This is a genomic window from Pseudomonas sp. NPDC087615 (assembly GCF_044743445.1).
In the GTDB taxonomy this organism is placed as follows: domain Bacteria; phylum Pseudomonadota; class Gammaproteobacteria; order Pseudomonadales; family Pseudomonadaceae; genus Aquipseudomonas; species Aquipseudomonas baetica_A.
Genome location: NZ_JBIUWM010000025.1, coordinates 1 through 56,608, shown reverse-complemented (window position 1 = coordinate 56,608; position 56,608 = coordinate 1). Strand labels below are relative to the sequence as shown.

The window sequence follows — 56,608 nt, the reverse complement described above, 5'->3', positions numbered from 1 at the left end:
GGGAGTCATTTATTTGTGCTCAATGAAATTCAGTCAGGTCGCAAAATCTGTGGGGGGCTAGCCTGCTAGCGATAGCGCTGTAGCAGCCGACCAAAATGCCAACTGATGTGCCCTCATCGCGAGCAGGCTCGCTCCCGCAACAGGTTTTGGGCTCACCGCAAAAGGGCCGGGGTTTTCGGGGCTTGGGTTTGTTCGGCAGTGGGCACGTCATTGCCGGCGCCCAATCCGCCACCGAGCGCTGTGACCAACTCCGCATGCGCACTCAGCCGCGCCGCCTGCACCTGCTGTTGCACCTGCTGCTGTTTGAACAGCAACGTCTGCGCGTTCAGCACGTTGAGGTAATCGGTGAGGCCCCGTTGATACGCGATCATCGCGATGTCGTACGTTTTCTGCGCAGCGGCCACCGACTCGGCGGCGAACCCTTGCTGCTTGTCCATCGACTCGCGGCGGATCAACTGATCGGAGATGTTCTTCAGCGCATTGATCAGGGTCTGGTTGTAGTGCGCCACGGCGATGTCGTAACCGGCCGACGCTTCTCCCAATTCGGCACGCAGTCGTCCTGCGTCGAAGATCGGTAAAGAGATCGCCGGGCCGACGTTGTAGTTGAGCTTCTTGCCGGTCAAGAACCCCAGCGCACTGCCGCCAGTGGCCATGTAACCGAGGCTGCCGACCAGGTCGACGTTGGGATAAAACCCGGCATGCGCCACATCGATCCCCCGCGCCTGCGCCGCCACTTGCCAGCGACTGGCAACCACGTCCGGACGCTGACCCAGCAATTGGGCGGGCAGCGCGCTGGGCAATTTCAGTGCAGCGCCGAGGGACAAGGTCGGACGCTGCAACTGCGCGCCCTCGCCCGGCCCCTTGCCCGCCAATGCGGCCAGTTGATTGCGGCTCAGGGCAATCTCCTCGTCCAGTGCATCGAGTTGTCGATGGGTTTCCGGCAACGGCGTTTGGGCCTGACTGACTTCGAAGTGCGTGCCGATCCCACCGTCCAAACGCTTGTGCGCCAGATCGAGAATCTGCTGTTGCTGCTTGAGCGTGGCGACGACGATGTCGCGCTGGGCGTAATGCAGCGACATTTGGATGTAGGCGCGCACGATGTTGTTCTGCAACGCCAACTGCGCCAATCGCGCCTCGGCGGCGCTCATGTGCGCCAGATCCACAGCACGCTCGCTGGCGTTGCTCTCGCGGCCCCAGAGGTCGAGCGCGTAGCTGAAACCCAGCGCGGCGCTGTTGTCCCAAGTGGTCGAGTTGGCCAGATCACCGGGGCCGTAGAACTGATCGGTTGGCCAGTTGTGACGCTTGAGGGTCGACTCGCCATTGATCTGCAACGACTCGGCCGCTTGCGCGACACCGGCCAGGGCTTTGGCCTGACGCACCCGCGCAGCGGCCATGGCCATGCTCGGGCTACCCTGCACGGCGAGGTCGATCCAGCGATTGAGTTGCGGGTCGCCGTAGGCTTGCCACCATTGCGCGGTGGGCCAGTTGGCGTCACGGGCGGCGTGGGCGATGGCCTCGTCGGTGGCCAGCGTATTGGCCTCCAACGCTTCGCCCTGAGGGGCAATTCCTTCGGTACCGATGCAGCCGCCGAGAGTCAGGGAAAAAACCAGAACACTGAGCGGCAAAAGCGCTCTGTTGATGCGACGCGGCACAGCTGCGAATTCCTGAGAAAGGGATATGGCGGGGACGTGTGTAGGGAACGGCGCAATTCTAGGGGGGCGTCTTGACGGCGATAAGCTGGGATTCCTGTGAATCTTTGTTACCGTTAACGAGATAATCCGTTGGTCGGGGGTCTCAGCCCCCGAAACTTCGTGTCACAATTTGCCATCTCCCTTGAGAGCACCCCATGGACACTTTGCAAAACATGCGCGCCTTCAGTTGTGTGGCCGAAGCAGGCAGCTTCACCGCCGCCGCCGTGCAACTCGACACCACCACGGCCAACGTCTCGCGCGCGGTCTCCAACCTGGAAGCCCACCTGCAAACCCGCCTGCTCAACCGCACGACACGGCGCATCGCCCTGACCGAAGCTGGCAAGCGTTACTTGCTGCGCTGCGAGCAGATACTGGCCTACGTCGAAGAGGCAGAGGCCGAAGCCAGCGAAGCCCACGCGCGCCCTGCCGGGCAGTTGAAAGTGCACACCATGACCGGCATCGGCCAGCACTTCGTCATCGACGCCATCGCCCGCTATCGCAAGACCCACCCAGACGTCACCTTCGACCTGACCATGGCCAACCGCGTGCCGGACCTGCTCGATGAAGGCTACGACGTCTCCATCGTGCTGGCCCGCGAGTTGCCGGACTCCGGCTTCGTCTCGCAACGCCTGGGCATCACCTACAGCATCGTCTGCGCCTCACCGGCCTATGTGAAAGCCAACGGCTGCGCACAAAAGCCCAACGACCTGCTCAACCACGCCTGTCTGCGCCTGGTCAGCCCGGTAATCCCTCTGGAAAAATGGGCCTTCGACGGCCCCGAAGGCCAGGAAATGGTCACCATCAACAGCTCCCCGTTCCTGGTGAACTCCGCCGACGCCATGAAAACCGCGATCATCAGCGGCATGGGCCTGGGTGTTTTGCCGGTGTACGCCGCCATCGAAGGCTTGCGCAACGGCACACTGGTGCGGGTCATGCCGAACTACCGCTCGCAGGAACTGAACCTGTACGCGATCTACCCGTCGCGGCAATACCTGGATGCGAAGATCAAGACGTGGGTCGAATACCTGCGCGGCTCGTTGCCGGAAATCCTCGCTGCACACCAGGCAGAACTGGCCGCCTACGAACTCAGCGGCAGCCTCGCCGGCGCCCGCGTCGCCAACTGATCCTTTAACAAACCGCGCCCCACGTAGAGCTGCCGCAGGCTGCGATCTTTTGATGTTGATGTTTAAAAATCAAAAGATCGCAGCCTACGGCAGCGCCTACATTTCGGGCTTTTCGCGGAAGTTTCCGACGTGTTTTGCAGGTTGCTCGTCGCAAGTGCGGTGGATAGGCTTTGGGTGTCGCTGACGAATCAGCGACCGGGTCTGGAAAACCCGCAGGATCACAGCACATGACATAATGCCGCGCTTTTTCAGCGCCGGTTTTTGAGTTATGGCGGCTGTACGTGGGAGACCTTCGGGTCTGCCGGGTTTGATCCTTTGCCGGTTTTTCCAGTCCGCGTACAGCTGCCACCCTTTCGCCTGGAAAACGAAACATGGCAGCTCCATTTCCATCTAAAGGATCTTTGTCATGAAAAAGCACAGCCCGAATCCGCCCGGAGCGGATAACACCTCTCCCTACGAATCGCCTGATTCGAAGAAATTCCACGAAGCCGCCGAGCGAGCGCTCGACCACTACCTCAAACCCAACGCCCTGACCCTGCGCTTCCACAAACCCAGCACCATGTTTCAGGTCGCGCCGGGCCAAGACAACGAAAGCCTCCTCGTCCACGCCTGCGAATCACTGGCGCAAGCCAGCCTCATGTCCAGCGACATCGCCGCCTACATCGACCTGCCGCAGCGGCGCACGATTCTCGCGATTCAGCAAATCATCATGCTCGCGGAACTGGCAGTGAATCGAGTGCTGGACAACGTCGAACAACCTGCCGCCAACACCTAAGCCCGCTCCCACAGTTTGAACCGAGTACACCCACCACATCGCCACCCAACCAGCCCCCAGAAAAAAGGCAACCCCCACCACCACTCAACAGGATGAGCGCAAGCTCGGCTGCAGCTCTTGATCTTGATCTCAAGGCCCATCGGCAGGCTTCGTTCCGGGGTTCATCCGGGGGGAAACATCGAGAGGAGGTGCAGCGAAGCAAACCGAAGGCGATGCCCCGGATGAACCCCGGAACGAAGGAACCCCGAGCCCCAGCGAGCGGGCCGAACGTCAGGGCACAGACCTTTGCTTCCTTTGGGGCGTTTGCCAAAGGGAGTCGCCGTCAGGGCGAAACCGCCAGCCGCAACACCCCAAAAAACGGATATACACCCCAAACCCCAAGAGCATGGTCGGCCCAGAGGCTGCCAAGACAACCCAAAACAGAAATGTTAGCGTGCTTGGCAATAAAGCCCGACGACGAGCCCCAAGCATGAAAAAAACAGTCCTGGCCTTCAGCCGCATCACACCGCCCATGATCGAACGCCTGCAACAAGACTTCGACGTCATCGTCCCCAACCCGAAAAACGGCGACATCAACACCCAATTCAACGAAGCCCTGCCACACGCCCACGGCCTCATCGGCGTCGGCCGCAAACTCGGCCGCGCCCAACTTGAAACCGCCGCCAAACTCGAAGTGGTCTCCAGCGTCTCCGTCGGCTACGACAACTACGACCTCGACTACTTCAACGAACGCGGGATCATGCTCACCAACACCCCCGACGTGCTCACTGAAAGCACCGCCGACCTCGCCTTCGCGTTGATCATGAGCAGCGCCCGCCGCGTCGCCGAACTCGACGCCTGGACCAAGGCCGGGCAATGGCAAGCCAGCGTCGGCGCCCCGCTGTTTGGCTGCGACGTGCATGGCAAAACCCTTGGCATCGTCGGCATGGGCAACATCGGCGCCGCTATCGCCCGCCGTGGCCGCTTCGGTTTCAACATGCCGATCCTCTACAGCGGCAACAGCCGCAAGAGCGAACTTGAACAAGCACTCGGCGCACAATTTCGCAGCCTCGATCAACTGCTGGCCGAAGCCGATTTCGTCTGCCTGGTCGTTCCGCTCAGTGACAAGACCCGCCACCTGATCAGCCATCGCGAACTGGGCCTGATGAAGCCAAGCGCGATTCTGGTCAACATCTCCCGTGGCCCGGTAGTCGACGAACCGGCACTGATCGAAGCCCTGCAAAACAACCGCATCCGGGGTGCCGGTCTGGACGTCTACGAGAAAGAACCGCTGGCCGAGTCGCCCCTGTTCCAATTGAAAAATGCCGTGACCCTGCCGCACATCGGCTCGGCAACGAATGAAACCCGCGAAGCCATGGCCAATCGCGCCTTGGCCAACTTGCGCAGCGCGTTGCTCGGCGAACGCCCTCAAGACCTGGTAAACCCGCAAGTTTGGTGCGGCTGAAAAAACGGGCAAGTGCGCCATGGCACTTGCCCGTTAGTTGGTTTAATACACAACTTGAAATTGAACAACAAACCTAATTAAACAACAAAATTATAAGCTCTCCGAATTGTCGAATAATCGACAATGCAATGGAGAGCTAAAACCTTGAACGCCCTGACCACCGACAGACTTATCCGTTACAGCAAAGTTATATTGATGGCTTACATCAGTTTCTTTGGCCTACTGGTGATGATTCACAACTTCACCGACTATGATTCAAACTACACTTACGTGGCGCACATCCTGAGCATGGACACCACCACTGCCAGTGAAACCATCAAGTATCGAGCCATCGAGTCGCCGATGATTCATCACCGGATCTACTGGTTCATTATCACCCTGGAAGTCACGTATACGGTGTTGTGCCTGATAGGTACCTATCAGCTCTATCGCAACATCAACGCCTCCGCCGAAATATTCCACGAGGCAAAAAAGTTCTCGATCATGGGCATCCTCGCGGCAATATTCATTTATTACGTGTGCCTGCAAACCGTGGGGGTGGAATGGTTTGACATGGACACTTCGCAATCATGGAATGCCAAGGACTGGGCACGGCATATCGTTGACTTCATCTTCCCTGTCATGATTTACATCACCTTGAAAGTCGAGCGCTGAAGTTCAGCGCTCGTTTTATTTCAAGCCAACTTCCCCGACATCGGCGGCGCCACCGCTTTCGGTTTGCGAAACACCAACACGTTGCCCAGCATCACTAACACCAGCCCGAACAGCGCCGGCGCCGTCCACTGATACCCTTCGGCAAATGCTGAGACATTCAGCGCCACCACCGGGAACAGCACCGTACAGTACGCGGCGCGCTCCGGCCCCATGCGCCCGACCAGCGTCAGATACGCGGTGAAACCGATGACCGAACCCGGTATCACCAGATACAGCAGCGCCCCCACATAACGCGGCGACCCGTCCATGTTGAATGGAATGCCTTTGACCAGGCACCACACCGACAACATCGCCGCGCCATACGCCATGCCCCAGGCGTTGGTGGTCAGCGGTTTGAGACCGGCCTTCTGTTGCAGGCTCGACAGCATGTTACCCGCCGAAAAGCATAAGGTCCCACACAGCGCCAACCCCAGACCCAGCAAGGTTTGCGGGCTGGCGTGATGACCGGCCAACTCCGGCCAGAACAACATGCCCAACCCGAATAGGCCCAACGCACCGCCCATCAGTACGTTTCGGGCAATACGCTGACCGAAAAACACCCTTGCATTGAGCGCGTTCCATAGCGTGGCGGTAGAAAACACCACCGCCACCAAGCCGCTGGGAATCCACTGACTGGCGGTGAGAAAGCACATGAAATTGATGCAGAACAGACACAAGCCCTGGGCCACGCAGATCAGGTGGCCGCGCCGGTTCATGGGTTGCAGTCGACGACTCAACAGCAACAGCACGAACAACACCAGCGCGGCAAGTCCAAAACGGTAGACGATCGACACCGGGATAGCCACCACACCCAATTGCCATTTCAAGGCAATCCAGGTAGTGCCCCAGATCAGCACGGTCAGCAGATACAACGACAGGTTCATGGCAAACACTCCTAGACAGGCCTTGAGTGTCAGTTGCGGCAGGTGACCAGCGCTTGCATAAACTTGCGCTTTTGTCGGGCGGCCGGCTGGCAGCGAGACGGCTACGGAGTACGATGCAAGGCGTTGAAGAGAACCGATCATGTCCGCCATCGATACCCTGCAAGTCTTCCAGGCGCTTAAGCGCTCGCCGAACTCTCGCCTGGTGCACAGCGCCGAGCTCGGTGACGGCTTGTCTGCGGCCCTGTGGACCAATCACCACGACGCCCAGGAATACGAAGCACCGAGCCATCACACCCTGTCGTGCTACATCGCCGGCGGTACGGGCACGTTTCGACGCGGTCAGCCGGGGCATAAGGGTGGGCCGGACAAGTTGTGCATCCTGCCGGCCGATCACGAATCGGGCTGGGTCATCAACGGCGATATTCGCTTGGCACACTTGTATTTCAGCGCCGAACAATTTGCCCTTGGTTGCGTCACCTTGCTTGATCGCGAACCGCGACAGATGCAGTTGTGCGAGCAGACCTTTCTTGAAGACCCACAGCAGGCGCAACGTTTCCGACAGTTACTGACGCTGAACTGGGACGAACCCGCCGAACGTTTGCTGACCAGCAGCCTTGCCCATGAATTGATCAGCCACACCTTGCTCAGTCAGGTCGGTGTTCGTCAGGGCTTGCGCCTCAAGGGCGGGCTGGCGCCGCACCAGCGCCGACAATTGGTGGAGTTCATTGATGCGCAGTTGGCCGAGCCCATCAGCCTTGGGCAATTGGCCGGGTTGTGTGCCCTGTCGGAGTACCACTTTGCACGGATGTTTCGCGTGAGTTTCGGACTGCCGCCGCATCAGTACGTGTTGGCGCGACGTCTGAGCCGGGCGCGGGAATGGCTGCGCAGTACGACGTTGCCGTTGGGTGAGATTGCGCTGGCATGCGGGTTTGCCAGCGCCAGTCACTTCGCCAATCGGTTCAAGCAGGTTTTGGGCGGGACGCCCGGGGAGTATCGGCAGGCGTTTTTGCGTTAGTGCCGAGTTCTTTATCGCCTGTCATGGCCCCTTCGCGAGCAAGCCCGCTCCCACAGTTAGAAGGCATTCCCCTGTGAAATCTGCCTTGCCCTCACATTTGGAAGGCATTCCCTCCTGTGGGAGCGGGCTTGCTCGCGAAGAACGATGACGCGGTTTCAGGTCAGAACTGCAGGGTGCTCGACAACGATACCTGCCGCGAATCCCCCATCGACACAAAGAACCGGCTCGCCGCCGACGTGTAATACGTGCGATCAAACAGGTTCTTCACATTGAGCTGGAACTTGACCTTCTGCCCTTCCACTTTGGTGTCGTAAGTCGCGAAAGCATCGGCCACGGTGTAACTCGGCAGGTCGAAATCATTCACCGCGTTACCCGCTCGCTCGCCGACATAACGAGCCCCCGCCCCCACGCGCAATTGATCACCACCGATCACACTGCCGAAGTCATACACCACCGACAATGAGCCGCTGTTTTTCGCCACGTTCTGCAGGCGTTTGCCCTTGTAGGTCGGGTCCTCGGTCACTTCGGCATCGGTGTAGGCATAGCTGCCGATCAAGCTCCAGCGGTCGCTGAGTTGGCCGGTCAAATCCATTTCAAGACCCCGCGAACGTACTTCACCGGCAGCGCTGTAAATCGTCGTCGGGCCTTCAGAGTTGGCGACCAGCACGTTGCGTTTTTTGATATCGAACAGCGCGATGTTGCCGGTGACGCGCCCCGGCATATCCAGCCGTGCGCCCAGCTCCCACGACTTGGCCTCTTCCGGCGCAATGCTGCCGTCGAGCACGGTGCTGCTGCCGCTCAGCGGGGCGATGGTCGAGTTGGGTTTGAACGATTCGGTGTAGCTGCCGTAGAACGACAGCTCATCGGTGTAGCGATACACCAGACCCGCACGCGGCACCCATTTCTGGCCATTGCTGTCGGTGTTGGCCTTGAACGGCACGCCTTTGCCGGCGTACTGGTCGTACGCCTGAAAACGTGCGCCGGCGACCAGAATCCACTGGTCATCAAGGTGGATAGAGTCCTGCAAAAACACCGAGTCGCTGCGCAGCAGATCGGTCTGCGCGCTGTCCGCCGCGCTGACCGTGGTGCCTTCGACTTCACGGCCATACACCGGGTTGACGTAGCTGAAGGTGCTCAGGCTTTTCTGGCGGATCAGGTCGGCGCGGTAGATCTTGCGGTACTCGTCGTCGACGCCGAACACCAGGTCATGCTGCATGCCCAGCACGTTGACCTTGCCTTCAAGGCTGGCCGTGGTGAAACAGTCGGTGGTGATCGCGTTGCGCGTGCCATCCATGTTGCGGGTCAGCGTGCCTTTGTTGGTGTCGATCGCTGTGACGCGGACTTGGCTGGCGTCGTAGGTTTCGCGGTTCCAGCTGTAGCCAAACAGGGCTTTCCAGTCGTCGTTGAGTTCGTGATCGGCTTCGAAGTGATACAAGTCCGAACGCCCTTCCATATCGTTGAACGGCTCGTCGAGACGCTCCTTGCGCGAGATGTTCAGCGGGTGGTTGGTGCGTGGATCGATGACCGTGCCACGATCGAACGGCGTGAGAAATTCACGATGCTCGTAGCCGAAGGACAGCTTGGTCCGTTCGCCGAACCAGGCGAGCGACGGGGCGATCAGGGTTTCGCGGTGGGTGCCGAAGTTGCGCCAATAATCCTCGTCTTCGTGATCGATCACCAGACGATACGCCAGGCCGGACTCGCCCAGCGCACCCGTGCTGTCGAAGGTGCCACCGCTGCCATTCTTGCCTTCGCCGTAGGTCGAGCCGCGCAGGGTCAGGGCGTTGTACTGAGTCAGCTCAGGCTTCTTGCTGACCATGTTGACCACACCGCCCGGGTCCTGAATCCCGTAGAGCAATGACGCCGGCCCCTTGAGCACTTCAACCCGGTCCACGGTGGCGTTCATGCCTCGGCCCTGCACCAACGGCATGCCGTCGCGCATGATCGAGCCGTTGCGGTTGTCACCGAAACCGCGGGTCATCACTGAGTCCTGAGTGCTGCCCAAGGTGTTGCCCTGGGTGATGCCACTGACGTTGGCCAGCGCATCGTCGAGATTGCGCGGCGCCTGATCGCGAATGACCTGGGCCGGGATGACGTTGACGGTCTGAGGGATTTCCTGAAGCGACGCCGAAGAACGCATCACCGAACTGGTTTGCGGCGGCTGGTAGCTCATCGACTCGTCGCGCACCGACGTGATCGTGGTGGCGCCGAGGTTCAACGCACCGGCAGTGGGTTGCGGTTCAAGCACCAGGGTGTGGCTGTCGGTGCGGCGCCAGTTCAAGCCGGAACCGGTGAGCATTTGCTGCAAGGCTTGCTCGGCACTCATCTGGCCGTTGACCGCCGGAGCGTTCAGGCCGTAGGGCGCTTCATCGGTGTAAACCACACTCTGCCCGGTGACACGGCTGAAATCGCTCAGGGCTTGCGGCAGCGGTTGGGCGGCCAGGGAGAAACTGAACTGCTTTTGCGCCTGACTGCTGGCGGTTTCAGCGGCGAGCGCCACGCTCATCGGCAACAACGCCAATGCCGAAAAACTCAACGCCGACGCACCGAACCACTGTTTGACCGAACCCGACTTTGCCCTGGACTTCATTGCTCAATGACCTGTGTAGAACCGCAACGGATGCGAATGACTCGCAGTTTCAGTCACTACACGAATGGGGCTCGGGTTTACCTCACCACAATTTTGAAAATATTTTTGGACGATGTGTTGTATGTGCCGACGCCCTCGGGAGCAAGCCCCTCCCACAAGGGCACCACATTTCAAATTGTGGGAAGGGGGCTTGCTCCCGAAGAGGCCAGTGACCTCAACGCAGAATGATCAGCTGCCCGAGCACCTGATGCTGCTCAAACCCCAACACCCCTTGCAGCGAACTCAGCACAGCCTGCGGATCCCGGCTCGGAAAACTGCCACTGACCTTGCGCGCCGCCAGCTCATCGTTGAGCAACACAATTCGTCCGGGGTAATAGCGACGCAGATCCGCGACCACATCGCCCAGCGTCGACTTGTAATAAGTCAGCCAGCCCTGACGCCAGGCAAGCTGCGCCTCGCTATCCACGGCGTGGCGTTTTTGCGCAGCACCTTCACCGTAAGCCACTTGCTGGCCGGCCGTAAGAATCTGCTGCTCGCCATCGCGATCTGCCGTCACCCCGACCCGCCCGGACAACACCGTGACCTGCGCGCCATGGGGTTGCAGACGCACTTCAAATTGCGTGCCGAGCACCCGCGCCTCGCCCTTCTGGGCCTCGACCACGAACGGCTCGCCAGTGTGCATGACGCTGAAAAAACCGGCGCCGCGACGCAATTGCACATGACGCTCGCCATGGCTGAAGTCCACCGCGATGGCGCTGTCGGCATCAAGGGTCACTTGCGATTGATCGGCCAGGGTCACGGTGCGAATCTCACCGGGCGCCGAAACATAGTCAGCGCCCAGATCATCGATCCAGCGCTGCGGCTGCCACCCCGTACCGAGGCTCACCATCAACAGCAGGCACGCGGCCATCGCCAAAGCCCCGCCCCCACGCAAAAGCAGCGAACGGCGCGGGCGATCCATCGCATTGAGGTAGCCCTGTAGCGCCAACGCCTGCTCATCGGCCAATGTTCGCGCGGGCCCTTCGCTCAATTCCCAGACAATCTGTGCCTGCGCATAGGCCTCGGCGTGGGCGGGATCAGCGCGCAGCCATTGGCTGAAAGTGAGTTGATCGCCAGCGCTAGGCCGATCATGCAACAGGCTCAGCCAGGCAAACGCGGCCTGTTCCTGCGCAAGGGTCGGGATGACGGGGTCTGAAGGGTTCACGGTGCTTTCCCTGGCAGGCGTGGCGCGGGTTCGCGCAGGCTGGCCTTGCAGGCCTCGAGGGCGCGCATCATATGTTTTTCTACGGCACTTTGGGACAGGCCCATGGCCTTGGCGATTTGCGCGTACTTGCGCCCGTGAATGCGATTGAGCAAAAAGATTTGCCGGGTGCGCTCGGGCAAAGCGCGCAACGCCGCTTCGACATGACGCAGATCATTGCCCGCTTCTAGCGCGGCTTGCGGTTCGCTGCCCCGGCTGTCCGGCTCTTCAGGTTGCCAGCCCTCGTTGACGCGCACCCGCGTGCCTTCACTGCGCAGATGGTCAATGGCAATGTTGCCGGCGCAGCGCAACAGGTAGGTGCTGAGTTCTTCCACCTGCACCAGCGGACGCCGCCAGAAACGCAGAAACAGATCCTGAACCAGGTCGGCCGCCGTCGCCCGGCAACCGACACGGCGAGTGACCAGCGCTTCCATTTGCGAGCGCTGGGACAGAAACACCTGAAGAAAATGTGCACGCGCCCCACGCGGCTCGTCGTCGCGAGATTCCGGGGGCAGACCGATCAACACGTCAGCCCTGCGCCCATGCGGCAACCGGACTGGCCAACAGGCTCATCCCGGCCAGCGCCATTGCCAGTCGCGGTCGATACGGCAGCAACAGCACCAGCGTCAACGCACTGATCATCAAGACCGCGACCCAGTCGACCAGACCGAAACTCCAGCCGTTGGCCGTCACCGCCGCCCAAAGCGATACACACAACAGCAACCCTCCCGCCAGCATCAGGCCACGACGGCGTCGGGCAGAGGGTTTGTGGCCGAGCAGTTCATCGTGATGTCGAGGCATCGACAGGCAAAGCGCCGTGAACCCGGCGTAACAAAGCAACAGCGCCAGCAGCATCAGTTCGCCCCTTGTTCAAGCGTGATCGGTCGAGACGTTTCGCGGCGCGTTTTTTTAACGCTGGCGGTGTTGCCGGCGCGCTGCATTTTCCATGCGGCCCAAGCCAGGAAGAAACCGGCGGCGAGACACGTCAGATCAAACCCGGCCATTGCCCAATCGCCCTGCCTCAGCGTTACGCCGAGATTCCACGGCGTGGTCAGCGCATTGATCAGCGGCACCGCCATAAACAGTGCAGCACCCAGCACGAGCTGATCGATCCATGCCTTGCGCCCGACACGCAATAGCGCATGCGCCAGGCTCAATCCCCAAGCGATGAAAAACGCATTCACTTCCCAATCTGCCCGCCCGGTCAAAGCCACTGGCAACAGCCGATTGGCCAAAAAGTACACCGCAACCGCCGTCAGCAACCCTGCCATGCTGGCAACGTTCAGCACTTCAACCAGCCGCAACTCGAACGGCATAACACCGCTTTTGGCGTGTTTGAGCTGGCGCTTGCCGAGCCAGATCACCAGCCCAGTGCCGATCATCGCCGTGCCGGCCAAACCACAAATGAAATACAGCCAGCGCAGCACCGGCCCGGCAAAGTGGCCCATGTGCAATCCATAGAAAGTGCCGCTCACCGCCATCGCCACGGGTTGAGCCGGTGTGCGGCCGAGCATTTTTCCGGTAACACCATTGAAGGTCACTGCGCTGCCGAAATCGTGCACCACACGGTCACCAGCACGCGAGAGCACCACAGAGGCATTCTCATCCCCTGGGTTATTCACCGTTAGCCGCGTGGTGCGGCCACCGGACCATTGCGCACTGGCCTTGGCCAACAAGGGTGCCATCGGTGCCAGTGCAGCAGGGATATTGGCCCGTTCCGGCGCCTTCGAGGCTGGAAACACCTCATCGTAAAACGACCGCACGTCGCCGCCGTAAGACGCCTTAATGCTCGCGGGCATGACCATCGACATGAAAATCACCAGACTGCTGTAGGTGATCATCAAGTGAAACGGCAACACCAGCACGCCCACGGCGTTATGTCCGTCGAGCCAGGAACGCTGGCCCTTGCGCGGGCGAAACGTGAAGAAGTCCTTGAAGATTTTCTTGTGGGTGATGATCCCGGTGATCAACGCGACGAACATCACCATCGCGGCGATCGTCGCCAGCCAGCGGCCCCACGGGTATGGCATTTGTAGCTGGAAGTGGAAACGGTAGAAGAACTCGCCGCCCATGCTTTGGCGGCCCAGCACTTCGGTGCCGGTTTGCGCGTCGAGGGTTTTGGATTCGAAGCGGCCGCGCTCGCCAGGCTTCGCAGGTGCCTGCTGCCAGCGCACGGTCAGGCCGGGATCGCGAGCATCGGGCAAGTCGATCAGCCAACGTGAGGCACCCGCAGCGTGTTGTTGCAGATAATCCTGGGCCAGGCTCAGGCTTGCCTCGGCATTGATTGGCCGCGCGGGGATTTCCGGCTGCATCCAGTGACTGATTTCATCCTTGAAATAAGCCAGGGTTCCCGTCAGAAAAATCGCGAACAACAGCCAGCCGAACAGCAGTCCGGCCCACGTGTGCAGCCAGGCCATGGCCTGACGAAAACCCTCTTTCATGCAAAACCCAACCCGCGTGCCGCGCCGGAAATGGTCGCCAGAATCACGCTCGGCACCAGCAAGCCAACCCATGCCGACCACGCCGTGCGACAGGCAAAGCACCAGAGCACAGCGACCAGATAGACCAGAAACGAGAGGGTCATGCCGGTGACCACGGCTTCAGCACGGCTCAGTGGCAGCCACATCGTCAAGGTCACGCTGGCCAGCGCCGCAACCAGATAGCCACCGAACACCGCGGCCAACACCCGTGAGGTAACGGCCAGACGATAGGACATGGGGAGAGTGGCAAGTTTGCCTTTCATGTTTCGACCCTGAAACGGAAAACGCTCGGCCGACAAGCCGAACCAACAAGCGAGCAATACTAATGATAAATATTCTCATACGCAAAAGCATCTGATTGCCGGCGCAGGGTTTTACCCGTTCAATTGGCAAGCCGGGCCGTGGCTTGCCTTGGCAAAATGCGCTGAAAACAAAACGGGCCTGCTTTCGCAGGCCCGTTTTCTGGGGATGGCTTAAAAAATCAGCGTATCAACTGTTGATCGCTGCCTGTTCATTCTCAAGAAATTCTTCCTCCAGCAGTGCGTCATTCGCCTTGCTAAATGGCACCACAGCAGCGCGTGGTTTGCCCCGCAGTTTGCCGAAAAGGTGATCCAGCGCATGCTCCAGTTTTTCGGCTGCACCATCGATCGCTTGTTCCAGCGTATCGGCTTTATGGGTGACGGAAATCGGTTGATGGCCTTTTGGCCGCGCCTCCAGTTGGCAGCGCATGTCATGGGGACCAGGTTTGTCACCGTTCTCGTCGCTCAGATGGACTTCGACACGGGTCAGGTCTTCTTCATAACGGTCGAGCGTGCTCTCAATGGTTGTACGTACCCACTCCTCCAGTCGTTTACTGCTTTGAATATGGTTATCGCTGTTGACTTGGATTTGCATAGTTCATCCCTTATTTCAGCTAGCTCGCAAGAGGCCTTGATCAGGATTTCGTGACCCCTTGATTACAACAATCGGCCCGACTGACGAACATTTCAACCCCTGAAAAAAGAAAAATATTCATTCGCAAAAAAAGCCGGACAACCGAGTAAGTCACTGGTAATGTCGGGAGTCGGGTCGACTTGTCATCCTGCAAGATTTACTCACAATTGCCCGTCGTTCAACGGGTGCAAACTGCGAAAAATCCCCGCCTCCTCCACCAGCCAATCATGCACTGCACGCACGCCCGGATGGCTCAACGCCCCCGGCGCATACAGCAACATGTAACGTTTGTGATTGGGCACCGACAGCCCGAACGGCACCATCAACGTGCCCCGCTCCAGCTCATCGTTGAGCAGCGTGCGCCGGGCAATTGCCACCCCCATACCGGCGATGGCCGCTTCGATGGTCAGGTGGTTGCGATTGAAGGTATGCCCTCGTCGCACGTCCGCACCCTCGAAGCCGATCGCGTTCAAATAAAACTCCCATTCCGCATATTCATAACTGCCGCGCCAGGCGGTGATGTCGTGCAGCAATGGAAAATGCACCAGATCCGCCGGCCCATGCAGCGGCGGACGCCCGCGCAGCAGGCTCGGCGCGCACACCGGGAAAATCTGCTCATCGAGCAAGGCTGTGGATAACAATCCCGGGTAACTGCCGTCGTTCAGATCGATCGCCAGATCGAAATCGCCCTCGTGCAGCGGCACACTGCTGTCCTCAGCCACCAGACGCAACTGGATGTCCGGGTATCGTTGCTGCAAGCGTGGCAGTCGCGGCGTCAGCCATTTGCTGAGGAACGACGGAATCGAACGCAGCCGCAAAACCCCACTGATCATCCCCGCATCCAGGCGCCGCAATTCGGCATCGATGCTGCCGTAGGCCTCGTTGACCGTCATCGCCAACCGCTGCCCTTCCGCGCTCAGTTCCACCCCTCGCGCACGACGATGAAACAGGCGAAAACCAAGACGCTCCTCCAGTTGACGAATTTGCTGGCTGACCGCCCCCGGCGTGATGTGCAGTTCTTCTGCACAGCGGGTGAAGGACAGGTGCCGCGCGGCACAGGAAAACACCTGCAGCCAGACGTAAGTCTGGGCATGCAATTGACGACTCATCGTTTAGTCCTGCTGAAGGCTGTCTTAGGAAATTTCGTTGGTCACACAAGACCGAGGTAGGCAGTATCGCCGACCTTGCGCTTGGCCTACAAAAAATGGCGGCGATTCCTACACCATTGCTTGTAAGGCTTTAGCATGGCTATCAGTGTTTTCGATCTATTCAAAGTCGGCATCGGTCCGTCCAGTTCCCACACCGTCGGCCCGATGCGCGCTGCTGCAACCTTCACTCAAGCGCTGATCGACGAGCATTTGCTCAACGATGTGCAACGCGTGGAAATCCGCTTGTATGGTTCGTTGTCCGCCACAGGCGTCGGCCACGCCACCGACCGCGCCACGATCATGGGCCTGATGGGCGAGTGGCCGGACAGCATTGATCCGGCGACCATCGACCCACGCATCCAGCAACTGCGCGAGACCGGCCAACTGTCCCTCGCCGGACAGCGGTCAATTGCCTTCAACTGGCAACGCGATCTCCTGCTGCTCGACGAGAGCCTGCCCTACCATCCCAACGCCATGTCCCTGACAGCCTTTGGCGAAAGCGCTGCACTGTTTACGCAAACGTACTACTCGGTCGGTGGCGGTTTCATCATCGAAGCGGCAGAAGCCGAATCCGGCGTGGCGCCGGCCAGCGACGTGGTATTGCCGTACGACTTTTCCAGCGCCGCCGAACTGTTGTCGCTGTGCAAGCAGCACAAGCTGCGGGTTTGCGAGCTGATGATGGCCAATGAACGGGCCTGGCGCAGCGACACCGAAATTCGGCAGGGCCTGCTGCACATCTGGTCGGTGATGCGCGAGTGCGTCGAACAAGGCCTGCGCCACGAAGGCCTGTTGCCCGGAGGTCTCAATGTGCCGCGCCGCGCGGCAAAACTGCACCGTAGTCTGCTGGAAATCGGCAAACCGAATGTCATCAGCTCGACGCTGTCGGCGATGGAGTGGGTCAACCTGTTCGCCCTAGCCGTCAACGAAGAAAACGCCGCGGGCGGGCGCATGGTTACCGCACCGACCAACGGCGCCGCCGGGATCATTCCTGCGGTTCTGCACTACTACATGAAATTCAATCCGGACGCGTCCGACGATGACGTCGTCGTTTTCTTCCTGAGCGCCGCCGCTGTCGGCATTCTGTGTAAGAAAAACGCCTCGATTTCCGGCGCCGAAGTCGGCTGTCAGGGCGAGGTCGGTTCCGCCTGCGCGATGGCCGCTGCCGGCCTGGCCGACGTGCTCGGCGCCACCCCGGAGCAACTGGAGAACGCCGCCGAGATCGGCCTCGAACACAACCTGGGCCTGACCTGCGATCCGGTCGGCGGGCTGGTGCAAGTGCCCTGTATCGAGCGCAACGCCATCGCCGCAGTGAAGGCGATCAACGCCACGCAAATGGCCCTGCGCGGTGACGGCAACCACTTCATTTCCCTCGACCGGGTGATCCGCACCATGCGCGATACCGGCGCCGACATGCACGACAAATACAAAGAGACTTCACGGGGCGGCTTGGCGGTGAACTGGGTGGAATGCTGATCAGCCTGATTGCACTGTCAGCGATCATCGACGCGTTCCTGCCCTGAAACAGGACGCAAATGAACAAGGCGAGCCAATGGCTCGCCTTGTTTTTGTCCGTGTTCATTGTTCGACAATTATTCCGGCATAGCCCTTGCTACAGCACTTGCATAAAGCGATATGGCGATATGGCCACGGAATGGCCGGTGGTCTGGATGGGCGAACCAACCCGATCGCGGCCGGTCAACAACTGCACGTTCAATCAGGCGGTGACGCATCATGGACAATCCTTTTCAGATCATTACCGATGCCTTCGCGCCGGACTATCAGATCAACCTGAGCATTCAGGGCCTGGACGGCAGCATTATGCTGACCCTGTCCAACAGCGGCCGCATCGTGGCCAAACGCATGATCAGCACCGAACAGCGCAACGACCCCAAACGCCTCAAGCGTCTGGTGCAAAGCATCCAATTCGGCATCGCCATCGAACAAGGCCACAGTGCCATGGCGATCCTTGAAGCGATGACCAGCGGCGACGGCCTGACCCCGCCACCGCAGCGAATCAGCGGTGAGCCTCGGCAGGCTGCCGGGCTTTAAAGCTCGCCCTTCTCGATCTCAGGGTGTTCACCGGAACCTGCTCCGAGCTTGCGTTGCGGCTTGTCGATTTTCACCGAAGGAAATTGCGACGAGGCGTAACGCACCACCAGAATCGAAAACGCCAGCAGCAGAATTCCGCCGCACAGGTAGATGATGCCCATGTCCGGTGGGTTGTGGTGCGAGACGTTGGAGATCAGCAGACGGGTCAGCGCGGTGATCGCCACGTAGATCAGGAAGCGCACTGGCATGTGGTTGGTCTTGAAGTAAATCCCGACCATCGCGCCCAGTTCCAGATAGATGAACAGCAACAGAATGTCATCAATCTTGATATGCCCCTCTTCGAGCATCCCGAGAAACTCCATCACCGCCGCCCACGCCGTCACCGCACCGATGGCGAACAGCGCCAGGTAGTGGAAAGTTTCGACGAACAGGTTGCCCAGGGACTCGGCCAGTTGATGCACGTTTTGCCGCAGTTTCTCGGCCCAGTTGATTTTCACGATGATGTTCCTTAGCCCGATTCGAGCGGATGATGCGTGTTGGACATGACGTTTTTCTGCATGCTTTGGGTTTCATGCAGAAAAGAGGCCACGCCATCATGGCGAGGTGCCACGAAGCGCGCGCCGTGGCGTTTCGTCGCAGTGCCTGCGCAAGGCTGACAAACCCTGAATCCGGTCTACATTGAAAAGCCACTACCCATAGCGCAGGGATTCGCTTATCCTTTTCGCTGTATATGGATACAGTAGTCGTGAAGACAACTTAACGTGAAGGCATGTGAGGTGGTGAATGGCCGTCGAAGTGGTATACCGCAGCAGCCGAGATCTGGAGCGCTTGTTCATGGATAAAGCCGAAGCTGACCGTCATGACAAAATGCTCGAACTGGCCGAATATCTGGCCGATGTGTTGCAAAAAGCCGTTCCGTCCATGACTGAGCAGCAAGTGGAAGAAGCCGGGATCTACATGGCGAAGAACCGCGATGTGTTCGCCCGAGCGTTCAAGAGCCAGCCTGATGCACTCTCGGAGCTGATCAATGCACCGGCTGAGCCGGTCGAGAAAGCCGAGGCCGAGGAATCTGCCGAAGCGCCCTTGAAACCGGCAAAAGCGGTGAAAGCTGCGAAGTAATCAATGCCCGAATTGAATAGGCCCTGAGTCGAATGGCTCAGGGCCTTTTTCATGCCGATGAAACTCAGCGATACAACACTTTCTCCGCCAACTCATCGGCCACCCTCGCCGGTGAGCGTTTTTCCGCCTGGGCATGGGCAAACACTTCAGTCAGCCGCGAGCTGATTTTCGACAGATGCGCAGTGATCGTCGGCAACTCTTCGCCGCGATGCTTCAGTGAAACGTAGATCAGGCCGCCGGCATTGATCACGTAATCGGGGGCATACAGAATCCCGCGCCGCTCCAGTTGATCCGCCACGTCCAGATGCGTCAGCTGATTATTCGCCGATCCCGCCACTGCCGAGCAACGCAGTTGCGTGACCGTGTGACTGTTGAGCACACCGCCCAGCCCACACGGCGCCAGAATGTCGCAAGGCGTGCAGAGCAGCGCATCGTTGGCGACTGGATGGGCGTTGAGTTGCTCCATCGCCAGTTGCACCTTGCCGTGGTCGATGTCGCTGACCAGCAGTTCGGCGCCCGCCGCGTGAAGCTGCTCGGCCAGTGCGTAACCGACATTGCCCAAGCCCTGAATCGCAACGCGCAGACCTTCGAGGTTATCGCAGCCCAATCGCGCCATGGCGGTGGCACGAATCCCGGCGAACACGCCCATTGCCGCGTGTGGCGCCGGGTCGCCGGCCGAGGTGGTGCTGGTGACGTGTTGGGTCTGCTGGGCGATGCAATCCATGTCCGCCACGCAAGTACCACTGTCGATGGCGGTGATGTAGCGACCGTCGAGTTGATCAATGCAGCGGCCGAAGGCTTCAAATAACGTCCCGCGATTTTCCACATGCACCGGGCGCACAATCACCGCCACACCACCGCCCTGCGGCAGCCCGGCCAGCGCAGCTTTGTAGCTCATGCCCTGAGCGAGACGAATGGCGTCTTCGACGGCTGATTCGTCATTGGGATAGGCAAGATAACGACATCCGCCAAGGGCCGGCCCGAGGCGACTGTTATGGATGGCAATGACCGCCTTCAACCCGGAGACCGGGTCAACGCTCAGGTGCAGCGATTCCAGGCGAGTGCTTTGCATGAGCGCAAACATCGTTGGGCTCCCGAATCACTTCTTGTAGAACGCCAGTATAGGCTTGCGCCCGAAAATTGCTGCAGCGCACCGGAATAAGCGCCCGTGCGGACAATGGGTTTGCGGCATATATCCAGACTGGCGCAGCCAGGCACTGGACGAATGGCATGGACGGGGCTAAAACGGGGCATTACCCGGAGATTCTGATGAGTGCGCGCCAACGTTTTTTCGAGTGTCTGCACCGTTCACCGCCTGCGCTGTTCGACGCCGCGCTGTGGATCGCGGCCGAGCACGATACAACCGTCAATCCCGAGGCGCTTATGCAGGACTTCAAGGAATTGCAGCAACGGGTCAGCTATGGCTTGCCGATGTTGCCGGTCAGCGAACTGGCGCAGCCGCTATTACGGCGGATGACGGAGCTCGGCTTCGCTCAGGACGACTTCCTCCCGCTGCGCCCACAGGCCGCGTTATTGCACAAAGTGTTGCAAACCCGTCGCGGCCAGCCTTTGGTGTTGGCGTTGATTGCGCTGGAACTGGCGCGCGCGCTGGAAATTCCACTGGTCGGGGTTAACTTCCCCGGGCACTTCCTGCTCCGGGTACCCGGTGCCGATCACTTGCTTGACCCCTGCGGTGGTCGACGCCTGTACCCCAACGACTGTCGAGAACTGTTGCAGCGCCAATACGGCCCGAACATGAAGCTCAACGCCGACCATCTGCTGACTGCCACGCCGGTGCAGATGCTTCAACGCCTGTCGCGCAACCTGCGCCAGTTGTACCTGTCCCACGATGACTTTATCGCGGCCCTGATCGACGCCGAACGCGTGCTTGAGCTGGGCGACGCCAACGCCGCCGATTACCTGGCGCGCGCCAGTCTTTATCAGCGGCTCGACTGCCCAAATGCCGAACGCTTCGATCTGGAGCATGCGCTACTGCTCAGTGATGACCCGATTCAGCGCTTGCGTCTGACGGAACGGCTTGGGCATCTCCCACCCAATTCTGTCGTCCACTGATCCCTTGTGGGAGCTGGATTGCTCGCGGATGCGGTGTATCAGTCAAAATCTCTGTGTCTGACACGGTGCTTTCGCGAGCAAGCCCGCTCCCACAGGAATTTACGGTGTATCTGGCTGGTTGGCGGGATGCGCCTTGATGAACGCCGGATGTTCAGCGGCCAATGCCGCCACGCGGCGAATCCGCGGATAAGCCTGCAGCGAAACATTGAACCGCTGCGCGGCATACAACTGCGGGATCAGGTAGACGTCCGCCACGCATGGCCACTCACCGAAACAGAAACCGCTGTCACCGATCAACTGTTCCACCGTCGCCAGCCCCTGCCCGATCCAGTGACTGATCCACTCCACCACCTGCGGCTCATCGTGCCCCAACTGACGTAGACGATTAAGCACGCTGACGTTGTGCAGCGGATGCACATCGCAGCCGATCACCGCCGCCACGCCGCGCACATGCGCACGGGTAGCAAGGTCTTCGGGCAAAAGAGGCCTCTGTGGATAACGCTCTTCCAGATACTCGATGAGCGCCGGCGACTGAATCAGCAGTTCGCCTTCGTCAGTACGCAACGCCGGCACCCGCCCCTGCGGATTGATCGCCAGATACGCCGCTTGCCGATGCTCGCCACCGGGCGGTGCAATCAGGTTGACCGGCAGTGCCTGGTAGTCGAGCCCCTTGAGCGCCAGCGCGATCCGCACCCGATACGACGAGGTCGAACGGTAATAGGTATAGAGATCCATGAGCCGCTCCTGTCAGCGCGCCGGCAGCACTTTACCGCGGCATTCGCCGAAGCCGATGGAAGCAAAACCGTCACGGACGCAGCGCGCACGCAGGATGATTTCGTCGCCGTCCTCAAGAAATTTGCGCACTTCACCGGACGCCAGTTCTATCGGCTTTTTGCCGCCCTCGGTGATTTCCAGCAGGCTGCCGAACTGACCGTTTTCAGGACCGGACAAAGTGCCAGAGCCGAACAGATCACCGGCCTGCAACTGGCAACCGTTGACGCTGTGGTGCGCAACCATTTGCGCGACGGTCCAGTACATGTAGCGGGTGTTGCTCAGTGTCAGGCGATGGGCCGGCAGGTTTTGCTCGCGCATGGCTTCGGTAAGCAGCAACACTTGCAGTTCGATGTCGAAGGCGCCAGCGTCCTGATCGCGTTTGTCGAGCAGGTAAGGCAGCGGCTGCGGATCACCTTGCGGGCGCGCAGGTTGCGCGGTGCGGAACGGCGCCAGCGCTTCGGCGGTCACCACCCACGGCGAGACGCTGGTGATGAAGCTCTTGGACAGGAACGGGCCCAGCGGCTGATATTCCCACGCCTGAATGTCGCGAGCCGACCAGTCGTTGAGCAGGCAGAAACCGGCGATGTGCTCAGCCGCATCACCGATGGCAATCGAATCGCCCATCTCATTGCCCTGACCGATCCAGATCCCCAGTTCCAGTTCATAGTCCAAGCGAGCGCACGGGCCAAAAGTCGGTTCGGTTTGACCGGCGGGCAGCGTCTGGCCTTTGGGGCGGCGCACGTCGGTGCCGGAGGCGCGCACCGTCGAGGCGCGACCGTGGTAGCCGATCGGTACGTGCTTGTAGTTGGGCAGCAGAGGGTTGTCGGGGCGGAACAGTTTGCCGACGTTCTGCGCGTGTTCGATGCCGACGTAGAAGTCGGTGTAGTCACTGATGCGCGCCGGCAGATGCATCTGGCAGTCCACGGCCAAAGGCAGCAGTGTTGCCCCTTGGGCTTCGATATTGCCGCGCTCGGTGCTGCCTTCTTCAAACAATTCAAGCAGACGCTGGCGCAGCGCCGCGCGAGCCGGGCGACCGAGTTCGAAGAACGCATTGAGCAAACCGCCCTTCATGGCTTCGACGGCACTTCGCGCTGCACCGTCGAACAGACCGGCCTCAAGCGCCACTTGCAGATCGAAGACGTGATCGCCGATCGCGACGCCAGCGCGCGGCACCAAACCGTTGACACTGAACACGCCGAGCGGCAGGTTCTGCAGCGGAAAATCGGCGTGGCCGTTGGCCGAAGCAACCCAACTGCGGGTGATGGAATTCTGAGTCATGGGTTATCTCCGGGTCGGGTCGAACGTGGCGGGCAGTGTGGCCCAGCAGGCGTCGTAATTGGGTTGCAGTTGTGGGCAGTCGAGGGCGAAGCGGCTTGGGCGCAGCACCTGACTGGTCTCGAACATGAAGGCCATGGTGTTATCGATTTTCGCCGGTTTGAGTTCGGCGTTGATGGCCTTGGTGCAGGTCTCACCGTCCGGGCCGTGGGCGCTCATGCAACTGTGCAGCGAGGCGCCGCCAGGCACGAAGCCTTCAGCCTTGGCGTCGTATTCGCCCTGGATCAGGCCCATGAATTCGTTCATCAGGTTGCGGTGGAACCACGGCGGACGGAAGGTGTTCTCGGCCACCATCCAGCGAGGCGGGAAGATCACGAAGTCGAGGTTGGCCAGACCGTGCACGCTGGTCGGAGAGGTCAGTACGGTGAAGATCGACGGGTCGGGATGATCGAAACTGACCGTGCCGATGGTGTTGAAGCGGCGCAGATCGTATTTGTACGGCACGTTGTTACCGTGCCAGGCGACCACGTTCAGTGGCGAATGATTGAGTTCGGTGGCCCACAACTGCCCAAGAAATTTCTGCACCAGCGTGGTCGGTTGTTGCAGATTTTCGTAAGCAGCGACCGGGGTCAGGAAATCCCGTGGGTTGGCCAGGCCATTGCTACCGATTGGCCCCAGATCCGGCAGGCGCAGCGGCGCGCCGTGGTTCTCGGCGATGTAGCCGCGTGCTTGCGGGTCAAGCAGTTCGACGCGGAATTTCAGACCGCGTGGCAGCACGGCGATTTCCAGCGGCGCCACTTCCAGCACACCCAGTTCGGTGGCTATGCGCAGGCGACCGAGTTGCGGCACCAGCAGCAGTTCGCCGTCGGCGTTGAAGAACACACGCTCCATTGAGCGGTTGGCGGCGTAGTTGTAGATGCTGATGCCATCGGGTTTATCGGCGCCGGCGTTGGCGGCCATGCTCACCAGACCGTCGATGAAGTCGGTCGGTTCGCTCGGGATATCCAACGGGTTCCAGCGCAGACGATTGGGGGTCACCTCGCCTAACGGCCCACCAGCCAGTTGCCGTTCAAGTTTGACGAACGCCGGGTGATTGGCCGATGGCTGAATGCGGTACATCCAGGTACGCCGGGCTTCACTGCGGGTCATGGTGAACGCAGTACCGGAAAACAACTCGGTGTAGAGGCCGTAGGGGGCTTTTTGCGGGGAGTTCTGGCCGACGGGCAGCGCGCCGGGCAACGCTTGAGTGCTGAATTCGTTGCCGAAACCGGACTGATAAGCCAGCGTCGACGCGGTTGAATCGAGGTTCATGGAGCCTCCTGAACAGGGAGTCGGCATGGCCCATCGCTCTGGCTCAGAGGTTTCGGCACGCCGGGGTTGTTATTATCGTAATTCGATTACGCATAACGTAATTTGCTCGCTATCCAGCGTCAAGCTATAAAGACGCCCATTCGTTCCGGAACCCGGCAGCATCATGGAAAAAACCAGCGACAGTCACGGCAAACAGAAAGTCCGCTCCGCCGAAGTCGGCACCGACATCCTCAAGGCCCTGGCCGAGTTGTCGCCCGCCACTTCCTTGTCGCGCCTGGCCGAGCACGTACAAATGCCCGCAAGCAAGGTGCACCGCTACCTGCAAGCGTTGATCGCCTCGGGATTTGCCGAACAGAACCCCGCCACCAACCATTACGGCCTCGGCCGCGAAGCGCTGCGCGTGGGTCTGGCCGCACTCAACAGTATGGATGTGCTGAAAGTCGCGGCCCTGCCATTGGCCGAATTGCGCGACGAACTCAACGAAACCTGTTTCCTCGCGGTGTGGGGTAATCAGGGGGCCACCGTGGTGCACATCGAGCCGGCGGTGCGTGCGGTGACGGTGGTGACGCAATTGGGTTCAGTGCTGCCGCTGCTTAGCTCTTCGACGGGGTTGGTGTTCAGTGCCTATCTGCCCCACCGGGAAACCGATGAGTTGCGTGATCAGGAAGTGGCCGCTGTGGATCATCCACTGAAGGACGAAAAAACATACGCAACACTGTGCGAGCAGATCCGCGAACGTGGTTTGCATCATGTGCATGGCTTGCTGATGCCGGGGGTGGATGCGTTGTCCGCTCCGGTATTCAACGCTGTCGGACAGATCGCCGCCGTGATGACCATCGTCGGCCCGACCTCACTGTTTCACGCCGACGAAGACGGCCCGGCGGCGCAGCGGTTGTTGGCTGCGACGCGGGCCGTGAGTTGGCGGATGGGGTTCGACGCAGAGGCGCCGACAGTTCGCTAACAGGGTGTTACAGCAATACGGTTTTGCTGTCCCCCGCTGGCTCCTCCTGGAGAATTTCTTCAATTATCGCCAGAAGACGTTCATGGCCGAGGGTCTGGCCGGTCGCCGATCCAATCAGGCCGACGATTGCCTTGCCGTCACCCATGAGTTGAATCAGCGTCTTCTGCGCCTTGGTTGCTTCCTTGCCTCCAGGAATCAAAGACGCCAGGTCCAGTAGAGCCTCCTTGAAACTGTTGAAGGCCGTTTCTCGATCGCCATATCGGTAGGACTCGGCGCCTTCCAGTACGTTTTTGGTGATTTGCACCACGGAGAGTGCGAATCCAACGGGCGGGATTACCAAACTGACGACACTCGCAGCCAACGCCACCGAGTCATAGGCCAATTTGCCAATGATTTCGTTCAGACTGGTGGTTTGCGCGTTAATATCAGCAATGATCCGTTCGATACGTTCGTTATAACTCGCGCGCAACGACAGCACGCGGCTGTTGAGCTCAAGCACGGGTAGTTTTTCAGAAACATTGTTGAATTCAATGTTATTGATGAACGTCCCCATGATCCGTTGATCGACGTACTTGACCCGGTCGTAGAAGTACTGACCCAGCCCGTGTTCCTTGATCGCCTCGAAAAACCCGCTCAACGGTCGCAAGTAGACGCCGTCCGGCGCGTCAGGCGTATAAAGAATTTCACTGACTTTGCCGCCCTGTACCAGCCTGAAAACATACACACCCTCAACCAGACACCGTTTTACATGAAACTTGAAGACTGCACTGAACTGCACGGTCGAAGGCACTTCTCCGAAAGGCGGAAAAGAAGCAGGCGTCCCTTTATCGAAGTTCAGGATTAACGTGCGCAATTGCTCAGCCAACGTGAGGGTGATAGCACCGGCATAAAAACTCGACAACACCGAACGTTGCATTTCAACCTGTCGGGACTTGAAGTGAACTTCTTTCTTTAATTCATAATCGGGGTGCTGTTTATTTAAATAATCGGCACGCAGCATGGCGATGTACTTCTCTCCCGGGCGCAACGTTCTCGACCAACTGGCCAGTTGACGTATGTCCAGGTCGGGCAGTGCTGGATGCTTCGCGCCTACACGAAAGCGCGGATAAATCCCAATCACTTCGCCGCCACGATCATGGGCATAAAACTGCGTTTCCTTGATGATCAACTGGGTGAGCGTAATCGTCTCGTTTTCACTCAGATCAAGGAAGATCTCGTCCGGGTTTACCTGCACCGTTTTTCCGATGGTCTTTAAAAGATCTTCGATACGTTGCTTGATCAGGTCGTAACAGAAGCGCTCATAGGTCAGGATGCCCGCTTCGCGAGTGCCGATGGTGTAGAGCGCTTTCAACTCCGTATTCAAGCGGGCAAACGACTGGCGCATTTCATCAGGGGCGCTTCGATAGGCGGCAGGATGCGCGAGCGTTTCCTGTGCCAGGTCCCAGGCGATCTGATGGAAGATTGCCTCGACAAGAATGCCTTCCGGTGCGTCCGGCCATTCGGAAAACGTTACCCCTTTCCAGGCACTCGGAAGCTGCCGCAGCGTGGCCATGTATTTGGCCAGTGACGCCCTTTCCGCAGGTTGGGTTTGCGCCGCCAGATAGCTCTGCCCTTCGGCTGTTCTCACCCAGCCAGCCACATGAAATTCAAGTTCACGACTGTTGGGAAATTGATACCAGTCGCGCTCTTCCGGCGAGCCTGGGGCGTACAAGACGCAGTTGCCGTGGGGATTGGCCTTTTGCTGGAAAACCATCAGATCGCGGAAACCGAACCGGAAGCCATTCATCACGAAGGCCGATGCCGAAATACTCCGGTCTCCTTGCATAAAACGTTCGACCATCGCCATGTTTGGCTGATTGAGATGCCCCTGCACGGCAGCGCAAAAAGTGCTGTAGGCGATGCGCGCCCCCAAGACCTCCAGAAGCGCCATCTGCACGTCGTAATCGTTAAAGGCTTTACGGCGCGTGTCCCAGAAATCCGAGCGGATGTTGACAGACGCCAGCCAGTTTTCTACGCGCACAGGTGTCAAGCCGGAAGGAACCGGCCCTTCAAAAGCCATCTCGAAGCGTTGATTGCGATCATGTACGCCGAACAGCGCCAGTTCCACAAACGTGCGCTTGTCTTCCTGAACCAGGGTGCGCGCTCCGACCTTGATGGCATAGCGACAGGTGACCTTGATAGTTTCAGGATCAACCGAAACACCCAATGCACTGTTGATCCACTCTTTACTTCGTACAGCAGCATAGGCTTTCAGCGATGCTGCCTTATCCAGAAACTGATCACGCCGGGTTTCCTCAGCGCGCACTTGCTGTAGCAAATGGTCATGACGCTGCTTATTTTGTTCACTGGCACCTGACAGCCATGCGGGTCGAACTTCTGAAAAGCCATTGATAACGCTCATACCTAACTCCTTGGTCAACGATCAAGAAATGACACTGCGCCACTTCGATTGCGAGCAAGTTATCGAATATAAACAGCGAAAAAAATCCAACAGCCGTTACTGCAAGTTTTCAAACGTCATAAAACATCTCAGACAAACGCCAAAATAAATAATCCTCCACGTGGCTGTCACAAATTCAACTTAGATCGAGACCCAACAGCTTTGCACTTGCCACCGCTTGAGTTCTTCGTTCGACACCCAACTTTCCGTGTATACGCCTGGCATGAGTCTTTACGGTATGTAGCGAAATAAACAGTTCATCTGCAATCTGTTGATTGGAATAGCCTTTGGCGATCAGTCGTAAAACTTCAAGTTCTCGCTGGCTCAGCACGCCGTAGTTGCTTAATGTCTGCGTGGCTGCATCTTCAGCGATCTTGTTATTCAGTGCCTGCACCAGGTTCGGCTGGCGCAATTCCAGTTCACGCAACGCCTGGTGCAGGCCGTGATGAGCGACCCATTCAAGGCCCAGCTGCAAATAGTGTTGTGCGCCGGCCTGATCGCACTGCAGAAAGGCAACTTCGGCCAACGCCAGGAGCAAGTCAGTTTCGAGGGCGACCATTCTGCACTGCTTCGCGTCCGCCAATAACTGCTGAAGCCGGATGATAGGATTATTGGCGATGCGCAGACCCGTTTGCGCCAGGATCAGCAGGTATTCAACCCGTGGAATCAACTCGATGGTCGCCGGCGGTGCCTGCAATGCACCGGCCCCTTGATAGTGACGCAGCAGACGCGCCATCGCCTCGTTGGCCAGTTCGGCACGCCCTTGCTGAAGCCACAACAGACTGCTGATCTGCAACAACACCCCACGATAGACAGTCTCCGGAATCTGCCGCTGCTGCATCAGCCGCTGTGCATCGCGCAACCAGACAAATGCACCTTCAAAATCCGCCTGATTGGCCGCCAGTTGTGCCTGCCCCAGATAGCCATACAAAACCCGCTTGTCATGGTTGCGCTTGCAATCGTCGAGGCCGGACTGAAAAAAAACGGCCGCCAGGGCATCCTGCCCCTGACTGAGGGCCAGACGCCCCCGACGCAGTGCAATCCTGCCCAATAGCGGCGTCGGTCGATCCGATCGTCTGCCGAGCAGAGCGTGCACTCCGGCCAACAGACATTCGGCCCGCGCCGCCGCGCCACGCTGCTCCAATATTTGTGCATGATCGAGTTCAAGCAGCGCCTCGAAAACCAGCGAATTTTGCGCCCGCGCCAGACACAGCGCCTGCCGATTGTGGGCGTAGGCCACATCCATCTCCCCTCTCAAGAGCGCCTGTTGCGTCACCCCCGACAAACACATCACCCGCGCCATCCAGTGGTCGTCGTCGAGCGAATCCAGCGCCTCGGAAAAATGACTCTGAGCGCAAGTCATCTGCCCTTCCAGATGCAGCAGCCAGCCATTCAAGGTTTGCCAGCGCGCAATCAGTTGTCGTTCCAGCGCCGCCGAAGGTTGCGGCATGAACCTCGCCAGGTGCGCGATGCACTGCGTGGCCTGTTCGAACCGGCCGGCAAACAACAGCGCTGCGCTGATCAGCCCGACCAACTGCGGTGATCCCAAGGTCAATCCTTCGCCCTGAGATTCATGCAGGCGCAACAACAGCACCACAGTTTGCTCTTCAAAAAGATGCTCGAAGTTGAAATGCTGCAACAGGCTCACTGCCGTTTCGAATTCCTCGGCAAGCAACGCCTGCTCGAAAGCCGAACGCCAATCCCCGGTAGCGGCGAACCATTGGCAGGCCCGACGATGCCATGAACGGGACGCGGGCCAATGTTCATCGCGCATCACCTGCGCCAAAGGCGCGAAGATCTGTAGCCACTGCGACGATTCATTCCATGGCTCGATAAAGCAACCCAGCGTTTGCAGCGTTCGCAGGTAATCAGCCCCCTCACCGGCACCGAACAAGTGCTCACACAGTTCAGCGTTGAAACGCGGCAGATTCGCCAGTACCCGCCAGACTTCCGCCAGCTCCGGCGTCAAACCGCTGAACAGTTCGTGCTGCAGATAATCAAGCAAGGTTTCCACACGTTGCTGCGGTTGGGTGCTTTGCGACCAGTCGCATTTTTGCAGCAACGTCATTCGCACTCCGGCGCACCAGCCACCGGTGCGATGAACAATCCGTCCAGCCACATTGGCGGCCTGCTCGGCTGACAAATGTTTCAGTGCCTGGGCGATCTCGTCCTGGGTCAGCGCCAGCGTCGGGCTTTCACATTCATACAATTCGTCGTCCAGCAGCAACCGCGGCCAGTTGCATTGCGGACGCCGGCGAGTGCCGATCCACCAGGTTAATGCCGGGCTGCTGATTGTCAGCAAACGGTCGAGCAAGGCATCGAGCGACGGATCCGGCAGACGGCAGTAATCGTCAATGAATAGCCAGGTCGGTGTCGCCCAGTGAGCCAATGCCGCGATCAAGCCTGACTCGTCTGTTTCGGCCAGTCCCAGCACCTGCGTCAGTCGCCGGCACAATTCGCCGGTACCGAGTTGCGCCCCGGCCAGCGGCAACCACAACACCGCATGGGCGGTGGGTGCCTGAAGCAGGCATTCGGTAAGCAGCGCGCTTTTGCCACTGCCGGCGGGCGCACAAATGAGCCTGACCCGCGCCATCGACTCAAGCAGTGGCTCGCTCAATCGCAAGCGTGGCTGGTGATGGGAAGACAGTCTGGGCAGGAAACCGGGGCGATCCAGACACGGCGTCATGGCGGTCATCGGGTAAGCCTTCTTATTGTTTTGCAGCCACCCTAGCCCTCTGCTGTCAGCTTGTTGATAAATATTCAGCGCGCTGATTGGCAGCCATAAAAAAGGCGACCGCGCGGTCGCCTTTTGTACAGCCGTTGTATCCCAAACGTTACCGCACGCCCGCTGCGCGCAGGGCCGATGGCGTGTAGTCGGCAGCCTTGGCTTCGAAGCCGAATTCGAAACTGTGCTTTTCTTCGTTCTTCATCCCCAAGGCAATGTACCGGCCGGCAATGATGTCGTAGAGCGCTTCCAGGGTGTAGGCCTGTGCCTGGTGATCGTAGTAGTACTGAGCGTGCCCTTCGGCGACGCGCCACAGTTGGCCGCGACCGTCGTAGTGATCGACCAGCGCTACCTGCCAACTGTCCTCATCGATGTACATGTGACGCTTGGCGTAAATGTGCCGCTCGTTCGGTTTGACCGTACCGATCACCTCCCACACGCGATGCAGTTCATAGCGGGTCAGATCCTGATTGATGTGGCCAGCCTTGACGATGTCGTCGTACTTGAGTTTCGGCGAATCGAGTTTGTAGCTGTTGTACGGAATGTACATTTCCTTCTTGCCGACCAGTTTCCAGTCATAACGATCCGGAGCGCCGGAGAACATGTCGAAGTTGTCGGAGGTGCGCAGACCGTCCGCGGCGGTGCCCGGGCCGTCATAGGCCACTTGCGGCGCGCGGCGTACCCGGCGCTGGCCGGCGTTGTAGACCCACGCCAGACGCGGTTCCTTCACCTGATCGAGCGTCTCGTGAACCAGCAGCACGTTGCCGGCCAGACGTGCCGGCGCGGTGACTGACTGCTTGAAAAAGGTCAGGACGTTGGCGGCTTTTTCCGGGTCGAGATCTTTCATCAGTTGCGGCACGGCGATCTCTTCTTCGAAGCGGATCGGCGTGTAGCTGCCGTTGGTTTGTGGTGTGACCTGAGTGATGATCCGACGCAGATTCCCGCCGTGGTAACGGGTGATGTGGTTCCACAACACTTCAACGCCGTTCTTCGGAATCGGGAAGGCGTAGTAGCGGTTGCCGGTGAAATTGGCCAGGCCGTTGCCGTCATTGATCGTGGTCACGTTCAGCGCACTGCGTTTGGCTGACTCATAGATCTCAGGCGGCACGGCGACGGTGCGGTGGGTCGGGTAAACCGGGATCTTGTAGGTTTGCGGGTAGCGTTTGAACATCGCCACCTGACCGTCGGAGAGCTTGTCCTTGTACTGGTCGACATTGGCGGCGGTGATGGTGAACAACGGTTTTTCATTGGCGAACGGGTCGGCCAGGAACCCTTTGCTGTCGACCGCCCCGGCGTTTTTCGGGATGCCACCGGTCCATGCCGGAATCGAGCCATCGGCGTTACCGGCCTTCTCGGCGCCCAGCGGCGTGAGGCTGGTGCCAAGCTTGTTGGCTTCTTGCGGTGACACTGCCGCCATCACGTTGGCCGTCAGCAGGCTCAGGGCCAGGACACCACATTGCAGAATCATTTTGCGCATTGCATTCATCCTTCTCGGGCAGATCAGAAGTTCACGCCGAAGCTCAGGGCGACGAAGTCACGGTCTTCGAGGACGTTGTAATCGCCACCAAAGAAGTCGGTGTAACTGAGGCTCGCGGTGTAGGTGTTGCGGTAGTCGGCATCGACGCCGACGCTGATCGCTTTGGCGCCTTCGTTGAACAGGCCATTGGGGCCGTAACCGGCGACGTCATGCGACCACGACAGGTTCGGCTTGAGGTTGACCCCGCCAATCACGTTGGCGTAGTCGAGAATCGCCCGGGCGCGGTAGCCCCACGAAGTCGACGTGACGAAGCCATCGGTGTCGCCGCCGAAACCGTATTGGCCGTAGACCGAGTCGCGGCCGTAACGCAGCTTGCTGCGCGACTCCAGACCGCCGACCCGCACCACCGCCGCTTCACCGACGACGGTCAGGCGCTGGGCACCTAATACCTGATCAAAGAAGTGCGTGAGGGTGCTCTGGATCTGGGTGATTTCCTTGCGGCGATACCCTTTGTTGTCAGCACCGGGCGAAGTCGACAGTGGCGAAGCAGCGCCCCCGGCAATCGGGTTGAGCAACGCCAAGGTCAGGTCGTTGGTGTTGACCTGCACCGGAGCGTTTGGCCGGTAGCTGATCTCGCCGGTCCACGCGGTGCCGGTGGGCAGTGTGGTAGAGAAACTGGCGCCGTACAGACGAATGTCTTCCGGGTATTGGAGGTAATACTGACCGCGTCCCAGCATCACGCTTTGCGCCAGTCCCGAGCCGCTGCCGGGGGCCAGACCATTGGCGATGCCGACCATGCCCGGCAACGCGGCAAGCGTCGAACGCCCGGCCGTGGTGGTGCCCACCGTCGGTGTGCGGCTGTGGTAGTTCATGAAATAGAGGCCGTATTCGGTGTCGTCGCCGAGCCAGCGCAACGCCGTGCCCCACTGCCCGGAATCCCGTGCATCGCGATCGCCGCCCCGGGGCACCACGACGCCTTCGCGAGTCACCTCAATGCCCTGACCGAAGGCCTTGGTCAACGGCACAAACGGCGCAATCGCGGGACTGCCGACGGTATACCCGTTGTTGCAACCGTCCGCCGCCACATCGACGCCGAAGAACGTACCGCAGTTGTCGAGAACGGTCTGGTCCCATTCCAGTTGGTAGAAACCTTCGACAGAGAGCTTGTCCGTCAGGCTTTGCGAGCCGAACAGCATGTTCACCGGGATCAGACCTTCCTTGATCTCGGCGCCAGGACGACGGAACGCCGACACGTCGATCGGGTTGATGCTGTTGATCGAGTTGCCGATGAAGGTACTTTCGCCCCAGCTCACCACTTGCTTGCCGGCACGCACGGTGCCCGGCAAGTCAGCGATGGAGTAGTTGTGATAGACGAACGCATCGAGAATCTGCGCGCCGGAAGACTTGGCGCCCTCCTTGCGCCCCTTGTCGCTGATCTGTTTGAACTCGCGGTCTTCATCCTTGAGTTCGAAGTCGTACCAGTATTTGCCACGCACAAACACCCCGGTGTCGCCGTACTTCAGTTCGAGGTCGTGAATGCCTTTGAAGATTTTCGAAAAGGTTTCGCCCTTCTTGAAGTTCAGGCGTCCGTCATCACCCGTCGAAGATTGCCCGGTACCACCGTTGACCGTGCCGACCAGCGACTTGTCAGCATCGCGCATGCCCCAGCTCGCACCGACCGACAGTGACGAGTCGAAGGTGCCCTCGATTTCCCCGATGTTGAACGAAACCGCGTGCGCCTGGGCACAGCAGCCCATAGCCACCGCGGCTGCCAGCGCCTGCGGTGTGAAGATGGCGCGCATTGTTCTTGTTTTCATGCGTCTTCCCCGGTGAGTGACAGAAGGCCCCACCCTACTGCCGGTTGACCGGGTCGATAAGCGCACCAAGGAGGTATTCGCGTTGTCGCTCGAAAGGATGAATACCCTTGCGGGTTAAGGCTTGGCGTCGTCCATGGGTCGGCTGGATGAAGGATCATCAGTGCCGCGCATGGTGCCGTTGGTGCGGGATGACTGTTACATGCCCCGTAACAGTTCATGTCCGCAATCGCTATTTTTCCTACAGACTCAAATCCGTATTCTGAGCGGGCTTTCACGGGACACGCCGCAAAGCACTCGGCCTTGGCGCCTTAACCACTCAAGCCATTGCTGACAGATTTCAGATCAGCCGAAGGTCTTCGGTTGATCGCCCCGGTGTTCACTGACGTTGATTTGTAGCTCCTTGATCCAACGTCTTACCTTGGCCGCTGCGTTTGCAGCGGCCTTTTTTATGGGTGACGGGTTTTAGCGGGGAGATGGCAGGGATGACGCAGCCCTGCCGATTGTTGCGCAGGGTTCAGAGCGAATATTTCTGCAAATTCGCCATCATTTCCTTCAGCGCCTCAATGTTGTCCTTGGGGTGCGCCGCGCCTTCAAAATCGCAAATCTGCTGCCAGTGCGCCGCGACATCGTCCGGCGAAAATCCAACACGCGGATCAAACCCGGCCCCCAAACTGCGCTCCCACCGCACCTTGCCCATCCAGCCACCACCGACCTCAAACAGCCCGGAAGTCTCCTGGCACTGTTCACTGGCCAGATACACCACCAACGGACTGACCAGTTCCGGCTTCAGTTGCTCGAATACTTGCGGCGGGATCAGGCCTTCGGTCATGCGCGTGCCGCCAGTCGGGGCGATGGCGTTGACCAGAATGTTGTTCTTGCGGCCCTCGATGGCAAGGGTGCGTGTCAAGCCGTACAGGCCAAGTTTGGCCATGCCGTAGTTGGACTGGCCGAAGTTGCCATAGATGCCTGAAGTCGACGCGGTGAAAATCACTCGACCGTAGTTTTGTTCACGCAGGTGCGGCCACGCGGCGCGGGTGACTTTGTAGGCGCCTTCGACATGGACGCGGTAAACCAGATCCCAGTCGGTATCGTCCATTTTGTGGAAGGTCTTGTCGCGCAGGATCCCGGCGTTGTTGACCACCACGTCGACGCGGCCAAAGACGTCGAGGGCGTTCTGCACCAGTTTGTCGCCGTCAGTGACCGAGTCGTGGTTGGCTTCGGCGATGCCGCCGGCCTCACGAATTTCCGCCACCACGCGGTCGGCGGCGCTAGCATTGGCGCCTTCGCCCTGGGTCGAGCCACCGAGGTCATTGACCAGCACTTTGGCGCCCTGTTTGGCGAACAGCAGTGCATGCGCCCGTCCAAGACCGCCACCGGCTCCGGTGACGATTACGACTTTATCTTCGAAACGCACAGACTCATTCATCAGGGCAACTCCAGCAGGCCAAAGGACAGAGAGCCCGAGTGTCAGGCACGGGGCTTTGGGTCACAACGAACACGGCTGAGGCTGAATGGTGCGCGATAAGGTGAGGGGATGATGCCAAGCAAGATCAATAGATCGCTGGCGGCGATCCATTGATCTTTCAGGAGCACGCCACTTTGCGCGGCGGCAGCACCAAACGGTCGCGGAACGCCAGGTAATGCGTGAGCACCTGCACCGGCGCTTCGGTCTGCGGATAGTGACCAATACCCGGCAACAGCACGGTGTCCGCGTCTGCAATCAACTCCCGGTACCGCTCGACCATGTGCGCACCGGAGATCGGATCGACTTCGCCATCGATCACCCGCAACGGGATTTCGCCACGCTGCATGGCCGCCACCCAACGGTCGCGCTGCACGCGACGCTCGGGGATGTAGCCAATCAGCTTGTGCATGATGCGCGGGCCTTGATGGGTGTCGATCAGACTCCAGAAATCATCCAGTTCGCTCTCGCTTGGCCGGGTCTGCGGGCCGAAAATCTGTCCGAAACTTTTCACCAGCGCGTCTCGGGTGAAAGCGCGACCGATCATCCAGCCTAAAGGGCTGAGCAGCAGTTTTTGCATCAACACCGGGCGGTGGGTTTCCGGGAACAGTCCACCGTTGAGGAACACGCAACTGGCGACCTTGATGTGCGCCTCGTAATGCCGGGCGAGCAGTTCCTGCGCGACGCTGTCGCCATAGTCATGAGCGAGGAGGTGTACCGGCTGCTCGACCTGCAGATGCGCGAGCAACGCCTGTTGCAGATCGGCTTGTTCCAGCAGGCTATAGCGGTGATTGACCGGTTTGGCCGAGTCGCCGAAACCGAGCATGTCACAGGCGATCACGCGATACCGTTGAGCCAGTGGCTGCCACAGGTAATGCCAATCCCAACTGGCGGTCGGGAAACCATGGATCAGCAGCAGCGGCTCACCCTGCCCCGCCGTCCAGTAACGGATCGACTGACCACGAAAAACAAAGGTCTGGCTGCGCTTGCGCCAGACACACAACGGAATCTCGGCAAGAGGCATCAGAGTTGATATCCAGGGTTCTGTTTATCGAGTTTGCGCAGCAATGCCGGCCACGCCAGCGCGCCACCCATGCCTTGAGCACTTTTGGTGACGCCGGCGATCATCGCTTTGGCGCCCGCCAGAACCTGCGGTTCGATGGCAATGAGTTCAGCGCCGCCGGTCTGCGCCATCACCTGAATGTCGCAGGCACGCTGGAAGGTGAACATCATCAGAAAAGTGTCAGCGATAGTGCCGCCACAGGTCAGCAGACCGTGGTTGTGCAGCATGAGGAAATGGTTATCGCCGAGGTCGGCCTGCAAGCGCGCCTTCTCCTCGTGATTGAGGGCCACGCCTTCATAGGCGTGATAAGCGAGGCTGGACAGGACAAACAGCGATTGCTGACTGATCGGCAGCACACCCTGCTTTTGCGCCGACACCGCAACCCCCGAGGCCGTGTGCGTATGCAGCACGCAAACCACATCGTGTCGAACTTCGTGCACGGCGCTGTGGATGGTGTAACCGGCGGGGTTGATTTCGTAAGGACTGTCCATGAGTTTGTTGCCGGCCTGATCGACTTTCACCAGGCTTGATGCGGTGATCTCGTGGAACATCAGGCCAAACGGATTGATCAGGAAATCTTCGGTGCCCGGCACCTTGGCCGAAATGTGCGTGAAGATCAGATCATCCCAGCCATGCAGCGCGACCAGGCGATAACAGGCGGCGAGATCGACTCGGGTCTGCCATTCCGCAGCGCTGACCTGATCTTTGACATTTAGGGACGATTGGACGGGGGCTACGCTCACTGTATGCACCTCTGCGTTCTTATTGTTCTGCACGTGTGAGCAGTCTAGTCAGGCGCAGGCCATCGCGTAGTTGCATTGGCAGCCAGCTTGATGACTGAACGAGTCAGCCCGGCAAACAGCTTGGATCCGTGTCAAAGCAACGACGCCAACAAAGGGGCCGCGAACAGATTGAGCAACCCGGTGAGGACCATCACCAGCCCCGCCACCGAGCCCTCCTCACCGCCCACTTCATGGGCGCGGCTGACACCGGCGCCATGGGCACCGACACCGAACAGGGCGCCACGGGCCAAGGCACTGCGCACTGGCAACCACTTCAAAAGAACGCCGCCGAGCATCGCGCCAAACACCCCGGTAAACATCACGAACACCGCCGTCAATTCCGGTACGCCGCCGAGATCATGAGCCAGCGGCATGGCGAATGGCGTGGTGATCGAGCGCGGCACCAGCGACATCGTCACCGAACTGTCCAGTGCCAGGGCCTTGGCCAGTCCGAACGAGGTGGCGATTGATGCCGTGCTGCCGGCAACCATTCCGAGCATCAATGCAGGCCAGTGCCGCATCAACAGATGCCGCTGCTGCCAGATCGGCACGGCGAAGGCGACTGTCACCGGGCCGAGCACCCGCATCAACCAATGGGTGTTGCTGGAATACTCGGCGTAAGCGGTGTGCAGCGGCACGGCCAGCGCCAACAACAGCGTTGGCACCAGAATCAGCGGCGACAGCAGGTAACGGCCGGTGCGCCGATAAATCCAGCGGCTGAACAGGTACGCCAGCAGGGTGAATGCGAGCCAGAACACTGGCATCAGTTCAAGCTTCACGGGACCGCCTCAGGCGCACGGCCCATTCAACGGTGAACGCCGTCACCAGCATGACCATCAACGTGCTGGCGGCGATCACCAACAGAATCCGCCAACCGTCATTGCGCAGCAGCGCACCATAATCAAGCAGGCTCATCAGCGCCGGGATGAAGAACAGCAGCATCTCCGCCATCAGCAGCCCCGCGCCCAATTGCAATGCCGCCGGTTTGACCCAGCCGAAGGCGAACGCCAGCAGCAACAGCGCCATGCCGATCACGCCACCGGGAATCGGCCACGCCAGCCAAGCGGCGAGTTGGCAGCCAAGCAAGTAGAGACCGAGTAACACGGCCAGTTCGGCACTAAGACGGGAGAGATACTTTAAGGGTGCGGCGTTCATGGTTTTGCTCCTGACAGGGGCTTATTTTACGAACCGAGCACCCATCCCAGAAGCGAATTGTTAGACTCGAAGCCATTCCAAAAAGGAATCAGGCCATGGAATTCAAACAACTGCGCAGTTTTGTCGAAGTCATGCATCAGGGTGGCTTTACCCAGGCCGCGAAAACCCTGCACATCAGCCAATCAGCCGTGAGCAAACAAGTCGCACAACTCGAACTAAGCCTGGGCACCCCGTTGCTCGAACGGCTGGGTTCGCAGTTGCGCCTGACCGCCGCCGGCAGCGTGGTGTTGCAACGAGCCGAAGGCATGCTGCGCTTGCGCAATGAATTGCTCAGCGAACTCGACGACCTCAGCCATCTGGCCCGTGGCGAATTGCGCCTGGGCCTGCCGCTGTTGGGCAGTGACACGTTATTCGCCGGGCTGTTTGCCGAATACCGTCGGCGCTATCCGAATATCAAGATCCAATTGCTTGAAGGCGGTAGCCGCCATATTGAGCAAGCCGTGTTGAGCGCAGAACTGGAATTGGGCGGCAGTTTGTTGCCCAAGGATGCGCAGTTCGACTATCAGCCGTTCTGCGATGAGAAGCTCGATGCTCTGTTGCCGATGGATCATCCGTTGGCTGAGCGAGGCGAAATCGGTCTGGAAGAGTTGGCCGATACGCCGTTTCTGCTGTATCAACGCAGTTTTGTGCTCAATGATCGCTTGCTCCAGGCGTGCCAGCAGATGGGCTTCACACCGAAGGAAGGCGGGCGCAGTGGTCAGGCGGATTTTCTGGTGTCACTGGTGGCCGCCGGGCAAGGCGTGGTGTTGCTGCCCAGCGTGGTCGCGCGTGGGCTGGTGCGGCCAGGCGTCGTGCGCCTGACCCTGAAAGCACCGGACTCTCTGCGCTGGGATATCGTTTTCATCTGGCGTCAGGGCGCCTATCTGTCGAAAGCTGCGCAAGCCTGGTTGTCTCTGCTGCGCGAGCGGCCGGTCAGCCCTTGAGCGCGCCGATGAAATCAGCCAGCCAAGGCTCGGCGTCAGTTTCCGGTGTCACGCTTTCGCTGGCGTCGATGCGCAGCATGTCCTGCACTTCGCGCACGCCCAGTTCGCCGAACAGTTCGCGCATCTGCTCGCCGCCGCCGCAGAAGGTGTCGCCGTAACTGGCGTCGCCCAGCGCAATCACCGCCCCCGGCAAACCGCGCCAGGCAGCGGGTAATAGATCACGAAGGGTCGAATACAAAGGCTGCAGGTTGTCCGGCAACTCGCCCATGCCGGTGGTCGAGGTCACCGCCAGCAGCGCTTCAGGGCCAAAAGACTGAATGTCCGTCAAGCTGGCGCGCGAGTTGTAGAAGGTTTCAAAGCCGGCGGCTTTCAGCAGATTCTGGGCGTGGCGGGCGACTTCTTCGGCGGTGCCGTAGACCGAACCGGAGAGGATGGCGACTTTCATCAATCTGATCCTGGAGCTGAAAAAAAGAGCGTCGATATTAACAGCCTGAACGGCGAAGTTGCGATTAACTCCCAATAAGCGCTAATGACCTATAGACAGCCTCCGCCGATCTTCTAGAATGCCCGCCACTGACACCTCTGAAAGGATTCAAAGATGATCAACGCCAGCCTGCTGCAAATGGTGATCAACGCATCGAACGATGGAATTGTGGTCGCGGAAAAGGAAGGCGATCAGGACAACATCCTGATTTACGTCAACCCGGCCTTCGAGCGCTTGACCGGTTACGCCAGCGAGGAAATCCTCTATCAAGACTGTCGCTTTCTGCAATCCGGAGACAGGGATCAGGAAAACCTGACACTGATTCGCGAAGCGCTGCGCAATAGCGGATCTTGCCGGGAAATCCTGCGCAACTATCGCAAGGACGGCACACCGTTCTGGAATGAACTGTCGCTTTCAACGGTGAAAAACGCCGATGACAGACAAACCTATTTCGTCGGTGTTCAAAAAGATGTGACGGTTCAGGTCAAGGCCCAGCAACGCGTTGCGCAATTGGAAGCCCAGGTCGCCGCACTCAAAGCCGAACTGGCTGAACTGAAAGCGACAAACGGTTAAAACAAAACAGCGAACCAATTGTCATTAACTACAATCACCAAAGACTTTGTAACTATTCCTTTCGAGTCCGCCATGCAACGCGACGCCCTCCTCACTCAGGATGAGCTGGATTTCATCCAGACCATGCAACACAACCCGCAATTGAATGTGCGGGATGCGACGTCGAGCCTGCTGGTGAATGGTGGTTCGCAGATCCGTGACTTGCTCACGCGTCTGGCCGCTCACGAACAGGTCACCATCCAGGCCAACTTCGAAAATCAGCAGATGACCTTCCCGCTGCATTTGGTGGAGGACGAGTTTCACGCGCTGCATCTGCGCCTCGGCGTACCGAGCATTTACGAAGACGGCCCGATGGTTCGCCCATGGCGACTGGCTCTTGAAGAACCGGTGGCACTGGAGAACGCCAAAGGCCAGCCGGGCCCGCTGTGGGTACACGAGATCTCGCACAAAGGCGTATTGCTGGAAGTGCGCAACAAAACCAAACCGCCCAAGCATTTCGCTCTGTGGTTCAGCCCATCGGGTTATGAGCGGATTTCATTGCGTGGCCATTTCGAACGAGAAACCGAGCAAGGTTTCTTCGCCTACGAACTGAGCCAGACCGATGCCGATGAAACCGAACGCCTGCGCCAGTTCATCCTGCAACAACATCGCCTGACACACCCGGCCCTGCACACCTGAGCCTTTAAAACCTGACCTTCAGGTATCCAGCGTGCCCGCCATAAACTGCTTCAGACGCTGACGCATCGTCGCCCCTTCATTACCAATGCAACCGATTGAAGTTCCGGCCAGGCTCTCCTGCGCCAGATCGGAGGCATCCCCCGCCAGCAACACCTGACAATCAAGGCTCAACGCCAGCCGGCTCAAGCTCCGGGGAAGGTCGGCGCTCGGCGCGTGGTTGGAAAACAATACCAGTACCTCAGGCCGGGTCCTTTCGCAGACCAGGGTGAGTTCATCGAACGGCTGGCCGGTGGTCAGCACGCGGACCCCTGCGCCATTACCACTCAGGAACAGTGCCGTCACCAGCAGTTCCAGCTCTCGGCATTGTCCGGCCAAGGCACTGACAATCACCCTGCGCGGTTTCGAGCCGCGCAGCATGACGATCCGCTGCAATACCCGAGCTCTGAGAAATCCATCGAAGAACAGCCATTCGCTGGTTTGCCCGAAAGCATCTTGTCGCTGCAGCAGTTGCAGCCACAAGGGCATCAGAATGTCCTGGAACACGACGGGCAACGCATAAGAAGAAAAGATCTGACCGTAGACCAGATCCAGTTGCTGATCATCGAACGAACTGATCGCATCCTGCAGTTGCACCTGCCATTGCAGATAATCGGCCTGCACCCGATCGTCGGGGATGATGTGCGCCAGCACTTTCAACGGCTCGGTCTTGGCCAGAATCTTGCCGACTTTGCTGACGGACACACCACGATCGATCCAGTCGAGAATGCTGCGAACGCGCTCGATATCGGCCATCGAATACAAGCGATGCCCACTTTCGGTGCGTGTAGGTTGAATCAAACCATAGCGCCGCTCCCATGCACGCAACGTGACCGGGTTAACGCCGGTCAATCGTGCGACTTCACGTATGGGGAACAGATCTTCACATTCCAGCGCAATGGATGCCTGCGAAGCAGGGCTTTTGTCCGTGATGACAGACATAAGACAATCAACTTCCCTGTTGGCGAATTGGATCCCATTCTAACCTTGATGGGGCATTAAGATTCAAGCGATGAACAGCGACCAAAGTCGCTGGTTAAATCGGTAAAATCCGGAATATTCCTTGCATACTGTAAAACGCTGGCCACTACCCCCGGCCCTGCGTCAGGCGAAACTCCTACCCGGAGCGGCGCACTCGAAATACGGAGATATACAATGTCTACTTCCCCCGTCACGCTGATGGTTGCGCGTCGCGTCGCCGATGGACGCTATCAGGATCTGATCGCCTGGCTGCGCGAAGGTGAACAACTGGCCACCGACTTCCCCGGTTATCTCGGCTCCGGTGTGCTCGCTCCACCGCCCGGCGATAACGAGTTTCAAATCATTTTCCGGTTTGCCGATGAGCACACACTGCATGCGTGGGAGCATTCGGCCTCGCGTACTGCCTGGCTGGATCGTGGCAGCGACCTGTTTGCGCACCCGAAGGAGCATCGCGTCAGCGGCATTGAGGGCTGGTTCGGCGCCGATGCGATCGGCCAGCGCCCGCCACGCTGGAAACAGGCTGTCGCGATCTGGCTGGCGTTCTTCCCGGTGTCGCTGCTGTTCAACTTTGTCCTCGGTCCGCTGCTCAGTGAAATGAGCCTGCTGCCGCGGATGCTGATCAGCACGGCATGCCTGACGCCGCTGATGGTTTATTTCTTTATTCCATTGTCGACCCGATTACTGGCAAATTGGTTGAACCGCACGCCAGCGCGCCCCTTGCCGGTTACCCCTTGCGCCCAAAATCGCTGATCCTTCTGGGGGAGCGGGCTTGCTCGAACCCACCTGAAGTCGGTTCTGCAATAGGTGGGTCGCTCGTGTCGCTGTTATAGTTTTTACTTCAACCGCGACGCGAGCCGTACATGACCACAACCTCCGCCCCGATCCTCATCACCGGCGCCGGCCAGCGTGTCGGCCTGCATTGCGCGCAGCGTTTGCTTGCAGACGGCCACGCTGTGATCTTCAGTTACCGCAGCGAACGTCCTGGCGTGCAAGTGCTGCGTGATCTGGGCGCCACCGGCGTGTTTGCGGACTTTTCCAGCGAAGCCGGCATACTCGCCTTCATCGCCGAACTGAAAACCCACACTGACAGCCTGCGGGCAATCGTACACAACGCCTCCGAATGGCTGGCCGAAACCCCGGACAACGAAGCTGAAGCGCTCACACGCATGTTCAACGTGCACATGCTCGCGCCCTATCTGATCAACCTGCATTGCGCCGATCTGCTCACGCAATCGACGCCTGCGGACATCATCCACATCAGCGATGATGTCACCCGCAAGGGCAGCAGCAAGCACATCGGTTACTGCGCCACAAAGGCCGGGCTCGACAGCCTGACCTTGTCGTTCGCCGCTCGCTATGCGCCAGCGATCAAGGTCAACGGCATCGCCCCTGCCCTGCTATTGTTCAATCCCGATGACGACGCGGCGTACCGCGCCAAAGCGCTGGCCAAATCCGCGCTGGGTATCGAACCCGGCAGTGAAGTGATCTATCAGAGCCTGCGCTACCTGCTCGACAACCCGTATGTCACCGGCACGACCCTGACCGTCAACGGCGGACGGCACGTCAAATAATACCGCCCGCGAGGATGTTGCATGACCCGCTCCCTGCCCGAGCATTACCGCGACATACTGATCGGTCTTGGCGAAGATCCCGACCGCGAAGGACTGCGAGACACGCCGCTACGCGCAGCCAAGGCGCTGCAATACCTGTGTCACGGCTACGAGCAGAGCGTCGATGAGATCGTCAATGGCGCGCTGTTTGCCTCGGACAGCGACGAGATGATCATCGTCGCCGACATCGAGCTGTACTCATTGTGCGAACATCACCTCCTGCCCTTCATCGGCAAGGCCCATGTGGCTTATATTCCGACGGGCAAGGTGCTGGGGTTGTCGAAGATCGGGCGACTGGTGGACATGTTCGCCCGGCGCCTGCAAATTCAGGAAAACCTCACCCGACAGGTTGCCGATGCGGTTCAACAAGTCACCGATGCCGCCGGCGTCGCCGTGGTCATTGAGGCCAGACACATGTGCATGATGATGCGCGGTGTCGAGAAACAGAATTCGACCATGAACACCTCGGTCATGCTCGGCGCCTTTCGTGAGTCGAGCAACACCCGCCAGGAGTTCCTGCAATTGATTGGACGGAGCAAGTAAATGGCACAACTTCAACCGGGAATGGCGCGCATCCGGGTCAAGGATCTGCGCTTGCGCACCTTTATCGGGATCAACGAGGACGAAATCCTCAACAAGCAGGATGTGCTGATCAACCTCACTATCCTGTACGCGGCGCAGGAAGCGGTGCGCGACAACGACATCGATCATGCGCTGAACTACCGCACCATCACCAAGGCGATCATCGCCCACGTCGAGGGCAACCGCTTCGCGCTGCTCGAGCGTCTGACCCAGGAATTGCTGGATCTGGTGATGACCAACGGCTCGGTGCTGTATGCCGAAGTCGAAGTCGACAAGCCGCATGCATTGCGCTTTGCCGAGTCGGTGTCAATAACGCTCGCGGCCAGCCGCTGAGCTTCTAGCTTAGCGCTGCAAGCGATAAGCTACGGCACCCCACCATTGAAATCTTGCAGCTCGCAGCTCGCCGCTCGAAGCTGTCTCGCAGAGACTTTTATGACTGAGCAACAACGCCTCGAACTCGAAGCCGCCGCCTTCCGCCGGCTGGTCGCCCACCTGGACAGCCGCAAGGACGTGCAGAACATCGACCTGATGAATCTTGCCGGGTTCTGCCGCAACTGCCTGTCGAAGTGGTACAAGGCCGAAGCCGACGAGCGCCAGATCGAGGTCAGCCTCGATGACGCCCGCGAAGTGGTTTACGGCATGCCGTACGCCGAATGGAAAGCTCAATTTCAGCAAGAAGCCAACGCCGAACAACAAGCGGCGTTCGCCAAAGGAAAACCTCATGAGTGATCTGAACACCCTGCGCACCAGCCTCAAGAGCGGCGAGCACCTTTTTGCCGACACCTTGGCCTTCATCGCCGCCGGTTACGACTACCAGCCTCAGGCGTTCAACAACGGTGGCGTAGAAAACGCCGCCGGGCAGAACGAAGGCTCATGCAAGACCCTGGGTCTGGCAATGCTGGAAGGCTTTAGCGATGAAGAAGCGCTGCTGGCATTCGGCGAACATTACCGCTCAGTGGTGGCCACGCCTGAGGGCAGTGATCACGGCAATATTCGTGCGCTGATCAAAAATGGTCTGGCCGGTGTGAAGTTCGAAAAACAGCCCCTGAGCCGCCGCTGATCCTGCGTTGCCAACCCGGTCCCCTTGTGGGAGCGGGCTTGCTCGCGAAATCGGTGTGCCAGTCACCCAAAATATCGCCTGAAACGACGCCTTCGCGAGCAAGCCCACTCCCACCTTTGGACTGTGGCGCCTGTGAGTAACGGGCACAAAAAAACCGGCCGAAGCCGGTTTTTTTTGTGCCCGCGATCTTAGAACGAAGCGTTCTGCAGACCGTCCAGGTAACGCTCGGTGTCCAGTGCCGCCATGCAGCCGGCGCCGGCCGAGGTGATGGCTTGACGGTAAACGTGGTCAGCCACGTCACCGGCGGCAAAGACACCTTCGACGCTAGTCGCGGTGGCGTTGCCATCACGGCCGCCCTGCACTACCAGATAACCGTCTTTGAGGGTCAACTGGCCTTCGAACAGCGAAGTGTTCGGCGTGTGGCCGATGGCGATAAACACGCCGTCGACTTTGATCTCGTCGAAGCTGCCATCGTTGTTCTTCAGACGCGCACCGGTCACGCCCATGTTGTCGCCCAGCACTTCGTCGAGGTTGGCGTTCAACTTGAGGATGATCTTGCCTTCGGCCACACGGGCGTTGAGCTTGTCGATCAGGATCTTCTCGGCGCGGAAGGTTTCGCGACGGTGGATCAGGGTCACAGTGCTGGCGATGTTGGCCAGGTACAGCGCCTCTTCAACAGCGGTGTTGCCGCCGCCAACCACTGCAACAGGCTTGTTGCGGTAGAAGAAACCGTCGCAGGTCGCGCAGGCCGAAACGCCTTTGCCCATGAACGCTTCTTCCGACGGCAGGCCCAGGTAACGAGCGCTGGCGCCGGTGGCGATGATCAGGGCGTCGCAAGTGTAGGTCGCACTGTCGCCGGTCAGGCTGTAGGGCTTGGAAGCGAAATCAACGGCGTTGATGTGGTCGAACACGACCTCGGTTTCAAAACGCTCGGCGTGCTCGCGCATCCGCTCCATCAACACAGGACCGGTCAGGCCGTGGACGTCGCCCGGCCAGTTGTCGACTTCGGTGGTGGTGGTCAGTTGACCGCCGGCCTGCATGCCGGTGATCAGCAGTGGCTTGAGGTTGGCACGGGCCGCGTATACCGCAGCGCTGTAACCGGCAGGGCCGGAACCGAGAATAATCACTCGCGAATGACGGACTTCAGACATGACCTGCTCCTGTAGACCGGGCCGAAAAGCTGGCACGGATCGCCGGACTGCCGGCGGGAATAAAAAAGGACCGTGGAAACCTTGGGGAAGGCTTGAGCTCGACAGTCCTGTAAAAAGTTGGGTGCAGCGTATCGAGGGGGGCAAGATTAAGGAAATACGGTTTAACAATCCAGCTCATAGGTGGTCTCTATACCGACCCACTGACGAGATGGACGTCTTTGTTACAGTGAATGTCGATCGCTCTGCCGCGCTTTCGCACATCTTGCAAAGTCGGTAAGGTCGGCGCGTTTTCCCTTGCTCGGAGCCCCTTATGCCCGCCCCTGTTCTGTCCGGCCCGCAATACCTGCGCGAAGGCCTCAAACTGGTTCTCAGCCCGGGCCTGCGCCTGTTCGTGTTGTTGCCGCTGGCAATCAACCTGGTGCTGTTCGTCGGATTGATCTATCTGGCCGGCCATCAGTTCAGCCTATGGGTCGATACGCTGATGCCGTCACTGCCCCAGTGGCTGAGTTTCCTCAGTTACATTCTGTGGCCACTGTTCGTGGTGTTGGTGGCTTTGATGGTGTTCTTCACCTTCACCATGCTGGCCAATATCATCGCCGCGCCCTTCAACGGCTTCCTCGCGGAAAAAGTCGAAGTGGTCGTGCGCGGCAGCGATGACTTCCCGGCGTTCAGCTGGGGCGAATTGATCGCGATGATCCCGCGCACCCTCGCCCGGGAAATGCGCAAGCTCGGCTACTTCCTGCCGCGGGCCATTGGTCTGTTCATCCTCTCGTTCATCCCGGTGGTGAACATCGTTGCCGCGCCGCTGTGGTTGCTGTTCGGCGTGTGGATGATGGCTATCCAGTACATCGACTACCCGGCGGACAACCACAAACTGGGCTGGAACGAGATGCTCGCCTGGCTGCGGCAGAAACGCTGGCAGAGCATGAGTTTTGGCGGGATTGTTTATCTGGTGTTGCTGATCCCTGTGGTGAATGTCCTGATGATGCCGGCCGCTGTGGCCGGGGCGACACTGTTCTGGGTGCGTGAGCGTGGTGCCGAGAACCTTGTAACCCAACGCTGACCCCGTCACAAATCCATCATCCGACCGTCACAAGCGCGACATGGCCTCAGCCGACACTGAGGTCATGACGACAGCTCTACACATCACACTGATCAGCGAAACCTTCCCACCGGAAATCAACGGGGTGGCCAATACCCTTGGTCGCTTGTGCGATGGATTGCGCGCGCGCGGCCATCAAGTTGACTTGGTGCGGCCGCGTCAGGGCGGTGATCCGCAGCGCAGTGACGACGATGCAGTGTTGTTGTGTCGTGGCTGGCCGTTGCCGGGTTATCCGGGGCTGCAATGGGGCCAGTCGTCGATGCACAAACTGCTGCGGCGCTGGAAGCACCAGCGCCCTGACGTGCTGTACATCGCCACTGAAGGCCCGCTCGGGTTGTCGGCGTTGCGTGCAGCGCGGCGCCTGGGGATCTCGGTGGTCAGCGGTTTCCACACCAATTTCCAGCAATACACCAGCCAGTACGGCCTCGGTCTGCTGACCCGGATGCTGACGCATTACCTGCGCTGGTTTCACAATCGTTCGGCGCTGACGCTGGTGCCCAGTGTCAGCCAGCGACTGGAGCTGGAGCGCCGGCATTTCGAGCGATTGGCGTTGTTGTCCAGAGGCGTGGACAGCCAGTTGTTCCACCCAACCAAACGCATGAACGCTTTGCGTGAGCAATGGGGGCTGGGTGAGCGCGACATTGCTGTGATTCATGTAGGAAGACTCGCGCCAGAAAAAAACCTCGGTTTGCTCAAACGCTGCTTTGAAAAACTGCGCAGCACTTATCCACAGCGCAATCTGAAGCTGATCGTGGTCGGCGACGGGCCGCAACGTATGGCCCTGGAAAAAGATCTGCCCGAGGCGATTTTCTGTGGGGCGCAGCGCGGTGAAGCGTTGGCGGCGCACTATGCGTCCGGTGATGTGTTCCTGTTTCCGAGCCTGACGGAAACCTTTGGCAATGTGGTGCTCGAAGCGCTGGCTTCAGGGCTTGGCGTGGTGGCTTACGATCAGGCAGCGGCGGCGCAGCATATTCGCCATGGCTATAACGGCGTACTGGCGATGCCGGGCGATGAAGAGGCGTTCTGTGATGCGGCGGCGTGGTTGCTGGAGGTGCATGAGACATTGCGTTGCGTGCGCCTGAATGCGCGGCAACATGCAAGTCGCCAGGGATGGGCGGCGGTGATCGAACAGTTTGAAAGCCATTTGCGTGGGGCATGTGTCGGGGAGCAGGTGGTGCCGAATGCGCAGACATTGCCTTGATTACCGCTGGCTTTGAGCCGTCTTCGCGAGCAAGCCCGCTACCACATTGGAATGCATTTCAATTGTGGGAGCGGGCTTGCTCGCGAAGGGGCCTATGAAGGCGCCCGTTAAACCAGCGTCATCAACGCCTCACGGCTGAACGGCAGAATGTCCTGCTCACGTCCTTCGCGCACTTTCTGCGCCCAGTCCGGATCCACCAGCAGCGCACGGCCTACTGCCACCAGATCAAATTCCTCTTTATTCAAACGCTCCAACAGGTTCTCCAGACTGGCCGGTTGGGCGACCTTGTCGGTGTTGACCATGAACTGCAGGAATTCGCCATCGAGCCCGACGCTGCCGACAGTGATGGTCGGTTTACCCGTTAGCTTACGCGTCCAGCCTGCCAGGTTGAGCTCGGACCCGTCGAACTCCGGTTCCCAGAAACGCCGAGTCGAGCAGTGGAAAATATCCACGCCTGCCTCGGACAATGGCTTGAGAAACTCGCCCAACGCTTGCGGGGTTTGCACCAGACGTGCGGTGTAATCCTGCTGCTTCCACTGCGAGAAACGGAAGATGATCGGGAAACCTTCCCCGACCGCCGCGCGTACTGCCTGAATAAGTTCGATAGCGAAACGCGAACGGTTGGCCAGGCTGCCACCGTATTCGTCGGTGCGCTGGTTACTGCCTTCCCAAAAGAACTGGTCGACCAGATAGCCGTGGGCGCCGTGGATTTCCACGCCATCCATGCCGATGCTTTGTGCATCTTTGGCCGCCTGAGCGAAAGCGGCGATCACGTCCTGAATGTCTTGTTTGCTCATGCCGTGAACCACGACCTGACCGTCCTTGAGTTTTTCCGACGGACCGTAACCCGGCACGCTGGCGTCCGGCTCGGTGCCGATACGACGTACGCTGCCGACGTGCCACAGTTGCGGAACAATCTTGCCGCCTTCAGCGTGGACGGCGTCGACGACTTTTTTCCAGCCGGCCAACGCGGCCTCACCGTAGAAGTGCGGCACGTTCGGATAGCCGTTCGAGGCCTTGTGGCCGACGGTGGTGCCTTCGGTGATGATCAGGCCGACACCAGCGGCTGCGCGACGGCGGTAATACTCGATGACTTTAGAGTTCGGTACGCCGCCCGGAGAAAACGAACGGGTCATTGGCGCCATGACCACGCGGGTCGGCAGTTCGAGGGCACCGAGGTGGAACGGTTTGAACAGGGCTTGAACGGGCATCACAAGGCTCCACGAAAACATTATCGACAGGGCATAACCCATATGACGGCGATAATATGAATAGTGACGCCAGCGCGGAAGCACTATTGATCTGAATGATTAAGGGTCAAAAGGCAGGCAAAAAAATCGCAGCGCGATGGCTGCGATTTTCAGGTTTCAGCTCAGCGCTTTTTCAATCGCATGAACAATGGTCGGATCGTCTGGCGCCGTGCGTGGCGAGAACCGGGCCAACACCCGGCCGTCCTTGCCGAGCAGGAACTTCTCGAAATTCCAGGTGATGTCACCGGGAAATTCCGCACCCTCGCCCGCCAGCAAACGGTAGAGCTGGTGACGATCGTGACCGTTGACTTCGAGCTTGCTCGACAACGGAAATGTCACGCCATAGTTGAGGCTGCAGAATTCCTGAATTTCCTGTTCGGTGCCAGGTTCCTGACCGGCAAACTGGTTGCACGGCAGGCCCAACACACTGAAGCCTTTGCTTTTGAACTGCTGATAAAGGTTTTCCAGCGCCGCGTACTGTGGGGTCAAGCCGCATTTGGAGGCGACGTTGACCACCAGCACGACGTGGCCCTTGAAGGGCGCCAGCGGTAGCTCCTGACCATCCAGGGCTGTCAACTTAAGGTCGTGAAAAGCACTCATGACGAACTCCAGGATTCCCGTGTTCTACTCGAAACGGCCACTTGGCGAAGCTACCAAGGACAGCCGCGGACTAAAAAGGCGCCCGCAGGCGCCTCTCCAGTTCTCGAAAGCTTAGCGCAGAAAATCAGTGCTGATGGCCGCCTTCGCCATGGACGTGACCATGAGCGACTTCTTCCTGGCTGGCGTCACGGATAGCAACGATCTTCACTTTGAAGTTCAGGCGCTGACCGGCCAGTGGGTGGTTGCCGTCAACAGTCACATCGTCGCCGTCCAGGTCACGGATGGTCACGATCTGCATTTGGCCGTCCGGCGCCGATGCGTGGAACTGCATGCCGACTTCCAGTTCGTCAACACCTTCGAACATGCTGCGGCTCAGAGTGCTGACCAGTTCGGCCGCGTATTCGCCGTAAGCGTCTTCCGGCTCAACGGAAACTTCCAGCTCGTCACCAACAGCTTTGCCTTCCAGGGCTTTTTCCAGGCCCGGGATGATGTTGCCTGCGCCTTGCAGGTAGACCAGCGGAGCGCCGCCGGCGGAGCTGTCGATGACCTCACCAGCGTCGTTGGTCAGGGTATAGTCGATGGAGACAGCCTTATTGGCGGCGATCAGCATGGGGCGAGACCTTTTGCATAAGAATTTAGAAAGGCGAAGTTTAGCGAAGCAATCGCGCGAAAGCGAACACAACCCGGACAAACGGGATTCGACGATTACTGGCTTCCATCAGGACAAAGAGGATCACTGGGTGGCCGAGCTTTCCTGTGGCCACACTCAGCACCTGCGTCACCAGCCACCCTGGCAATCGCGGGCGTGGGTGCTGGACCCGGCGCAACGTATTGAAAAAATAGGCCAACCCTTTGCCTGCGGTTGGTGCGCACAAGGCTCGGTTAGCGATAACCTTGGCGACTGAAATTCGGCAGATCGTCAGAGATAGATGATCGCCATTGCCATGCACCCTTAGAGAATTCGCATGCAAACTTTTTTTATCGCGCCCACCGATTTTGGTGTGGGTCTGACCTCCATAAGCCTCGGGCTGGTGCGCATGCTTGAGCGAGCCGGGTTGAAAGTCGGTTTCTTCAAGCCGATTGCCCAGCCGCACCCGGGCGACACCGGCCCTGAGCGCTCCACCGAACTGGTGGCCCGCACCCATGGTCTGAAACCGCCACAACCGTTGGGCCTGGCCCACGTTGAGCGGATGCTCGGCGACGGCCAGCTCGATGAGCTGCTCGAAGAAATCATCACCCTTTATCAGCAGGCAGCCGTCGGCAAGGACGTGCTGGTCGTGGAAGGCATGGTGCCGACCCGCAGCGCCAGTTACGCCGCGCGGGTGAATTTGCACCTGGCCAAAAGCCTCGATGCCGAGGTGATTCTGGTGTCGGCACCGGAAAACGAAGTGCTCGCCGAACTCTCCGGCCGTGTCGAATTGCAGGCGCAATTATTCGGCGGCCCGAAGGACCCGAAGGTTCTCGGCGTGATCCTCAACAAGGTCAAGACCGACGAGAGCATGGAGGCCTTCGCCGCACGTCTGAAGGAGCACTCGCCATTACTGCGCAACGGCGATTTCCGCTTGCTCGGCTGCATCCCGTTCCAGCCCGAACTCAACGCACCACGCACCCGTGACGTGGCCGACCTGATGGGCGCGCAAGTGCTCAACGCCGGCGACTACGAAACCCGGCGCATGAGCAAAATCATCATTTGCGCGCGGACCATGCGCAACACCGTCGAGCTGCTCAAGCCCGGCGTGCTGGTGGTGACGCCGGGCGACCGCGACGACATCATCCTCGCCGTCAGCCTCGCGGCGATCAACGGCGTGCCACTGGCCGGCCTGCTGCTGACCAGCGACACCCTGCCCGATCCGCGCATCATGGACTTGTGCCGTGGCGCCTTGCAGGCCGGTCTGCCGGTGTTGTCGGTGAGCAGCGGCTCCTACGACACCGCCAACCTGCTCAATGGCCTGAACAAGGAAATCCCCATCGATGACCGCGAGCGTGCGGAAATCATCACCGATTTCGTCGCCAGCCATCTCGATGCCAACTGGCTGCACCAACGCTGTGGCACGCCACGGGAAATGCGCCTGTCGCCGGCGGTGTTCCGCTATCAATTGATCCAGCGCGCCCAAGCCGCCAACAAGCGCATCGTCCTGCCCGAGGGTAGCGAGCCGTTCACCGTGCAGGCAGCGGCGATCTGCCAGGAGCGCGGCATCGCCCGTTGCGTGTTGCTGGCCAAACCCGAAGACGTCGAAGCCGTGGCCCGTGCCCAAGGCATCGTCTTGCCGCCAGGGCTGGAAATCCTCGACCCGGACCTGATCCGCGAGCGCTATGTCGAGCCGATGGTCGCCCTGCGCAAGACCAAAAGCCTCAACGCGCCGATGGCCGAACAACAATTGGAAGACACCGTGGTGATCGGCACCATGATGCTGGCACTGGATGAAGTCGACGGGCTGGTTTCCGGTGTCATCAACACCACCGCCAATACCATCCGCCCAGCCTTGCAACTGATTAAAACCGCGCCGGGCTGCACGCTGGTGTCGTCGGTGTTCTTCATGCTGTTCCCCGAAGAAGTACTGGTCTACGGCGACTGCGTGATGAACCCGCACCCAAGCGCCGCCGAACTGGCCGAGATTGCCCTGCAAAGCGCTGACTCTGCCGCCGCGTTCGGCATCACCCCGCGCGTGGCGATGATCAGTTACTCCAGTGGCGAATCGGCCACAGGCGAGGAAGTCGAGAAAGTCCGCGAAGCCACCCTGCTCGCCCATGAGCAACAGCACTCGCTGCTGATCGACGGCCCATTGCAATACGACGCTGCCGCCAACGAGAACGTGGCACGGCAACTGGCGCCCAACAGTCCGGTCGCCGGTCGCGCCACGGTGTTCGTGTTCCCTGACCTGAACACCGGCAACACCACCCACAAAGCCGTACAGCGCAGCGCCGATTGCGTCAGCCTCGGCCCGATGCTGCAAGGCCTGCGCAAACCGGTGAACGACTTGCCACGCGGCGCACAGGTCGACGACATCGTCTACACCATCGCCCTCACGGCGATCCAAGCCGCCAACCGACCTATGGATGTGTAAATGCTGGACTTTCTACCTGCACCACTGCGCGGCGTGATCGCCTCGCTGCTGTTGGCGCTCAATACCATTGTGCTGTGCTCGTTTCTGTTCTGTGTGGCGCTGGTCAAGGCCTTGCCGTTCGCTGTCACTCAGCGCATCGCCGGCTGGCTGATGCGCCACACCCACGAAGCCTGGATCAGCAACAACAAAGGCTGGATGAACCTGGTGCGCCGCACGCGCTGGCACCTTAGCGGCCTGCAAGGTCTTGACTATCAACACTCGTACCTGATCACCAGCAACCACCAGAGCTGGGTCGATATTCTGGTGCTGCAATACGTCCTCAACCGGCGCATCCAGCCACTGAAGTTCTTCCTCAAGCAGGAGCTGATCTGGGTGCCGGTGATCGGTCTGGCCTGGTGGGCGCTGGGCTTTCCGTTCATGAAGCGCTACTCCAAGGCTTACCTTGCCAAGCACCCGGAGAAGAAAGGCAAAGATCTGGAAACCACCCGCAAGACCTGCGCGAAATTCCGCAACAATCCGGTGGGGATTTTCAACTTCGTCGAAGGCACGCGCTTCACTGAAGGCAAGCATGCTCAACAGCAATCACCGTTCAAATACCTGCTCAAGCCCAAGGCCGGGGGCATTGCCTTTGTACTGGACGCAATGGGTGAACAACTGGAGTCGATCGTCAACGTGACGATCCACTATCCGGCCGGACGTCCGGGTTTCTGGGACCTGCTGTGTGGGAATGTGCGGGATGTCGTGGTGCACTTTGAAGCGCTGAAGATCCCGCCGCAATTCATCGGCAAGAACTACGACCAGGACGGCGAATATCGCCTGCAGTTTCAAGGCTGGATCAATCAGCTATGGCTGGACAAGGATGCGCTGTTGGAACAGATGCACCGCGAATATCCAGACCGCCATTGATTCCTGTGGGAGCGGGCTTGCTCGCGAATACGGTTTACCATTCAACGCTGATGCTGGCTGATCCACCGCTTTCGCGAGCAAGCCCGCTCCCACAGTTGACCGAGTTGGCCCGAAATAAAAAGCCCGCCGATGATTGCTCATCGGCGGGCTTTTTGGTTTGCAGCTAACGCTTAGATCGCACCACGCTGACGCAGCAGATCCAGCACTTGCTTGACGCTTTCTTCCAGCGACAGCGACTGGGTGTCGATCACCAGATCAGCATTGAGCGGCACGTCATACGGGAAGGATTCGCCCGGAATGTTGTCGCCACCGGCAGCATACAACCCTTGCGGATCACGCTCGGCGCACACAGTCGGCGAGGCCTGGACGTAGACCGTCAGCAGACGTTCCTTGCCGATCAGGTCCTTGGCCTGCTCACGCCCCTCTTCGCTGGGTGCCACGAATGCCGCCAGCGTCAGCAGGCCCGCTTCGTTGAACTGACGCGCAACATGCGCGGCACGACGCCAGTTTTCGGTGCGACCGACGCGATCATGCGGCAGACCTTTGTTGAGGTCGTGACGCAGATTTTGGCCATCCAGCACGAATACCGCACGCCCCATGTCGAACAGCTTGCGCTCAACGGCGTACGCCAGCGTGCTCTTGCCCGCGCCCGACAAACCGCTGAACAACACGGTGGCCGGTTGCTGGCCGAAACGCTGAGCGCGCTCTTCGGTAGCAACATGGGCCAGTTTGCCGTGGTGCGTCGCGGTGCCGTGAGTCACGGGCTGCGCGACGATCATGCCGGCGCCGACGGTGCCGTTGGTCAAGCGGTCGATGATGATGAAGGCGCCAGTGGTGCGGTTGCTCTCGTAACCGTCGAGGGCGATCGGCGCGTCAAGCGCGATCCTCACCTTACCGATTTCGTTGAGCTGCAACGCGCTCGCCGGACCTTCTTCGAGGGTGTTCACATCCACTTTGTTGACGATGCTGGCGATGGAGCCCGGCACGTAACTGGTGGCGCGTTTGATGTCGTATTTCTTGCCCGGCAGCATCGGCTCTTCAGCCATCCACACCAGCATCGCTTCGAAGCTGTCGGTGACCGGCGGCACGTTGTCGGCATGCACCAGCAAATCGCCGCGGGAGATGTCGATTTCGTCTTCCATGGTCAGCGTCACGGCCTGACCGGGACCTGCGTGTTCCAACTCACCTTCGAAGGTGACGATGGATTTCACGCGGCTGCTCTTGCCCGACGGCAACACCACGACTTCGTCGCCCTTGTGCACGATGCCGCTGGCGAGCGTGCCGGCGAAACCACGGAAGTTCAGGTTCGGACGGTTGACGTACTGCACCGGGAAACGCAGATCGGTGAAGTTACGGTCGCCCGCCACTTCCACGGTCTCGAGAATTTCCATCAGCGACTGGCCGGTGTACCACGGCGAACGCTCGGACTTGTTCACCACGTTGTCGCCCTTCAGAGCCGACATCGGCACGAAGTGCATGCTGGTCGGCTTCATCTTCAAGCCTTCGGCGAACTTCAGGTAGTCGGCCTTGATCGACTCGAACACACCCTCATCGAAATCCTTGAGGTCCATCTTGTTGATGGCGACAACGATGTGCTTGATGCCCAGCAGCGAGGCGATGAAGCTGTGGCGACGGGTCTGGGTCTGCACGCCGTAACGGGCGTCGACCAGGATGATCGCCAGGTCACAGGTGGACGCACCAGTGGCCATGTTGCGGGTGTACTGCTCATGGCCGGGGGTGTCGGCGATGATGAATTTGCGCTTGGCGGTGGAGAAATAGCGGTAGGCGACATCAATGGTGATGCCCTGCTCACGCTCGGCCTGCAGACCGTCGACCAGCAATGCCA

The 56,608-nt window shown here is 59.5% G+C and carries 55 protein-coding genes and 1 pseudogene (1 of these 56 cut by a window edge); 24 read left to right on the top strand and 32 right to left on the bottom strand.

The features are described from left to right. Window positions 1–9, bottom strand: partial view of an FUSC family protein gene (locus tag ACIOU6_RS14620; protein WP_401137337.1) — the 5' end (the start) only. The gene continues 2,184 nt to the left of window position 1, outside the view; the window shows 9 of its 2,193 coding nt (coding positions 1–9); its start codon is at window positions 7–9; its stop codon lies off the left edge, out of view. 143 nt (window positions 10–152) lie between these two features. Next, entirely contained in the window at window positions 153–1,652 is a 1,500-nt protein-coding gene (locus ACIOU6_RS14615) for an efflux transporter outer membrane subunit (protein ID WP_221729966.1), read from the bottom strand. 194 nt (window positions 1,653–1,846) lie between these two features. Between ACIOU6_RS14615 and ACIOU6_RS14610 the strand changes: the two genes are divergently transcribed. The 4 genes from ACIOU6_RS14610 to ACIOU6_RS14595 all read left to right on the top strand — a co-directional run bounded on the left by ACIOU6_RS14610 (window position 1,847) and on the right by ACIOU6_RS14595 (window position 5,688). Then, entirely contained in the window at window positions 1,847–2,815 is a 969-nt protein-coding gene (locus ACIOU6_RS14610) for a LysR family transcriptional regulator (protein WP_221729967.1), read from the top strand. Window positions 2,816–3,221: 406 nt separating this feature from the next. Further along, a complete protein-coding gene (locus ACIOU6_RS14605; RefSeq protein ID WP_401137332.1) occupies window positions 3,222–3,590 on the top strand; it encodes a DUF6124 family protein in 369 nt (122 codons plus the stop codon). Between the two features lie 469 nt (window positions 3,591–4,059). After that, complete coding sequence (locus ACIOU6_RS14600) at window positions 4,060–5,034, top strand: D-glycerate dehydrogenase (protein ID WP_221729969.1); 975 nt, start codon at window positions 4,060–4,062, stop codon at window positions 5,032–5,034. Window positions 5,035–5,178: 144 nt separating this feature from the next. Beyond that, window positions 5,179–5,688 carry a DUF2165 family protein gene (locus ACIOU6_RS14595; RefSeq protein WP_401137329.1) on the top strand — a complete coding sequence of 170 codons (510 nt, stop codon included), beginning with the start codon at window positions 5,179–5,181 and terminating at the stop codon, window positions 5,686–5,688. 20 nt (window positions 5,689–5,708) lie between these two features. Here ACIOU6_RS14595 and ACIOU6_RS14590 read toward each other — a convergent pair whose 3' ends face one another. After that, window positions 5,709–6,611, bottom strand: a complete 903-nt coding sequence (locus tag ACIOU6_RS14590) for a DMT family transporter (protein ID WP_401137326.1) — start codon at window positions 6,609–6,611, stop codon at window positions 5,709–5,711. A gap of 139 nt (window positions 6,612–6,750) precedes the next feature. Between ACIOU6_RS14590 and ACIOU6_RS14585 the strand changes: the two genes are divergently transcribed. Next, entirely contained in the window at window positions 6,751–7,626 is an 876-nt protein-coding gene (locus ACIOU6_RS14585; RefSeq protein WP_401137323.1) for a helix-turn-helix domain-containing protein, read from the top strand. 160 nt (window positions 7,627–7,786) lie between these two features. Here ACIOU6_RS14585 and ACIOU6_RS14580 read toward each other — a convergent pair whose 3' ends face one another. From ACIOU6_RS14580 to ACIOU6_RS14545, 8 genes are all read right to left on the bottom strand, one after another. Next, a complete protein-coding gene (locus ACIOU6_RS14580; protein WP_401137320.1) occupies window positions 7,787–10,216 on the bottom strand; it encodes a TonB-dependent siderophore receptor in 2,430 nt (809 codons plus the stop codon). A 214-nt stretch (window positions 10,217–10,430) separates the two neighbouring features. Continuing rightward, window positions 10,431–11,420, bottom strand: coding sequence for a FecR family protein (locus tag ACIOU6_RS14575; RefSeq protein WP_401137317.1), 990 nt, complete (start codon window positions 11,418–11,420; stop codon window positions 10,431–10,433). Continuing rightward, window positions 11,417–11,983, bottom strand: coding sequence for an RNA polymerase sigma factor (locus ACIOU6_RS14570; protein WP_221729975.1), 567 nt, complete (start codon window positions 11,981–11,983; stop codon window positions 11,417–11,419). The genes ACIOU6_RS14575 and ACIOU6_RS14570 overlap by 4 nt, the downstream gene beginning before the upstream one ends. 1 nt (window position 11,984) lies before the next feature. Then, the gene (locus ACIOU6_RS14565) at window positions 11,985–12,311 is read right to left on the bottom strand and encodes a DUF3325 domain-containing protein (RefSeq protein ID WP_221729976.1); all 327 of its coding nucleotides are present in this window, start codon (window positions 12,309–12,311) and stop codon (window positions 11,985–11,987) included. Continuing rightward, entirely contained in the window at window positions 12,311–13,897 is a 1,587-nt protein-coding gene (locus tag ACIOU6_RS14560; RefSeq protein WP_401137314.1) for a PepSY-associated TM helix domain-containing protein, read from the bottom strand. Before ACIOU6_RS14560 ends, ACIOU6_RS14565 begins: the two co-directional genes overlap by 1 nt. After that, entirely contained in the window at window positions 13,894–14,199 is a 306-nt protein-coding gene (locus ACIOU6_RS14555; protein WP_221729978.1) for a DUF3649 domain-containing protein, read from the bottom strand. The genes ACIOU6_RS14560 and ACIOU6_RS14555 overlap by 4 nt, the downstream gene beginning before the upstream one ends. A 226-nt stretch (window positions 14,200–14,425) precedes the next feature. Further along, window positions 14,426–14,830, bottom strand: a complete 405-nt coding sequence (locus tag ACIOU6_RS14550; RefSeq protein WP_221729979.1) for an HPF/RaiA family ribosome-associated protein — start codon at window positions 14,828–14,830, stop codon at window positions 14,426–14,428. Window positions 14,831–15,030: 200 nt separating this feature from the next. Beyond that, window positions 15,031–15,978, bottom strand: coding sequence for a LysR substrate-binding domain-containing protein (locus ACIOU6_RS14545; RefSeq protein WP_221729980.1), 948 nt, complete (start codon window positions 15,976–15,978; stop codon window positions 15,031–15,033). Window positions 15,979–16,113: 135 nt separating this feature from the next. Between ACIOU6_RS14545 and ACIOU6_RS14540 the strand changes: the two genes are divergently transcribed. Then, the gene (locus ACIOU6_RS14540) at window positions 16,114–17,490 is read left to right on the top strand and encodes an L-serine ammonia-lyase (protein ID WP_221729981.1); all 1,377 of its coding nucleotides are present in this window, start codon (window positions 16,114–16,116) and stop codon (window positions 17,488–17,490) included. A 258-nt stretch (window positions 17,491–17,748) separates the two neighbouring features. Then, a complete protein-coding gene (locus ACIOU6_RS14535; protein ID WP_221729982.1) occupies window positions 17,749–18,066 on the top strand; it encodes a DUF3509 domain-containing protein in 318 nt (105 codons plus the stop codon). On the opposite strand, the gene ACIOU6_RS14530 is transcribed toward ACIOU6_RS14535, so the two are convergent. Continuing rightward, window positions 18,063–18,563: a phosphate-starvation-inducible PsiE family protein gene (locus ACIOU6_RS14530; protein WP_339432043.1), complete on the bottom strand. Its 501-nt coding sequence runs from the start codon at window positions 18,561–18,563 to the stop codon at window positions 18,063–18,065. The two genes, ACIOU6_RS14535 and ACIOU6_RS14530, sit on opposite strands and share 4 nt — an antisense overlap. A gap of 286 nt (window positions 18,564–18,849) precedes the next feature. Between ACIOU6_RS14530 and ACIOU6_RS14525 the strand changes: the two are divergent. Beyond that, a pseudogene (locus ACIOU6_RS14525) lies at window positions 18,850–19,104 on the top strand (YebG family protein); the annotation flags it as partial. Window positions 19,105–19,249: 145 nt separating this feature from the next. Here ACIOU6_RS14525 and ACIOU6_RS14520 read toward each other — a convergent pair. Beyond that, a complete protein-coding gene (locus ACIOU6_RS14520; RefSeq protein WP_221729988.1) occupies window positions 19,250–20,269 on the bottom strand; it encodes a Glu/Leu/Phe/Val dehydrogenase dimerization domain-containing protein in 1,020 nt (339 codons plus the stop codon). Window positions 20,270–20,454: 185 nt separating this feature from the next. Between ACIOU6_RS14520 and ACIOU6_RS14515 the strand changes: the two genes are divergently transcribed. Continuing rightward, window positions 20,455–21,258 carry a SirB1 family protein gene (locus ACIOU6_RS14515; RefSeq protein WP_401137383.1) on the top strand — a complete coding sequence of 268 codons (804 nt, stop codon included), beginning with the start codon at window positions 20,455–20,457 and terminating at the stop codon, window positions 21,256–21,258. Between the two features lie 99 nt (window positions 21,259–21,357). Here the strand turns inward: ACIOU6_RS14515 and maiA are convergent, their stop codons facing one another. Genes maiA through hmgA form a run of 3 tightly spaced genes read right to left on the bottom strand, consistent with a single transcriptional unit; the run spans window position 21,358 to window position 24,618 of the window. Beyond that, complete coding sequence (gene maiA, locus ACIOU6_RS14510; protein ID WP_401137306.1) at window positions 21,358–21,993, bottom strand: maleylacetoacetate isomerase; 636 nt, start codon at window positions 21,991–21,993, stop codon at window positions 21,358–21,360. A gap of 12 nt (window positions 21,994–22,005) precedes the next feature. After that, window positions 22,006–23,310, bottom strand: a complete 1,305-nt coding sequence (gene fahA, locus ACIOU6_RS14505; protein WP_401137303.1) for a fumarylacetoacetase — start codon at window positions 23,308–23,310, stop codon at window positions 22,006–22,008. A 3-nt stretch (window positions 23,311–23,313) separates the two neighbouring features. After that, window positions 23,314–24,618: a homogentisate 1,2-dioxygenase gene (gene hmgA, locus ACIOU6_RS14500; RefSeq protein ID WP_401137300.1), complete on the bottom strand. Its 1,305-nt coding sequence runs from the start codon at window positions 24,616–24,618 to the stop codon at window positions 23,314–23,316. Window positions 24,619–24,781: 163 nt separating this feature from the next. On the opposite strand from hmgA, the gene ACIOU6_RS14495 reads away from it, so the two are divergent. Continuing rightward, entirely contained in the window at window positions 24,782–25,579 is a 798-nt protein-coding gene (locus ACIOU6_RS14495) for an IclR family transcriptional regulator (RefSeq protein WP_401137297.1), read from the top strand. Window positions 25,580–25,586: 7 nt separating this feature from the next. On the opposite strand, the gene ACIOU6_RS14490 is transcribed toward ACIOU6_RS14495, so the two are convergent. From ACIOU6_RS14490 to ACIOU6_RS14450, 9 genes are all read right to left on the bottom strand, one after another. Beyond that, window positions 25,587–27,980 (bottom strand): dermonecrotic toxin domain-containing protein, encoded by a 2,394-nt coding sequence (locus ACIOU6_RS14490; protein WP_401137294.1) that lies wholly within the window; start codon window positions 27,978–27,980, stop codon window positions 25,587–25,589. Window positions 27,981–28,155: 175 nt separating this feature from the next. Then, the gene (locus ACIOU6_RS14485; RefSeq protein ID WP_401137291.1) at window positions 28,156–30,714 is read right to left on the bottom strand and encodes a LuxR C-terminal-related transcriptional regulator; all 2,559 of its coding nucleotides are present in this window, start codon (window positions 30,712–30,714) and stop codon (window positions 28,156–28,158) included. 139 nt (window positions 30,715–30,853) lie between these two features. Then, a complete protein-coding gene (locus ACIOU6_RS14480) occupies window positions 30,854–32,221 on the bottom strand; it encodes a DUF1329 domain-containing protein (protein WP_221729996.1) in 1,368 nt (455 codons plus the stop codon). A 23-nt stretch (window positions 32,222–32,244) separates the two neighbouring features. Further along, window positions 32,245–34,038, bottom strand: coding sequence for a DUF1302 domain-containing protein (locus ACIOU6_RS14475; protein ID WP_221729997.1), 1,794 nt, complete (start codon window positions 34,036–34,038; stop codon window positions 32,245–32,247). Between the two features lie 514 nt (window positions 34,039–34,552). Continuing rightward, window positions 34,553–35,464: an SDR family oxidoreductase gene (locus ACIOU6_RS14470; protein ID WP_401137287.1), complete on the bottom strand. Its 912-nt coding sequence runs from the start codon at window positions 35,462–35,464 to the stop codon at window positions 34,553–34,555. Between the two features lie 157 nt (window positions 35,465–35,621). Then, entirely contained in the window at window positions 35,622–36,524 is a 903-nt protein-coding gene (locus ACIOU6_RS14465) for an alpha/beta fold hydrolase (RefSeq protein ID WP_401137284.1), read from the bottom strand. After that, window positions 36,524–37,306 carry a class II aldolase/adducin family protein gene (locus tag ACIOU6_RS14460; protein ID WP_221730000.1) on the bottom strand — a complete coding sequence of 261 codons (783 nt, stop codon included), beginning with the start codon at window positions 37,304–37,306 and terminating at the stop codon, window positions 36,524–36,526. The genes ACIOU6_RS14465 and ACIOU6_RS14460 overlap by 1 nt, the downstream gene beginning before the upstream one ends. Before the next feature lie 131 nt (window positions 37,307–37,437). Next, window positions 37,438–38,124 carry an LrgB family protein gene (locus ACIOU6_RS14455; protein ID WP_221730001.1) on the bottom strand — a complete coding sequence of 229 codons (687 nt, stop codon included), beginning with the start codon at window positions 38,122–38,124 and terminating at the stop codon, window positions 37,438–37,440. Continuing rightward, window positions 38,114–38,500: a CidA/LrgA family protein gene (locus ACIOU6_RS14450; RefSeq protein WP_401137279.1), complete on the bottom strand. Its 387-nt coding sequence runs from the start codon at window positions 38,498–38,500 to the stop codon at window positions 38,114–38,116. Before ACIOU6_RS14450 ends, ACIOU6_RS14455 begins: the two co-directional genes overlap by 11 nt. 95 nt (window positions 38,501–38,595) lie before the next feature. Between ACIOU6_RS14450 and ACIOU6_RS14445 the strand changes: the two genes are divergently transcribed. After that, window positions 38,596–39,483 carry a LysR family transcriptional regulator gene (locus ACIOU6_RS14445; RefSeq protein WP_221730003.1) on the top strand — a complete coding sequence of 296 codons (888 nt, stop codon included), beginning with the start codon at window positions 38,596–38,598 and terminating at the stop codon, window positions 39,481–39,483. Here ACIOU6_RS14445 and ACIOU6_RS14440 read toward each other — a convergent pair. After that, on the bottom strand, window positions 39,473–39,928 hold the full coding sequence (locus ACIOU6_RS14440; RefSeq protein ID WP_221730004.1) for a flavodoxin: 456 nt from the start codon (window positions 39,926–39,928) through the stop codon (window positions 39,473–39,475). The genes ACIOU6_RS14445 and ACIOU6_RS14440 overlap by 11 nt on opposite strands. Window positions 39,929–40,081: 153 nt before the next feature. Here ACIOU6_RS14440 and ACIOU6_RS14435 point away from each other — a divergent pair, with 153 nt between their 5' ends. Together ACIOU6_RS14435 and ACIOU6_RS14430 are read left to right on the top strand one after the other, a co-directional pair. Next, entirely contained in the window at window positions 40,082–40,540 is a 459-nt protein-coding gene (locus ACIOU6_RS14435) for a PAS domain-containing protein (RefSeq protein ID WP_401137275.1), read from the top strand. A gap of 72 nt (window positions 40,541–40,612) precedes the next feature. Then, a complete protein-coding gene (locus tag ACIOU6_RS14430; protein ID WP_339432025.1) occupies window positions 40,613–41,218 on the top strand; it encodes a hypothetical protein in 606 nt (201 codons plus the stop codon). An 18-nt stretch (window positions 41,219–41,236) separates the two neighbouring features. Here the strand turns inward: ACIOU6_RS14430 and ACIOU6_RS14425 are convergent, their stop codons facing one another. Beyond that, on the bottom strand, window positions 41,237–42,196 hold the full coding sequence (locus ACIOU6_RS14425; RefSeq protein ID WP_401137272.1) for a MerR family transcriptional regulator: 960 nt from the start codon (window positions 42,194–42,196) through the stop codon (window positions 41,237–41,239). Between the two features lie 213 nt (window positions 42,197–42,409). Between ACIOU6_RS14425 and ACIOU6_RS14420 the strand changes: the two genes are divergently transcribed. From ACIOU6_RS14420 to ACIOU6_RS14395, 6 genes are all read left to right on the top strand, one after another. Next, complete coding sequence (locus tag ACIOU6_RS14420) at window positions 42,410–42,985, top strand: antibiotic biosynthesis monooxygenase (protein WP_221730008.1); 576 nt, start codon at window positions 42,410–42,412, stop codon at window positions 42,983–42,985. Between the two features lie 110 nt (window positions 42,986–43,095). Continuing rightward, a complete protein-coding gene (gene folM, locus ACIOU6_RS14415; protein ID WP_401137268.1) occupies window positions 43,096–43,806 on the top strand; it encodes a dihydromonapterin reductase in 711 nt (236 codons plus the stop codon). A gap of 21 nt (window positions 43,807–43,827) precedes the next feature. Beyond that, a complete protein-coding gene (folE, locus tag ACIOU6_RS14410) occupies window positions 43,828–44,388 on the top strand; it encodes a GTP cyclohydrolase I FolE (protein WP_221730010.1) in 561 nt (186 codons plus the stop codon). Then, window positions 44,389–44,760 carry a dihydroneopterin triphosphate 2'-epimerase gene (folX, locus tag ACIOU6_RS14405; RefSeq protein ID WP_221730011.1) on the top strand — a complete coding sequence of 124 codons (372 nt, stop codon included), beginning with the start codon at window positions 44,389–44,391 and terminating at the stop codon, window positions 44,758–44,760. 99 nt (window positions 44,761–44,859) lie between these two features. Further along, window positions 44,860–45,156, top strand: coding sequence for a DUF1244 domain-containing protein (locus ACIOU6_RS14400; RefSeq protein WP_038357554.1), 297 nt, complete (start codon window positions 44,860–44,862; stop codon window positions 45,154–45,156). After that, window positions 45,149–45,487, top strand: coding sequence for a HopJ type III effector protein (locus ACIOU6_RS14395; RefSeq protein ID WP_221730012.1), 339 nt, complete (start codon window positions 45,149–45,151; stop codon window positions 45,485–45,487). The genes ACIOU6_RS14400 and ACIOU6_RS14395 overlap by 8 nt, the downstream gene beginning before the upstream one ends. A 188-nt stretch (window positions 45,488–45,675) precedes the next feature. On the opposite strand, the gene trxB is transcribed toward ACIOU6_RS14395, so the two are convergent. Further along, window positions 45,676–46,638, bottom strand: a complete 963-nt coding sequence (gene trxB / locus ACIOU6_RS14390) for a thioredoxin-disulfide reductase (protein WP_221730013.1) — start codon at window positions 46,636–46,638, stop codon at window positions 45,676–45,678. A 310-nt stretch (window positions 46,639–46,948) separates the two neighbouring features. Between trxB and cysZ the strand changes: the two genes are divergently transcribed. Both cysZ and ACIOU6_RS14380 read left to right on the top strand, forming a co-directional pair. Further along, entirely contained in the window at window positions 46,949–47,701 is a 753-nt protein-coding gene (cysZ, locus tag ACIOU6_RS14385) for a sulfate transporter CysZ (RefSeq protein ID WP_221730014.1), read from the top strand. Window positions 47,702–47,741: 40 nt separating this feature from the next. After that, on the top strand, window positions 47,742–48,941 hold the full coding sequence (locus ACIOU6_RS14380; protein WP_221730015.1) for a glycosyltransferase family 1 protein: 1,200 nt from the start codon (window positions 47,742–47,744) through the stop codon (window positions 48,939–48,941). A 107-nt stretch (window positions 48,942–49,048) separates the two neighbouring features. Here the strand turns inward: ACIOU6_RS14380 and ACIOU6_RS14375 are convergent, their stop codons facing one another. From ACIOU6_RS14375 to ACIOU6_RS14365, 3 genes are all read right to left on the bottom strand, one after another. Then, window positions 49,049–50,152 (bottom strand): NADH:flavin oxidoreductase, encoded by a 1,104-nt coding sequence (locus ACIOU6_RS14375; RefSeq protein ID WP_221730016.1) that lies wholly within the window; start codon window positions 50,150–50,152, stop codon window positions 49,049–49,051. 156 nt (window positions 50,153–50,308) lie between these two features. After that, window positions 50,309–50,791 carry a glutathione peroxidase gene (locus tag ACIOU6_RS14370; protein WP_221730017.1) on the bottom strand — a complete coding sequence of 161 codons (483 nt, stop codon included), beginning with the start codon at window positions 50,789–50,791 and terminating at the stop codon, window positions 50,309–50,311. Between the two features lie 124 nt (window positions 50,792–50,915). Continuing rightward, the gene (locus tag ACIOU6_RS14365; RefSeq protein WP_150604393.1) at window positions 50,916–51,401 is read right to left on the bottom strand and encodes a peptidylprolyl isomerase; all 486 of its coding nucleotides are present in this window, start codon (window positions 51,399–51,401) and stop codon (window positions 50,916–50,918) included. On the opposite strand from ACIOU6_RS14365, the gene ACIOU6_RS14360 reads away from it, so the two are divergent. Genes ACIOU6_RS14360 through ACIOU6_RS14350 form a run of 3 tightly spaced genes read left to right on the top strand, consistent with a single transcriptional unit; the run spans window position 51,370 to window position 54,762 of the window. Then, a complete protein-coding gene (locus ACIOU6_RS14360) occupies window positions 51,370–51,696 on the top strand; it encodes a DUF3565 domain-containing protein (RefSeq protein ID WP_221730018.1) in 327 nt (108 codons plus the stop codon). The genes ACIOU6_RS14365 and ACIOU6_RS14360 overlap by 32 nt on opposite strands. A gap of 60 nt (window positions 51,697–51,756) precedes the next feature. Then, the gene (gene pta / locus ACIOU6_RS14355; RefSeq protein ID WP_221730019.1) at window positions 51,757–53,856 is read left to right on the top strand and encodes a phosphate acetyltransferase; all 2,100 of its coding nucleotides are present in this window, start codon (window positions 51,757–51,759) and stop codon (window positions 53,854–53,856) included. Next, window positions 53,857–54,762, top strand: a complete 906-nt coding sequence (locus ACIOU6_RS14350; RefSeq protein WP_401137257.1) for an acyltransferase — start codon at window positions 53,857–53,859, stop codon at window positions 54,760–54,762. 170 nt (window positions 54,763–54,932) lie between these two features. Here the strand turns inward: ACIOU6_RS14350 and cysN are convergent. Then, the coding region (cysN, locus tag ACIOU6_RS14345) for a sulfate adenylyltransferase subunit CysN (RefSeq protein ID WP_401137254.1) at window positions 54,933–56,608 on the bottom strand (1,676 nt) is incomplete at its 5' end.

Coding starts and splice junctions, on each gene's coding strand:
- ACIOU6_RS14440 (WP_221730004.1), bottom strand. CDS start 39,928: ATGAAAGTCGCCATCCTCTCCGGTTCGGTCTACGGCACCGCCGAAGAA.
- ACIOU6_RS14600 (WP_221729969.1), top strand. CDS start 4,060: ATGAAAAAAACAGTCCTGGCCTTCAGCCGCATCACACCGCCCATGATC.
- ACIOU6_RS14450 (WP_401137279.1), bottom strand. CDS start 38,500: ATGAACGCCGCACCCTTAAAGTATCTCTCCCGTCTTAGTGCCGAACTG.
- fahA (WP_401137303.1), bottom strand. CDS start 23,310: ATGACTCAGAATTCCATCACCCGCAGTTGGGTTGCTTCGGCCAACGGC.
- ACIOU6_RS14435 (WP_401137275.1), top strand. CDS start 40,082: ATGATCAACGCCAGCCTGCTGCAAATGGTGATCAACGCATCGAACGAT.
- maiA (WP_401137306.1), bottom strand. CDS start 21,993: ATGGATCTCTATACCTATTACCGTTCGACCTCGTCGTATCGGGTGCGG.
- ACIOU6_RS14400 (WP_038357554.1), top strand. CDS start 44,860: ATGACTGAGCAACAACGCCTCGAACTCGAAGCCGCCGCCTTCCGCCGG.
- ACIOU6_RS14605 (WP_401137332.1), top strand. CDS start 3,222: ATGAAAAAGCACAGCCCGAATCCGCCCGGAGCGGATAACACCTCTCCC.
- ACIOU6_RS14495 (WP_401137297.1), top strand. CDS start 24,782: ATGGAAAAAACCAGCGACAGTCACGGCAAACAGAAAGTCCGCTCCGCC.
- ACIOU6_RS14350 (WP_401137257.1), top strand. CDS start 53,857: ATGCTGGACTTTCTACCTGCACCACTGCGCGGCGTGATCGCCTCGCTG.
- ACIOU6_RS14545 (WP_221729980.1), bottom strand. CDS start 15,978: ATGAGTCGTCAATTGCATGCCCAGACTTACGTCTGGCTGCAGGTGTTT.
- ACIOU6_RS14485 (WP_401137291.1), bottom strand. CDS start 30,714: ATGACCGCCATGACGCCGTGTCTGGATCGCCCCGGTTTCCTGCCCAGA.
- ACIOU6_RS14445 (WP_221730003.1), top strand. CDS start 38,596: ATGGAATTCAAACAACTGCGCAGTTTTGTCGAAGTCATGCATCAGGGT.
- ACIOU6_RS14360 (WP_221730018.1), top strand. CDS start 51,370: ATGGAGACAGCCTTATTGGCGGCGATCAGCATGGGGCGAGACCTTTTG.
- ACIOU6_RS14470 (WP_401137287.1), bottom strand. CDS start 35,464: ATGAATGAGTCTGTGCGTTTCGAAGATAAAGTCGTAATCGTCACCGGA.
- ACIOU6_RS14490 (WP_401137294.1), bottom strand. CDS start 27,980: ATGAGCGTTATCAATGGCTTTTCAGAAGTTCGACCCGCATGGCTGTCA.
- ACIOU6_RS14365 (WP_150604393.1), bottom strand. CDS start 51,401: ATGCTGATCGCCGCCAATAAGGCTGTCTCCATCGACTATACCCTGACC.
- ACIOU6_RS14590 (WP_401137326.1), bottom strand. CDS start 6,611: ATGAACCTGTCGTTGTATCTGCTGACCGTGCTGATCTGGGGCACTACC.
- ACIOU6_RS14555 (WP_221729978.1), bottom strand. CDS start 14,199: ATGAAAGGCAAACTTGCCACTCTCCCCATGTCCTATCGTCTGGCCGTT.
- folX (WP_221730011.1), top strand. CDS start 44,389: ATGGCACAACTTCAACCGGGAATGGCGCGCATCCGGGTCAAGGATCTG.
- ACIOU6_RS14540 (WP_221729981.1), top strand. CDS start 16,114: ATGGCTATCAGTGTTTTCGATCTATTCAAAGTCGGCATCGGTCCGTCC.
- ACIOU6_RS14585 (WP_401137323.1), top strand. CDS start 6,751: ATGTCCGCCATCGATACCCTGCAAGTCTTCCAGGCGCTTAAGCGCTCG.
- pta (WP_221730019.1), top strand. CDS start 51,757: ATGCAAACTTTTTTTATCGCGCCCACCGATTTTGGTGTGGGTCTGACC.
- ACIOU6_RS14550 (WP_221729979.1), bottom strand. CDS start 14,830: ATGCAAATCCAAGTCAACAGCGATAACCATATTCAAAGCAGTAAACGA.
- ACIOU6_RS14420 (WP_221730008.1), top strand. CDS start 42,410: ATGTCTACTTCCCCCGTCACGCTGATGGTTGCGCGTCGCGTCGCCGAT.
- ACIOU6_RS14610 (WP_221729967.1), top strand. CDS start 1,847: ATGGACACTTTGCAAAACATGCGCGCCTTCAGTTGTGTGGCCGAAGCA.
- ACIOU6_RS14580 (WP_401137320.1), bottom strand. CDS start 10,216: ATGAAGTCCAGGGCAAAGTCGGGTTCGGTCAAACAGTGGTTCGGTGCG.
- ACIOU6_RS14370 (WP_221730017.1), bottom strand. CDS start 50,791: ATGAGTGCTTTTCACGACCTTAAGTTGACAGCCCTGGATGGTCAGGAG.
- ACIOU6_RS14560 (WP_401137314.1), bottom strand. CDS start 13,897: ATGAAAGAGGGTTTTCGTCAGGCCATGGCCTGGCTGCACACGTGGGCC.
- ACIOU6_RS14380 (WP_221730015.1), top strand. CDS start 47,742: ATGGCCTCAGCCGACACTGAGGTCATGACGACAGCTCTACACATCACA.
- ACIOU6_RS14515 (WP_401137383.1), top strand. CDS start 20,455: ATGAGTGCGCGCCAACGTTTTTTCGAGTGTCTGCACCGTTCACCGCCT.
- ACIOU6_RS14375 (WP_221730016.1), bottom strand. CDS start 50,152: ATGCCCGTTCAAGCCCTGTTCAAACCGTTCCACCTCGGTGCCCTCGAA.
- ACIOU6_RS14465 (WP_401137284.1), bottom strand. CDS start 36,524: ATGCCTCTTGCCGAGATTCCGTTGTGTGTCTGGCGCAAGCGCAGCCAG.
- trxB (WP_221730013.1), bottom strand. CDS start 46,638: ATGTCTGAAGTCCGTCATTCGCGAGTGATTATTCTCGGTTCCGGCCCT.
- folM (WP_401137268.1), top strand. CDS start 43,096: ATGACCACAACCTCCGCCCCGATCCTCATCACCGGCGCCGGCCAGCGT.
- ACIOU6_RS14425 (WP_401137272.1), bottom strand. CDS start 42,196: ATGTCTGTCATCACGGACAAAAGCCCTGCTTCGCAGGCATCCATTGCG.
- ACIOU6_RS14395 (WP_221730012.1), top strand. CDS start 45,149: ATGAGTGATCTGAACACCCTGCGCACCAGCCTCAAGAGCGGCGAGCAC.
- ACIOU6_RS14430 (WP_339432025.1), top strand. CDS start 40,613: ATGCAACGCGACGCCCTCCTCACTCAGGATGAGCTGGATTTCATCCAG.
- cysZ (WP_221730014.1), top strand. CDS start 46,949: ATGCCCGCCCCTGTTCTGTCCGGCCCGCAATACCTGCGCGAAGGCCTC.
- ACIOU6_RS14480 (WP_221729996.1), bottom strand. CDS start 32,221: ATGCGCAAAATGATTCTGCAATGTGGTGTCCTGGCCCTGAGCCTGCTG.
- ACIOU6_RS14475 (WP_221729997.1), bottom strand. CDS start 34,038: ATGAAAACAAGAACAATGCGCGCCATCTTCACACCGCAGGCGCTGGCA.
- ACIOU6_RS14535 (WP_221729982.1), top strand. CDS start 17,749: ATGGACAATCCTTTTCAGATCATTACCGATGCCTTCGCGCCGGACTAT.
- ACIOU6_RS14565 (WP_221729976.1), bottom strand. CDS start 12,311: ATGCTGCTGGCGCTGTTGCTTTGTTACGCCGGGTTCACGGCGCTTTGC.
- hmgA (WP_401137300.1), bottom strand. CDS start 24,618: ATGAACCTCGATTCAACCGCGTCGACGCTGGCTTATCAGTCCGGTTTC.
- folE (WP_221730010.1), top strand. CDS start 43,828: ATGACCCGCTCCCTGCCCGAGCATTACCGCGACATACTGATCGGTCTT.
- ACIOU6_RS14520 (WP_221729988.1), bottom strand. CDS start 20,269: ATGTTTGCGCTCATGCAAAGCACTCGCCTGGAATCGCTGCACCTGAGC.